Genomic DNA, 57,671 nt, shown 5'->3' with positions numbered 1-57,671 from the left:
GGTGCCAAATCGTGACTCACTTCGTGGGCCGTGGCGAGGAACACCACATCGACGCCGTCAGTAAATTCGCTGATATCCGACATCGCCTGTAACGGCATGTCGACAATACCTTTTAATTGCGGATGCAATTCAGATATCAATTTTCCTGCGTCATTACTTTGCGCTGAAACCGTCAAAGCGGTTATGTTCATATGAGGATGGCGATTCAAATAGTTCACAAGCTCTGCGCCTGCATAACCGCTGGCACCAACAATCAGCGTATTCAACATCTCGGCTGTACACCTTCTTAGGTTGTGTCTGCTAAAGGTGTCAGCTGGTAAGCCATCACCCAACGTGCAATTACGTGGTTAAATCCACCGGAACCTGGGGTTCCCTTACGGCAGTTAATATTGTATTTTTATTCAATATAAATGCATGATTATGTATACCAACCCGAGCTAAGGCCTGTCAACAGTGAAGATGAAATTACCTCCTTTTATCGAGATTTACCGCGCGTTGATCGCGACTCCTTCCATCAGCGCCACCGACAGCGCGTTGGATCAGAGCAATGAGTCTTTAATCAATTTATTGGCTGGATGGTTCCGCGACCTGGGCTTCAATGTTGAAGTACAATCGGTTCCTGGTACGCGCAATAAATTCAATATGCTGGCGAGTACCGGAAACGGTGCCGGTGGCTTACTGTTGGCAGGGCATACCGATACGGTGCCGTTTGATGATGGCCGCTGGACACGCGACCCATTCACGCTGACCGAGCACGAAAACAAGCTGTACGGTCTCGGCACAGCCGACATGAAAGGCTTCTTTGCCTTTATTCTTGATTCATTGCGCGATGTGGATGTGACGCAGCTTAAAAAGCCACTCTATATTCTGGCGACAGCTGATGAAGAAACGACGATGACGGGCGCTCGCTATTTCTCTGAGACCACCCATATTCGCCCGGACTGCGCCATCATTGGCGAACCGACATCATTGCAGCCCGTCCGTGCGCATAAAGGCCATATCTCTAATGCGATTCGCATTCTTGGCCAGTCCGGTCACTCCAGCGATCCTGCTCGCGGTGTGAATGCCATCGAGCTGATGCACGATGCTATAGGCCATATCATGTCGCTGAAGAACACCCTGAAAGAGCGTTATCACCATGATGCCTTCACCGTGCCGTATCCAACGCTAAACCTCGGTCATATCAGCGGTGGCGATGCCGCCAACCGTATTTGTGCCTGTTGTGAATTGCATATGGATATTCGCCCGCTGCCGGGTCTTACGTTAAACGACCTTAACGGTTTGCTTAATGAAGCACTTGAGCCGGTTAGCCAAAAATGGCCTGGCCGCCTGACGATTTCTGAGCTCCACCCACCAATTCCGGGCTATGAATGCGCCAAAGACCACCAGTTAGTACAAGTCGTTGAGAAACTGCTGGGTGCGCAAACCGAAGTCGTGAATTACTGCACCGAAGCGCCATTTATTCAGACGCTTTGCCCAACGCTGGTTCTTGGCCCGGGTTCTATCAACCAGGCGCACCAGCCAGACGAATACATCGAAACGCGGTTTATTGAGCCTACGCGCAAACTTATTACCCAGGTTATTCATCATTTTTGTTGGCATTAAAAAATAGCGATTCAGGGGGTTTTGCCCCCTTTTTACGCTGCTTTTTAGCGGATCCTCATAAGAAACGCTTATCCACGAAGTTAGTAATTAAATTTCATGAATTAGCGCAATTTATTCGTTTGCTGAAACGATTTCGTAGCAATTGACGAATGAAGACTTACGTGGCTTTATAAAGACGGTGTTGAACCTTCACGGGTGAAATTAAATTACATATCAGATTGGATAGGGTGTCTGGGGTCATATGAACGAACAGTATTCCGCTTTGCGAAGTAATGTCAGTATGCTCGGCAAGTTGCTCGGGGATACCATCAAGGATGCATTAGGTGAAAACATTCTTGACCGCGTAGAAACAATCCGCAAATTGTCAAAGTCTTCACGGGCTGGCAATGAGGCTAACCGCCAGGAGCTGCTAACCACGTTACAGAACCTGTCGAACGATGAACTACTCCCTGTAGCCCGTGCATTCAGCCAATTCTTGAATCTGGCCAACACCGCCGAGCAATATCACAGCATTTCAGCCAATGGCGAAGCCGCCAGCAATCCCGAAGTTATCGCTAAGACACTCCAAAAATTAAAAAACCAGCCGGACCTTAGTGAAGCCGCCATTCGTGATGCTGTTGAGTCTTTGTCACTGGAATTAGTTCTGACCGCACACCCAACCGAAATCACCCGTCGCACCCTGATTCACAAACTGGTTGAAGTAAACAGCTGCCTCAAGCAACTCGACCACAGCGACATCGCCGATTATGAGCGCAACCAGATTATGCGCCGTTTGCGCCAACTGGTCGCTCAGGCATGGCACACCGATGAAATCCGTAAGCACCGCCCTTCCCCTGTAGATGAAGCAAAATGGGGCTTTGCGGTAGTAGAAAACAGCCTGTGGGAAGGGGTTCCAAACTACCTGCGTGAGCTCAACGAGCAACTCGAAGACAACCTGAATTACAAATTGCCGGTCGATTTTGTTCCGGTACGTTTCACTTCATGGATGGGCGGCGACCGCGACGGCAACCCGAACGTGACTGCGGATATTACCCGTCACGTTCTGCTGCTAAGCCGCTGGAAAGCAACCGACCTGTTCCTGCGCGATATTCAGGTGCTGATTTCCGAACTCTCGATGGTGGAATGCACGCCAGAGCTGAGTGAACTGGCCGGCCCAGACGCTGCACAAGAACCGTATCGCTGCATTATGAAAGGCATTCGTCAGCAATTACTGGCGACACAAGCCTGGCTGGAAGCTCGTCTGAAAGGCCAGCGCCTGCCAAAACCTGAAGGTTTGTTAACCCAAAACGAACAGCTTTGGGACCCGCTCTACGCGTGTTACCAATCGCTGCAAGCGTGCGGAATGGGCATTATCGCCAACGGCCAGTTGCTTGATACCCTGCGCCGCGTGAAGAGTTTTGGCGTGCCGCTAGTGCGTATTGATGTTCGCCAGGAAAGTACTCGTCATACCGAAGCGCTCGGCGAAATGACGCGCTACCTGGGCATTGGCGATTACGAAAGCTGGTCGGAAGCAGACAAACAAGCGTTCCTTATCCGTGAACTGAATTCAAAACGCCCACTTCTGCCACGCCAGTGGGAGCCGAGCGATGACACCCGCGAAGTGCTGGAAACCTGCAAAGTGGTTGCCGAAGCCCCGCGTGGTTCTATCGCCGCTTACGTTATTTCCATGGCGAAAACCCCATCTGACGTGCTGGCCGTTCATCTGCTACTCAAAGAAGCTGGCTGCACCTTCGCTCTGCCGGTTGCGCCACTGTTTGAAACACTCGACGACCTGAACAACGCCGATGACGTCATGACTCAGTTGCTGAATATCGACTGGTACCGCGGCTTTATTCAGGGCAAACAGATGGTCATGATTGGCTATTCTGACTCGGCAAAAGATGCAGGCGTGATGGCGGCATCCTGGGCGCAATACCAGGCTCAGGACGCACTGATCAAAACCTGCGAGAAAGCCGGAATCACCCTGACGCTGTTCCACGGACGCGGTGGTTCTATCGGCCGTGGCGGCGCGCCTGCGCACGCAGCTCTGCTTTCTCAACCGCCGGGTAGCCTGAAAGGTGGTCTGCGTGTGACCGAGCAAGGCGAGATGATTCGCTTTAAATACGGTCTGCCGGAAATCACCATCAGCAGCCTGTCGCTCTACACCAGCGCGATTCTGGAAGCCAACCTGTTGCCACCGCCAGAGCCGAAAAAAGAGTGGAAACATATCATGGAGGATCTGTCAGTGACCTCGTGTGATATGTATCGTGGATATATCCGCGAAAATGAAGACTTCGTGCCGTACTTCCGTTCGGCAACACCAGAGTTGGAACTGGGTAAACTGCCGCTGGGCTCACGCCCTGCGAAGCGTAAACCTAACGGTGGAGTTGAATCTCTGCGTGCCATTCCGTGGATCTTCGCCTGGACACAAAACCGCCTGATGCTGCCAGCCTGGCTGGGTGCCGGTGCTGCGCTACAAAAAGTGGTCGAAGATGGCAAACAAGACGTGCTGGAAACCATGTGCCGCGACTGGCCATTCTTCTCTACGCGCCTTGGCATGCTGGAAATGGTGTTTGCAAAAGCTGACTTGTGGCTTGCGGAATACTACGATCAGCGCCTGGTGAAACCAGAGCTGTGGGGCCTCGGCACACAACTGCGTGACCAACTGGAAGCTGATATCAAAGTGGTTCTGGATATCGCCAACGATTCACACCTGATGGCTGACCTGCCATGGATTGCCGAGTCCATCCAGCTGCGTAACATCTACACCGACCCATTGAACGTGTTGCAGGCTGAATTGCTGCATCGTTCACGTCAGTTGGAAGATAAAGGTGAAGAGCCAAATGCGCAGGTAGAACAAGCATTGATGGTGACTATCGCAGGTGTTGCAGCAGGTATGCGTAACACTGGTTAAGCCCGTCAATAAGCTTCATAAAAAACCCCGCGTCAGCGGGGTTTTTTATGTCAGATACCGACTTACTTCAGGTCAAAACGATCCAGATTCATTACTTTCACCCAGGCTGCAACGAAGTCTTTCACAAACTTCTCTTTTGCATCACCACAGGCATAGACCTCAGCCAGTGCACGCAGAACGGCGTTTGAACCGAAGACCAGATCTGCGCGAGTCGCAGTCTGTTTCACTTCGCCAGTTTGACGGCAGCGGCCTTCAAATAGTTCTGAAGAGTCATCAGTCGCCTTCCATTCCGTGCCCATATCCAGCAGATTGACAAAGAAATCGTTACTGAGTACACCCAGGCGCTCGGTAAATACGCCTTGTTTACCACCATCAAAATTCGCACCCAGCACACGTAAACCACCCACCAACACCGTGAGTTCCGGAGCGGTCAGCGTCAGTTGCTGCGCTTTATCAATCAGCAAAGATTCTGTAGCTGAAGTCCCCATACGGGCACGGTAATTACGGAAGCCATCTGCCGCAGGTTCCAGCAGGTTGAACATCTCGATATCAGTTTGATCCTGGCTGGCATCCACACGCCCTGGAATAAACGGCACACGAACGCTAAGACCAGCCGCTTCTGCCGCCTGTTCAACACCCACGACACCCGCCAGCACAATAATATCGGCCAGTGATGCTTTACCAGATGCTTTCTGAATCGCTTCCAATGCAGGCAATGCACGGGCTGCTGTAGCATTCACATCCCAATTACGCTGAGGTGCCAAAGCCAGTCTCGCGCCATTGGCCCCACCACGTTTATCGCCACCGCGGAAGGTCGACGCCGACGCCCAGGCCACAGAGATCAGTTCGCTAACCGAAAGGCCGGAATGGGCAATTTCCGCTTTCAGGTGGTCGATATCAGCCGGAGTTGGGCTGAATGTCGCTTTTGGCAGCGGGTCTTGCCAAATCAGTTCTTCTTTTGGTACTTCCGGGCCGATGTAACGTGCAATTGGCCCCATATCGCGGTGGGTCAACTTGAACCAGGCGCGAGCAAAGGCTTCATTGAAAGCCTGCGGATCATTGAGGAAACGGCGTGAAATTTTCTCGAATTCCGGATCAAAGCGCAGCGTCAGGTCGGTGACCAACATTGTCGGTTTACGTTTTTTCGATGGATCAAACGGATCAGGAATGATTTCAGGAGCATCAACTGCTTCAAACTGAATTGCACCAGCAGGGCTGCGTGTCTGGACCCATTCGAATTTGAACAAGTTCTCGAAGAAGTAATTACTCCACTGTGTTGGCGTTTGTGACCAGACGACTTCCAGACCAGAAGTAATCGCATCGGCACCGACACCCGTACCGTGGCTGCTCGTCCAGCCTAAGCCCTGCGCTTCAATAGGTGCAGCTTCCGGATCAACGCCTACATGGGTCGCTTCTGCCGCGCCGTGGGTTTTACCCAACGTATGACCACCAGCGATAAGCGCCACGGTCTCTTCGTCGTTCATTCCCATATTGCCGAAAGTGGCACGAATAGCAGCGGCAGCCGAGAGCGGTTCTCCGCTGGCATTTGGCCCTTCAGGGTTAACATAAATCAGCCCCATCTCGGTGGCAGCTAGTGGGCGTTTGGCGAGCGCTTCAGGGTCGCGGTGTGCCAGCCAGGCTTTTTCATCGCCCCAGTTCACATCGAGATCCGGTTCCCAAACGTCTTCACGCCCGGCACCAAAACCAAAGGTACGGAAGCCTGAGTTTTCCAGCGCTACGTTACCCGCCAGCACATACAAATCAGCCCAGGATATTTTCTGGCCGTATTTCTGTTTGATTGGCCACAACAGGCGGCGAGCTTTATCAAGGCTCACGTTATCCGGCCAGGAGTTAAGTGGAGCAAAACGTTGTTGGCCACGACCTGCACCGCCACGCCCGTCTAAGGAACGATAAGTACCCGCACCATGCCAGGCCATACGAATAAACAGCCCGGCGTAGCTGCCCCAGTCGGCAGGCCACCATGGTTGGGAATCTGTTAGTAGCGCTTTTAGATCGCCTTTCAGCGCGGAATAATCGAGTTTGCTGAATTCTTTACGGTAATCAAAATCTTCACCGAGGGGGTTTGAGCGGTTTGAGTGCTGATTGAGAAGATCGACACGGAGTTGTTTCGGCCACCAGTCTCGCGTACTTGTTCCGGCTCCCGCACTCACATCCGGGCTACTCTGATGAAACGGGCATTTTCCTGCTGACAACGTATTATGATCGTTTTCGTTTGTGCTCATCGTCCTGCTCCCTTCATTATTTTAATACCAGGATATACAGCTCTGCAGATAAGTTATAGATGAAAAAAACTACAGATTTGATAGTTATTTCCTGTCGGCTAATGAGCAACATAGCAAAAGTCTTTCGAAGAAACGTCGACAGCAACATAAACTTTCAAAACTTAACATTACAAATGAAATGGGTATTGAGAGGGGGAGTGAGTCCAGAGGGCAAAGTCATGGCCCTTGCGGGCCATTATCTAAATTAAACTGCCGGGCGAACACCCAGGGTGTGGCAAATCGCGTAGCTCATTTCGGCACGGTTAAGCGTGTAGAAATGGAAGTCTTTCACGCCTTCACGGCTGAGGATTTTCACCATATCCATCGCAATATTGGCACCCACCATTTTGCGAGTTTCTGCATCGTTATCCAGCCCTTCAAACATTTGCGCCATCCAGTGCGGAACGCGCACGTTGGTCATGGTGGCAAACTTATGCGCCTGCTTGTAGTTACTCACTGGCAAAATGCCTGGAACGATTTCGACGTCGATACCCGCAGCGGCGCAGCGGTCACGGAAGCGCAGGTAACTTTCTACATCGAAGAAGAACTGGGTGATTGCGCGGTTTGCACCCGCATCAATCTTGCGCTTCAGGTTAATCAAATCAGCCTGCGCACTTTTCGCTTCCGGGTGAACTTCCGGGTAAGCCGCGACAGAAATATCAAAGTCACCGACTTCTTTAAGCAAAGTGACCAGGTCAGAGGCATACATATCCGGCTTGCCACCACCTGGAGGTAAGTCACCGCGCAGAGCGACGATATGACGGATACCGCTATTCCAGTAATCCTGCGCAATAGTACGTAACTCGTCGGGAGTGGCATCAATACAAGTCAGATGCGGTGCAGCTTCCAGACCTGTACGGTCTTTAATACCTTTGATGATGCTATGCGTACGGTCACGTTCGCCAGAGTTTGCACCGTAAGTCACGGAGACAAATTTCGGTTTCAGGCTGCTGAGGCGGTCAATTGAGCTCCACAGGGTTTGTTCCATTTCACTGGTGCGCGGCGGGAAAAACTCAAAGGAAACGTTAATTTGCCCGGCAACTTCGGCCAGACTCTGATTTAGTGCTTCCCGCTGGTTGGCGTGAAAAAAGCTCATACCCTTACCTCATCAATCGCATTTTATTATGTGGTGTTGTGTTTTACTACATCCAGACGTTTAGACGTCCAGATAGCAAGATGAAGGAAAAGCATGACGCCGTCAACTGATAATTCAACACAAGGAATGAGGAATTCTCAATCAAGTTGAAAGTTCTTCATGATGGGATTTGAGAAGGGAAAAACGTTGAGTTCTGGTCGCCCTCATCCGACTTCCTCCCCGTAAGAAGAGGAAACCAGAATGAGGGCGAACCCGATTTACAACAACTGCGCTAAGCGATTGAGATCCGACTGAATAGCACCGGCTGTGACATCACGCCCGGCACCTGGCCCACGAATAACCAGCGGGTTATCGCGATACCAGCGGCTTTCGATGGCAAACACGTTATCGCACGGCAACAGTGAAGCCAGAGGATGCTCAGGGCGCACCGCTTCAACACCGACACGCGCTTTACCGTTAGCATCGAAACGCGCCACATAACGCAGCAGCAGACCCATTTCCTGAGCTGCTTCAAAACGCTGAAGCATTTGCTCATTGATCTCATCGCCATTTTCAAAGAAATGGTCGATGGAACCCGTTTCACTTCCGCTTGTGACCAGCGACTCAACACGCACCTGATCCGGTTCGATGTCATAACCCGCTTCACGAGCCAGGATCACCAGCTTGCGCATCACGTCTTTCCCGGAGAGGTCGACGCGCGGATCGGGTTCAGTCAATCCTTGCTGCCATGCCTGATCCACCAGTTCGGTAAACGGTACAGTGCCGTCAAACTGCAGGAACAACCAGGAAAGTGTGCCGGAGAAAATGCCGCTAATCGCCAGAATGGAATCACCGCTTTCGCGCAAATCACGAACGGTGTGGTTCACCGGCAAGCCTGCGCCTACCGTGGCGTTGTACAGCCAGTGACGACCCGTTTTAGTAAACGCGTTGCGAATTTCACGGTATTTCTGACTGTTACTGGCACCAGCCACTTTATTGGCGCTGATAACATGGAAACCGTGGCTGGCAAAATCAAGGTATTGATCGGCCAGTTGTTCGCTCGCCGTCACATCCAGAACCACCAGGTCATCATACGGATGCGAACGCATCCACTGGAATAAGGCTTCTTCGTCTTGCTCTACGGCTTCGTCATTGAAGAACGCGAGCGCACGGCTGGCATCCAGACCTTCATAATTGAGCAAACTACGGCTGCTATCGACTACGCCGGACAGAATAAATTCAAAGCCCGTACGGGCGGAAAGCGTTTCTTGCTCGCGGGCAAAAAGCTCCAGCCAACGCGAACCAATGTTCCCTTTGCCGAACAGCACCAGGCCAATGCGTTTTTCAGCGCGGAACAGTGACTTATGCAGACCCTGAATCAAGTTTTCAGTTGGGCCAACACGCAACACCGCAACCAGGCTGATGCCATCTTCTGACTGCCAGATAAACTCAACCGGCTGATCTTTCAGTTGCTGCCAGAAACGGTGGCTATGCAGTGGATTACGGCAAACGCCTGCACCCACCATCGCCACCAAAGCCAGACCTTCGCGCAGACGCAATTCGCCCGGCAGGCCAGAATCCTGAAGTGTTTGCAGCACGCTGCCCGCAACTTCTGAGGTGTAACAAAGCTGGAGCAGATTGCGATCGGGGTGAACGCCAATCGATAACGGGCGAATCTGAGCACGCTTTAACAGCGTATCCAGCTCTTTGTGCGCCAGTTTAAAATCTTTCTGCGGGGAGACTTCAAGTTCAATCAGGCAGATATCGTCGTGACTGGTGACGATTCGTGCGCCCGTACCAGAAGCCAGCACGCGCTCGATGCGCGTCGAACCCTGCTCCGGGGAATAGCTACAACGCAATTGCAGATCGATATCGCTACCGGAAACTGGCTGCAAAGTACGCGCATGGAGAACTGGCGCGGCCAGACGAGCCAGTTCGCTTGCTTCGTCCAGACGCAGCAACGGCAGCAAACAAGCATCTTTCACTTTACGTGGGTCAGCACTGTAAACCCCGGCAACGTCACTCCAGATGGTCACGCGGGAAACCCCAGCCAGTGCACCAATCTGAGTAGCGGAATAGTCAGAACCGTTACGGCCCAGCAGAACCGTTTCCCCTGCATCGTTACGGCAGATAAAGCCAGTAACCACGAGGCGTTTGTTCGGGTGCTGCGCCATAAGCTCTTGCAGCAGCGGCCAGGATAGACCTTCGTTCACCTGCGGCTGAGCGGCACGTTCCGCACGCATAAACTCACGCGCATCCAGCCATGCAGCTGGATGGCCTAACTGATTCAGCACCGCAGACATCAGGCGTGCAGACCAAATTTCACCATGGCCCACGACTTCGGCGTAGACAGCATCAGTCATTTTGCCATCAAGCAAACCCGCCAGACGCTCAAGATCATGAATAAACTGATTGATTAAAGCATCAGCAACATCAGGCTCAACGAGGCCCGCAATCAACTCGCTCTGATAACGACGCAGAGTTTGTTGAACCTGGTGAGCAGAAAGACGATCGCTTTGGCTCAATTTCAACCAGTTAATCAACTGGTTCGTTGTGCTACCGGCGGCGGAAACCACCATCATGTCGCCAGGTTTAGAATACTCGGCCATGATCCCCGCAACGCGCAGGTAACACTTCACATCTGCCAGACTACTGCCACCAAATTTATGCAGTTGGCGAACCGGCGCCGCTGCTGGTGCTGAAACACTCATGCTTACCCCTCTCTTGCCACCTGGAATGCATTTTCCAGGTCAGCAATTAAATCTTCGCTATCTTCAATGCCAGTCGAAATGCGCAATAAGGTGTCAGAAATACCCGCCGCAGCTCGCGCTTCAGGCGCCATGCCCGCATGGGTCATCGTCGCCGCATGTGAAATCAAACTTTCGACCCCACCCAGCGATTCCGCTAACGTGAAGAGAGTCAGGCTACTCAGGAAGCGACGCAGCGTTTGCTCGTCGCCATTAAATTCAAAACTCAGCATCGCGCCAAAACCTTTTTGCTGACGAGCCGCAATTTCATGGCCCTGGTTTTCAGGCAGCGAAGGATGATACAGCTTTTTCACCAGCGGCTGCGTTTTCAGGAAATCGACAATCGCCTGAGCGTTTCGTTGCGCCACTTCCATACGAGGTGAAAGCGTACGCAGGCCACGCAGCAACAAGTAGCTGTCGAAAGCACTGCCGGTTACGCCAATGTTATTTGCCCACCAGGCAAGTTCGGTGACGGTTTCCGGGTCTTTCGCAATCACGACACCCGCAACGACATCGGAGTGTCCATTCAGATATTTAGTACATGAGTGCAGAACCAAGTCCGCGCCCAATGCCAACGGGTTTTGCAACGCCGGGCTCAGGAAGGTGTTATCCACCACACTGATTGCCCCTGCTTCACGCGCAGCGGCGCAGATTTTCGCAATATCTACCACTCGTAACAAGGGATTACTTGGGCTTTCGACCAGCACCAGCTTAGGTTTTTCGTTAAGCGCCGCGCTCAATGCTGCTTCATCACCTTGATCGACAAACAAAACGCGATATGCGCCGCGTTTTGCCAGGCTATCAAATAAACGATAGCTGCCGCCGTAACAGTCGTGAGGAGCCACCAGCAGATCGCCAGGCTTCAGGTAAACGGTGGTCACCAGATGGATTGCTGACATGCCGGTATTCGTCAGCACAGCACCCGCTCCGCCTTCCAGTTCTGCCAGTGCGCGTTGTACGACATCACGCGTAGGATTGCCACGACGCGAATAGTCATGCGCGCGCGGTTCGTTAAACCCGGTGAAATTATAAGTACTGGAGAGATGGATTGGCGGTACAACGCAGCCGTATTGCTCGTCATCGTTCAAACCGCTACGTACTGCGATAGTTGCCTGTTTGCGCGTCATGGCTCTCGAATCCTTGCTGGTCGAATAAAGGTCAGGCACCAGAGTAAACACTGCTGAGTTAGACGTCAATACATCTGGACATCTAAACTTCTTTGCGTATAGATTGAGCAAACGCGCAATAGCCGTTAAAATTATACGCTTTAGGGTGATAGCACCGCAGACCGCGGATCAATAAACGCTTACACTACGACCAGATAATCGCTTCGGCCGCGTATCAGACGTCTGAAGCATATATACATTGATAAGAGGATTAAGTATCTCATGGCTGAATGGAGCGGCGAATATATCAGCCCTTACGCTGAGCACGGGAAGAAGAGTGAGCAAGTAAAGAAAATTACGGTATCCATTCCTCTGAAGGTGTTAAAAATCCTCACCGATGAGCGTACCCGTCGCCAGGTGAATAACTTGCGTCACGCAACAAACAGTGAACTCCTGTGCGAGGCTTTCCTGCATGCGTTTACTGGCCAACCGTTGCCAAACGATGCAGATCTGCGCAAAGAGCGTAGTGATGAGATTCCTGAAGCGGCGAAGGTGATTATGCGCGAACTGGGGATTGATCCAGAGACGTGGGAATACTAGCTCTAACCGTTATCCTTCAAGTTGCTGCGGCGTTGGCTGCACTCAATCGCCCCAGTCACTTACTAGTGTAAGCTCCTGGGGACTCTTTCATTTGCCGCCTTGCAGAAACTCGAATGCTAGCGGTTATAAGAAAGTGACAGATACAAAAAAGGCGCCGTTAGGCGCCTTTTTCTTACCGTGCAGCGAAAAATTACTTCTTCGCGCCTGGAACGCTGAAACGCTTGTTAAAGCGGTCAACGCGGCCACCGGTAGCAACATCACGCTGCTTGCCAGTGTAGAACGGGTGGCATTCGCCACATACGTCCAGGTTCAGATCATGACCCACGGTAGAGCGAATCTTGATAGAATTACCGCAAGAACAGTTTGCAGTAATTTCTGCGTAGTTCGGGTGAATATTCTTTTTCATGGAAAACCTCTGTATAAGGCCGCGCCGCTCTTCCAGCCCTAACGCCAGACACCGCGCGAAGTTGATAAATTAGGTTTTTTGACACCAAAAACTGCGCATCAAAGGCGGCGAATCATACAGAACCCCGCGAATGGATGCAAACTGATCCGCATTTTCTGGAGTACAAAGTGTACACTATTTGTTTATTCGAATCATTCTTGCTACTGCAAGGCGGCAACTAAACAAATCGCCAGGAGCTTACTCAAGTAAGTGACTGGTGTGAGTGAAGGCAGCCAACACAGCGGTAGTGAGAAGGATGAAGAATAAACCGTCATTTTTATCAGTTCGGAAAATTTAATGCCTGTCGCCCACGTCGCTTTACCGGTTCCTCTCGCCCGTACTTTTGACTACTTCATTCCCGAAGGAATGCAGGTGGTATCAGGCTGTCGCGTCATGGTGCCGTTTGGTAAGCGCCAGGCTGTCGGCATTGTGGTGTCGGTAAGTGAGCTCAGCGAATTGCCGCTCAATGATCTTAAATCGGTGGCTGAGGTTCTGGATGGCGCTTCGTTGTTTCCGGATTCGCTGTGGCGCGTTCTGCTGTGGGCGGCTGAGTATTATCATCACCCGCTTGGCGATGTGCTTTTCCACGCTTTGCCAATCTTGCTGCGCCAGGGTAAACCCGCGCACCACGCACCGTTGTGGTATTGGTTTGCCACCGAAGAAGGCAAAGCCGTCGATCTGAACAGCCTGAAACGCGCCCCCAAGCAACAGCAAGCGCTGGCAGCAGTGCGGCAAAATATCATCTGGCGCCATCAGGTGAGCGAACTGGATATCAGCGAGGCCGGGTTGCAAGCGCTGCGGGCCAAAGGGCTATGTGACCTGAAAAGTGCCGCCCCTTCAACGACGGACTGGCGCGATAGCTTTTCTGTTGAAGGCGAGCGCTTACGACTAAATACCGAGCAGGCGACCGCTATCGGCGCAATCCACAGTTCGACTGACCATTTTGCAGTCTGGCTGCTGGCGGGTATTACCGGTTCCGGCAAGACGGAAGTGTATCTTAGCGTACTGGAGAACGTGCTGGCGCAGGGTAAGCAAGCGCTGGTTCTGGTGCCCGAAATTGGCCTGACGCCGCAAACCATCGCCCGTTTCCGTGAACGTTTTAACGCTCCGGTCGAAGTTCTGCACTCCGGCCTTAACGACAGCGAACGCCTGGCGGTATGGCTGAAAGCACGCAGTGGCGAGGCCGCAATTGTGATTGGCACCCGCTCTTCGCTATTTACACCATTTTGCCGTCTTGGCGTGATTGTTATAGATGAAGAGCACGACAGCTCTTATAAGCAGCAAGAAGGCTGGCGTTATCACGCTCGTGATTTGGCCGTGTACCGCGCACATGCGGAAGATATCCCCATCATTCTTGGCTCCGCCACGCCTGCACTGGAAACATTGCACAACGTCCAACTGGGGAAATATCGCCAGTTACGCCTGACAAAACGCGCCGGTAATGCGCGCCCTGCCACACAACAAGTGGTGGATTTAAAAGGCCAGCCGCTGAAATCCGGGCTAGCTCCTGCACTTATCAAAAAAATCGGCCAGCACCTTAAAGCTGACAACCAGGTGATCCTGTTTCTTAACCGCCGTGGTTTTGCTCCCGCCCTGCTGTGCCATGAATGCGGCTGGATAGCAGAGTGCCCGCGTTGCGATCACTACTACACCTACCATCAGGGGCAGCGCCATTTGCGCTGTCACCACTGCGACAGCCAAAGAGCGATTCCTCAGCAATGCCCGAGTTGCGGTTCAACTAACCTGGTCCCCGTCGGCATGGGAACGGAACAACTCGAACACAGCCTGGCACCGGAATTCCCTGATGTACCGATTTCCCGTATCGACCGAGATACCACCAGTCGTAAAGGCGCGCTCGAGCAGCAACTGGCAGAAGTCCATCGCGGTGGCGCACGTATTCTGATTGGTACGCAAATGCTGGCGAAAGGGCATCACTTCCCGGACGTCACGCTCGTGGCTTTGCTGGATGTTGATGGCGCACTGTTTTCTGCTGATTTCCGCGCAGCGGAACGTTTTGCACAGCTCTATATTCAGGTCTCTGGCCGCGCTGGGCGTGCCGGGAAACAAGGTGAAGTGATGTTACAGACACACCACCCAGAGCACCCTTTACTGCAAACATTGCTCACCAAAGGTTACGACGATTTCGCAAGCCAGGCTCTGAAAGAACGCCAGACAGTGTTCTTACCGCCGTTTACCAGCCACATCATGTTCCGCGCTGAAGACCAGAATAATCACCAGGCTCCGCTGTTTTTGCAGCAATTAAGGAACCTGTTGGAATCCAGTCCGTTAAGGGATGATCAATTGTGGATTATGGGTCCGGTGCCTTGTTTGCAACCCAAACGAGGCGGGCGTTTCCGCTGGCAAATTCTTCTGCAACACCCTTCGCGTGCACGCCTGCAGCGGTTGGTTAGCCACTCGTTGAAACTGGTTAACACGTTACCGGAATCACGTAAGGTGAAATGGATGCTGGATGTGGATCCTATCGACGGCTAGCACAAAGCCACGCGGTAATGCGAAGCGGATCGAAAAATTCAACAACCATCACACTTTTAATGAAATAACTGTAACCAACCGACATCAATTTCTGCTAAGAATGTGAGCATGGTCAGACACCAGGGACGTTGTCAGCACCTGTAAAGTGCACGCGAGGAGAAGAAGTTGAAGCCGAAGAAGCAGATTGCCAATGCAACAATGAAAGATGTTGCCGTTCAGGCGAAAGTCTCAACTGCAACAGTGTCCAGAGCATTAATGAATCCGGACAAAGTATCGCAAAGCACTCGTAGTCGTGTTGAACAAGCGGCAATAGCCGTAGGCTATCTCCCCCATTCATTGGGGCGAAATTTAAAGCGTAATGAATCACGCACCATTCTGGTTATTGTCCCGGATATCTGCGATCCCTTCTTTAGCGAAATCATTCGCGGTATTGAAGTGACGGCTGCGGACCAGGGCTATCTGGTGCTGATTGGTGATTGCGCCCATCAAAATCAGCAGGAAAAAACCTTTATCAATCTGATCATTACCAAACAGATTGATGGCATGTTACTGCTCGGCTCGCGCCTTCCTTTTGATGCAAGCATCGAAGAACAACGCAATTTGCCACCCATGGTGATGGCGAACGAATTTGCCCCTGAGCTGGAATTACCCACGGTTCATATTGATAACCTGACTGCCGCGTTTAACGCCGTTTATTACTTGCAGCAATTAGGTCACCAAAAAATTGCCTGTATTGCCGGCCCTGAAGAAATGCCACTTTGCCACTACCGCTTGCAAGGTTACGTGCAGGCGTTGCGCCGCACTGGAGCAGTGGTCGATCCGCATTACATCGCGCGTGGTAACTTTACCTATGAGGCGGGTGCCGCGGCATTATCGCAACTGCTGGCGCTGCCAAATCCTCCGACAGCTGTCTTTTGCCATAGCGACGTAATGGCACTGGGCGCATTGTCTCAGGCTAAGCGCAGTGGTTTACGTGTACCGGAAGATTTGTCGATCATGGGCTTTGATGACATAGCGCTATCACAGTTCTGTGACCCACCGCTCACCACCGTAGCGCAGCCTCGATTCGATATTGGGCGAGAGGCTATGCTGTTGCTATTGGACCAACTTCACGGTCATGCCGTGAGCAGTGGTTCGCGTTTGCTGGACTGTGAGCTCATTGAACGAGGCTCCACCAGCGCACCTGGCAGTAGAAAATGACCCGCTTTAGGACACTGGATTCTGGTCAAAGGGATATCCATTAAGTAACATGGCGGGCTGATAAACGAATAAAATATAGCGAATCAATAGTGGCACAACGAGATTATGTACGCCGCGGGCAATCGGCAGGTACGCGGCGTAAGAAAAATAGCACCCGCAGCAAGCAACGCAGCCTACCCTCTGTCTCGCCAACAATGGTCGCCATTGCGGCCGCCGTTCTGGTGACCTTTATTGGTGCCCTGTACTTCATTACTCATCATAAGAAAGATGAAAGCGAAACGCTGCCTGGGCACAAAGTCGCAGGCAACGGCCTGCCACCTAAACCAGAAGAACGCTGGCGCTATATCAAAGAACTGGAAAACCGCCAGACGGGTGTGCGTGCGCCAACCGAGCCTTCTGCCGGTGGCGAAGTGCAGAATAAAGATCAGCTCACCAGCGAACAGCGCCAGTTGTTAGAGCAAATGCAGGCAGATATGCGCCAGCAACCGACTCAGCTTAATGAAGTGCCGTGGAATGAGCTGACACCTGAACAGCGTCAGCACACGCTACAGCGCCAGAAAGTTATTCAGCAGCAACAGCAGTTCACTGCTCAACAAGTTGCGCCGCAACCACGTGCCGTTCAACAGCAGTCGCAACCTGTAACGCAGCAGCCACGCACCGTGCAGCAGCAACCAAGAACCACCGCGGCCACACAGCAACCGTACCAGGATTTGTTGCAAACACCGCCGCATACTCAACAGCGTGCAGCGGCGCAAACCGCTCAACCAGCAGCGCCGATTACCCGTGAAGAAGTGGTCAAACAGGCTCCGGCACCTCAGGACAAGCCAAAAGATGAGAAACGCTGGATGGTACAGTGTGGCTCCTTCAAGGGTGCCGAACAGGCAGAAACGGTCCGTGCGCAGCTTGCTTTCGAAGGTTTTGATTCACGCATTACCACCAACAATGGCTGGAACCGCGTCGTCATTGGCCCAATCAAGGGCAAAGAGAAAGCTGACGGTACCATTAGTCAGTTGAAGATGGCTGGCCACTCTAACTGTATTCGTCTTGGCGCTGGGGGTTGAAACCCCCAAAATCCCCCCCATCTATAATTGCATTCGACCCCGATATAATATCGGGGTACTTATTCAGTTTATGCAATAAGGGGTCTGCTCGTGACAACAATAGTAAGTGTGCGCCGTAACGGCCATGTCGTAATCGGTGGTGATGGTCAGGCCACGCTCGGCAATACTGTAATGAAAGGCAACGTCAAAAAAGTACGTCGTTTGTATAACGACAAAGTGATTGCCGGTTTTGCTGGCGGTACTGCGGATGCCTTCACCCTATTCGAACTGTTTGAGCGCAAGCTAGAAATGCACCAGGGCCACCTGGTGAAAGCTGCGGTTGAACTGGCAAAAGACTGGCGTACCGATCGCATGCTGCGCAAGCTCGAAGCGTTGCTTGCCGTCGCCGATGAAAATTCATCTCTTATCATCACCGGTAATGGTGATGTGATTCAGCCAGAAGATGATCTGATTGCAATTGGTTCAGGTGGCCCGTATGCGCAGGCAGCGGCACGTGCACTTCTGGATAACACCGAACTGGGTGCTCGTGACATCGTAGAGAAATCGCTGGGGATTGCCGGTGATATCTGCATCTACACCAACCATTTCCATACTATTGAAGAATTAGCGTCTAAGGCGTAAGGAATCCCCATGTCTGAAATGACTCCACGCGAAATTGTCAGCGAACTGAATAAACACATCATTGGCCAGGACAATGCCAAGCGTTCCGTGGCGATTGCGCTGCGTAACCGCTGGCGCCGTATGCAGCTTAATGAAGAGCTGCGCCATGAAGTTACGCCAAAAAACATTCTGATGATCGGCCCAACCGGTGTCGGTAAAACCGAAATCGCCCGTCGACTGGCAAAACTTGCCAACGCACCGTTCATCAAAGTCGAAGCCACCAAATTCACCGAAGTGGGTTATGTTGGTAAAGAAGTTGATTCTATCATCCGCGATCTGACCGATTCCGCGATGAAAATGGTTCGCCTGCAGTCCATCGAGAAAAACCGCTACCGTGCCGAAGAGATGGCCGAAGAACGCATTCTTGATGTGCTGATCCCACCAGCTAAGAACAACTGGGGCCAAAACGAAACGGCACCTGAGCCATCTACCGCGCGTCAGTCTTTCCGTAAGAAATTGCGTGAAGGCCAGTTAGACGATAAAGAAATTGAAATCGATCTGGCTGCAGCACCGATGGGAGTTGAAATCATGGCTCCTCCGGGCATGGAAGAAATGACCAGCCAGTTGCAGTCTATGTTCCAGAACCTGGGCGGTCAGAAGCAAAAACCACGCAAGCTGAAAATCAAAGAGGCGATGAAACTTCTGATTGAAGAAGAAGCCGCGAAACTGGTGAACCCGGAAGAACTGAAGCAAGACGCCATTGATGCCGTCGAGCAACACGGTATCGTGTTCATCGATGAGATCGACAAGATCTGTAAGCGTGGTGGCAACAGCTCCGGCCCGGACGTTTCTCGTGAAGGCGTTCAGCGTGACTTACTGCCACTGGTTGAAGGCTGCACCGTTTCGACTAAACACGGTATGGTCAAAACTGACCACATCCTGTTTATCGCATCTGGCGCATTCCAGGTGGCAAGTCCATCAGACCTGATTCCTGAATTGCAGGGTCGTCTGCCAATTCGTGTGGAACTTCAGGCACTGACTGTTGAAGATTTCGAGCGCATTCTGACTGAGCCAAACGCGTCTATCACCGTGCAGTACAAAGCGCTGCTAGGCACCGAAGGCGTGAATATCGACTTCACCGAAGATGGTATTCGCCGCATTGCTCAGGCCGCATGGCAAGTGAACGAGTCCACCGAAAACATCGGTGCGCGTCGTTTGCACACTGTTCTGGAACGCTTGGTTGAAGACATCTCTTACGATGCCAGCGAAATGAACGGCCAATCCATTCTGATTGACGGTGAATACGTCAGTAAGCATCTGGATGAGTTGGTAGCAGATGAAGACTTGAGCCGTTTTATCCTATAATCGCGCTCAACGTATTTTCTTCATTTGAAATGGAGGGCTTATGCCCTCCATTTTTTTATATCTAACAGAGAGAACTATGAGCGAATCGCACTCTGTAAGCACGACTCAAGCCTGGCTTGAAAGCTTGCGCCCACGCACATTACCACTGGCATTTGCCTCTATCGTCTGTGGATCCGCGTTGGCTTTCTGGCAAGGCGTGTTCAACCCCGCAATTGCATTGCTGGCACTGCTGACTGCCGGGTTACTGCAAATCCTCTCAAACCTGGCGAATGACTACGGTGATGCGGTAAAAGGCAGCGACAAAGAAGACAGAATCGGGCCATTGCGCGGAATGCAAAAAGGCGTGATTACCCAGGCGCAGATGAAAAGGGCGCTGGTTATCACGGTGGTATTAATCTGTGTTTCTGGCCTGGCGCTGGTCGCGGTTGCTTGCCGTACGCTGGCAGATTTTCTCGGTTTCCTGGTGCTCGGTTTGCTGGCTATCATCGCGGCTATTACCTACACCGTCGGAACTCGCCCTTATGGTTACATGGGGCTTGGAGACATTTCAGTACTGGTCTTTTTTGGTTGGTTAAGTGTGGCTGGTACCTGGTATCTGCAGGCTCATGCTCTCGCACCATTAGTGTTTTTACCCGCCACGGCTTGCGGATTACTGGCAACAGCTGTGCTTAACATCAATAACTTACGCGATATCGACAGTGACCGTGAGAACGGTAAAAACACGTTGGCTGTGCGCCTGGGCCCGGTACTTGCCCGTCGCTATCATGCTTGCCTGTTGATTGGGGCGCTGGCGTGCCTGGCGGTATTTAACCTGGTGTGGCTGCAAAGCCTGTGGGGATGGCTGTTTGTGCTTGCAGCACCACTACTGATTAAGCAGGCGCGTTTCGTACTGCGTGAGATGGAGCCGGTTGCCATGCGCCCAATGCTTGAACGCACAGTAAAAGCCGCATTGCTTGCTAACGTATTGTTTGCGGTAGGAGTTGTGCTCAGTACGGTGTCGTTTTAGCTGACAAATATCAATTAACAATTGATGATTTTGCCAACAGTTGAGATTAAGCGATATACTGACAACTCATGCAGCAACAGAACCTTAATCCTATGAAATATGATACTTCCGAGCTTTGCGACATCTATCAGGAAGATGTCAACGTCGTTGAACCGCTGTTTTCCAACTTCGGTGGGCGGTCGTCCTTTGGCGGGCAAATCATCACGGTGAAATGTTTCGAGGACAACGGATTGTTGTATGATCTGCTCGAACAAAATGGCCGTGGCCGTGTTTTGGTGATCGATGGCGGTGGCTCTGTTCGCCGAGCTTTGATTGATGCGGAACTTGCCCGTCTGGCGACTCAAAATGAGTGGGAAGGCCTCGTGGTATACGGTGCAGTACGCCAGGTAGATGACCTGGAAGAACTGGATATTGGTATTCAGGCAATTGCCGCCATTCCTGTTGGCTCTGCTGGCGTTGGCGTTGGCGAAAGTGACGTGCGCGTTAACTTTGGCGGCGTGACATTCTTCTCCGGCGACCATCTGTATGCGGATAACACCGGTATTATTCTTTCCGAAGATCCCCTTGATATTGAGTAACAAAATCGAATAACAAAACGGGCGCCCTGGGGCGCCCGTTTTTATTGAAGCTGTGGTCTTACACTTCTTCCATTTTACCCAGCAGGGCGTGCAGACGATCCTGCCACACGTGCTGTTGCTCTTTCAGAGAATTGTTTTCGCGTACTAATTCTTCATGATTGCTCTGAGATTGCTGAACTTGCTGAGACAGATTGGTGTTCGTCTCTTTCAGTTCTTCGATTTCCATCTGCAGCAGGGTAATGGTATCAATCGCCTGCTGTACTTTTGCTTCCAGTTTCTCAAACACTTCAAATGACATTTCGAACCTCTCCTGAATTGCAAGGCGTTGATGGATGTCTATACCCGTTAGCATTCGAGTTGCAGGTAGGCGGCCAGGGAGCTTATCCCGATGAGCTTACTTCAGTAAGTGATTCGGGTAAGTGAGCGCAGCCAACGCCCCTGCAGCTTGAAGGATGATGGGTATAAATCCCCCGTTCCGGATATTCCCCGAAGACACCTTATGAATATATGCGCACCACGCAGCGTGTCTCGATTGTAAGTAGCGTGAGTAGCCGTGTCCAGTGAGTTCAAGCGCTCTTTGCGTAACATGACGTTTTTCGGCTTATACCGAATGACGAGGCGTAATAAAATCACTATTTGTTAACGTCGTGAAGCGTTCCATGAGCGTTTACGTTGTCTTTTCTGGGTGATAATGCGCACACCTTGGCGCGAAATCGCTCATTTTTATGACGAGCAACACAAAATCAGCGTTCGATATTTCTCGTTTATGTTCGTTAACGATAAATTAACACTATACCTACATGGTACCTGCGCGGCAGGGAATGCCCGAACAAACAATAATCATTAATTTTGCCTTCAGGACCCTATTATGAGTCAGACAGCTCCATCAACCTTAAAAGGCCAATGCATCGCCGAGTTCATGGGCACCGCATTGTTGATTTTCTTTGGTGTAGGATGTGTTGCCGCGTTAAAAGTGGCGGGCGCAAGCTTCGGGCAGTGGGAAATAAGCATCATTTGGGGTCTGGGGGTGGCGATGGCTATCTACCTGACCGCAGGCGTTTCCGGGGCGCACCTTAACCCTGCCGTCACCATCGCGCTTTGCCTGTTCGCCTGCTTCGATAAGCGTAAAGTCGTGCCATTTATTGTGTCACAGGTTGCAGGTGCGTTCTGTGCCGCAGCTTTGGTGTATGGCCTGTATTACAATTTATTCCTCGATTACGAGCAGACGCACCACATGGTGCGCGGCAGTGTAGAAAGCCTGGATTTAGCGGGTATTTTCTCAACCTACCCTAATCCACACATCAATTTGGTGCAGGCGTTTGCCGTAGAGATGGTGATCACCGCCATTTTGATGGGCGTTATCCTGGCACTGACTGATGATGGTAACGGCATCCCGCGTGGCCCGTTAGCACCGCTGCTGATTGGCTTGCTGATTGCGGTTATCGGCGCATCAATGGGGCCGTTGACCGGATTTGCGATGAACCCAGCGCGTGACTTTGGCCCGAAACTTTTCGCCTGGTTAGCAGGCTGGGGCGATGTCGCCTTTACCGGTGGCCGTGATATTCCTTACTTCCTGGTGCCTGTATTTGGCCCGATTGTAGGCGCGGCGTTAGGTGCCTTCGGCTACCGTAAACTGATTGGTCGCCATTTACCTTGCGATGTTTGTGTTGAAGATGAAGAAAAATCCAGCGCATCCACGCAACAAAATGCTTCTTTGTAAGACTGACTTCAGGACAAAATTATGACTCACGAAAAAAAATACATTGTCGCACTCGATCAAGGAACCACCAGCTCTCGCGCCGTCGTCCTGGATCATGATGCCAACGTAATTAGCGTGTCGCAGCGCGAGTTTCAGCAAATTTACCCAAAAGCTGGATGGGTAGAGCACGACCCAATGGAGATTTGGGCAACTCAAAGTTCAACGCTTGTCGAAGTTCTGGCTAAAGCGGATATCAACTCCGACCAAATCGCCGCTATCGGTATCACCAACCAGCGTGAAACCGCGATTGTCTGGGAAAAAGAGACCGGCAAACCTATTTATAACGCCATCGTCTGGCAATGCCGCCGTACCGCAGAGATTTGTGAAAAACTCAAACGCGACGGGCTGGAAGAGTACATCAAGTCCAATACTGGCCTGGTCGTTGACCCGTATTTCTCTGGCACTAAAGTGAAGTGGATCCTTGACCACGTAGAAGGCTCCCGTGAGCGTGCTCGCCGTGGCGAACTGCTGTTCGGTACCGTCGATACCTGGCTTATCTGGAAAATGACCCAGGGGCGTGTCCACGTTACCGATTACACCAACGCCTCACGAACCATGCTGTTTAACATCCACAGCCTGGACTGGGACGACCGCATGCTGGAAGCGCTGGATATTCCACGCGCCATGCTGCCAGAAGTACGTAAATCTTCCGAAGTGTACGGCCAGACCAACATTGGTGGTAAAGGCGGTACGCGTATTCCCATCGCCGGGATCGCTGGTGACCAGCAGGCAGCGCTGTTTGGCCAGCTGTGCGTCAAAGAAGGAATGGCGAAAAACACCTATGGCACTGGCTGCTTTATGCTGATGAACACCGGTACCCAGGCGGTTAAATCGACTCATGGTTTATTGACCACGATTGCCTGCGGCCCACGCGGCGAAGTGAATTATGCGTTGGAAGGTGCGGTATTCATGGGTGGCGCATCAATCCAGTGGCTGCGTGATGAGATGAAGCTAATCAGCGACGCAACAGATTCCGAGTACTTTGCAACGAAAGTAAAAGACACCAATGGCGTATATGTCGTTCCTGCCTTTACTGGCCTGGGTGCTCCTTACTGGGACCCGTATGCCCGCGGCGCAATCTTCGGCCTGACGCGTGGGGTCAACGCCAACCATATTATCCGTGCAACGCTTGAGTCCATCGCTTACCAGACGCGTGATGTGCTGGAAGCGATGCAGGCTGATGCTGATATTCGCCTGCACGCTCTGCGCGTCGATGGCGGTGCGGTGGCGAACAACTTCCTGATGCAATTCCAGGCCGACATTTTAGGTACTCGCGTTGAGCGTCCGGAAGTCCGTGAAGTCACTGCGTTAGGTGCTGCTTATCTTGCAGGCCTGGCGGTTGGTTTTTGGCAGAACCTGGATGAAGTCAGCGAGAAAGCGGTTATCGAAAAAGAGTTCCGCCCGGGTATCGAAACTACCGAACGTAACGTCCGTTATGCTGGCTGGAAGAAGGCGGTGAAACGTGCGCTGGCATGGGAAGATCACGACGAAAGTTAATTGCTGAAATTGCCCCTCACCCTAACCCTCTCCCACCGGGAGAGGGGATCACCCTACCCCGCCTGTGCTAAACTCCGTCCCAATTAGGCTTGCTAAATGAGTGTGCAATGAGACGAGAACTTGCGATTGAATTTTCCCGCGTAACTGAAGCCGCAGCACTGGCAGGTTATAAATGGTTGGGTCGTGGCGACAAAAACACGGCGGATGGCGCAGCCGTTCACGCCATGCGTATCATGCTTAATCAGGTCAACATTGATGGCCAGATTGTGATTGGCGAAGGGGAAATCGACGAAGCGCCGATGCTCTACATTGGCGAAAAAGTCGGGACCGGCCAGGGCGATGCGGTCGATATCGCGGTTGACCCGATTGAAGGCACACGCATGACCGCAATGGGTCAGGCCAACGCGCTGGCCGTGCTGGCGGTGGGCGATAAAGGCAGCTTCCTCAATGCGCCTGACATGTACATGGAAAAACTGATTGTTGGCCCTGGTGCTAAAGGCATTATCGACCTCAATCTGCCACTGGCTGAAAACCTCTATAACATTGCTGTTGCACTCAACAAACCGCTGAGTGAACTCACTGTGACCATTCTTGCCAAACCGCGCCACGACGCCACCATTGCTGAACTGCAAAAACTTGGCGTGCGTGTTTTCGCCATCCCTGATGGTGATGTTGCGGCATCCATTCTGACCTGTATGCCGGATAGCGAAGTCGATGTGATGTACGGTATCGGCGGCGCGCCTGAAGGGGTGATTTCCGCAGCCGTCATTCGTGCTTTAGATGGCGATATGCAAGGCCGCCTGTTGGCACGTCACCACGTTAAAGGCGATAGCAACGAAAACCGTCTTATCGGTGAGAAAGAGCTGGAACGCTGCAAAGCGATGGGCATTGAAGCGGGCGTGGTATTAAAACTCGACGATATGGCGCGTAACGACAACGTTATTTTCTCCGCCACCGGTATTACCAAAGGTGATTTGCTGGATGGGATTACCCGCAAAGGGAATATGGCGACCACCGAAACGCTGCTGATCCGTGGCAAATCGCGCACCATTCGCCGCATCAAATCGATTCACTATCTCGACCGCAAAGACCCGGACGTTCAAACACATATTCTGTAAGACTGCCGTTTGTCTGATAGAGCTTTCCAGCTCATACGGGCTGGAAATCACTCAAGATTGTGGTGAAGATAGGGAAAAAGAAACACAAGGGGAAGGTCATGGCGGAATGGGTCACAGGTAAAGTCACTCAAGTTCAATACTGGACGGACGCTCTATTTAGTCTCACTGTTCATGCGCCAGTCGCTCCTTTTGCTGCCGGGCAATTTACCAAGCTTGGAATGGAGATTGACGGTGAGCGCGTGCAGCGTGCTTATTCCTACGTCAATGCGCCGAGCGATCCCAATCTTGAGTTTTATCTGGTCACCGTACCAGAAGGCAAACTCAGCCCACGACTGCATGCTCTGCAACCCGGCGATGAAATTATGCTGGTGAGTGAAGCGGCTGGTTTCTTTGTGCTGGATGAAATACCGGATTGCCAGACGTTATGGATGCTGGCGACAGGCACAGCATTAGGGCCCTATCTTTCGATTTTGCAGGAAGGTAAAGGCCTCGAGCGTTTCGAGAATATCGTTTTGCTTCATGCTGTGCGTTATGCGCAAGATTTGAGTTATTTGCCATTAATGCAAAAACTCCAGCAGCAATACGAAGGGAAACTACGCATTCAGACAGTGGTGAGCCGGGAATCACTTCCGGGTTCACTCACCGGCCGAGTGCCTGCACTTATCGAAAGCGGTGAGCTGGAAGCGGCTGTCGGTCTGCCGATGAATACCGAGACGAGCCATGTAATGTTGTGCGGTAACCCGCAGATGGTGCGTGATACGCAGCAGTTACTGAAAGACACCCGGCAGATGACCAAACATTTGCGCCGCCGACCGGGTCATATGACTGCTGAACACTACTGGTAACGTTAGCGGTACTTCACTTCAATGGTATCTTTGCCAAATCTGTTTTCACCCTGGGTGCCAACAAATGCGCCCAGGTCCATGATAATCATCACCAGAATCAGTGTCGGAATAAAACGCCCGAGCCCCCATTGTGCCAAAGTGCCGAATGTTTCCCAGTTGCCGGCCAACAGCAGCCATGCAGGAATAAACAGCAGCGCCCACCAACCTTTTTTATTACGATCGTGCAGACGTTTCACAATTACGGCGGCCGTCGGTATCAATGAGCCCGATAAAAAGAAACCGGCGGTGGAATAAGGCATAATTTCAGCACCCGCGAGGGTGAAGAGAATGATCAGCGCGATTAACCAAACGCCAATCCAAATCCAGAAGTCACGGCGTCCAATACGTCCGTTAAAAGAGAACAGCCATTGCTGTATGGTCATGGTAAGGTCCATTTTATTGTTTAGCGCCGTAGTGTACCCTGGCTAAGCCGGGTTTTGACAAGCCAACGGAATGCCGATTTAATCGGAATGCAGAATTCACAGGAGAATGTGTCGATGAGACATCTGTTTGCAGCTCTGGCTTTACTGACGCTACCCGCTGCGGTGGTGTGGGCCGATCCGCCTTCAGACTCCACCTCAACGCTACAGGCCGCGCCATATTTACTGGCGGGAGCGCCAACGTTCGATATGAACATTACGCAGTTTCGGGAGAAGTTTAACGCCGCAAACCCGACGTTGCCGATCAACGAATTTCGCGCCATCGAGTCCAGTACCGATGAAGCTAATCTGATGCGTGCAGCCAGTAAAATCAACGAAAACCTTTATACATCCAGCGCATTAGAGCGCGGCACGCTGAAGATAAAGTCTATCCAGATAACGTGGTTGCCCATTCAAGGGCCAGAACAAAAAGCGGCACGCGCAAAAGCTTCTGAATATATGGCAGCACTGATTCGCACCTTTACTTCGTCGCTTTCAAAAGCGCAAAGCATGGCAAAACTCACCAAATTGCTAAGCGATGGGAAGAACAAACGTTATTACGCACAAACAGATGGCGCGATTCGCTATGTTGTCGCTGATAACGGCGAAAAAGGGCTTACCTTCGCAGTTGAACCGATTAAGCTGACGCTATCTGAAACACTCAACAACGGCGAATAAATGACAAAAAGCAAAGCCTTTCGCCTGCTGAGTCTCTATACCCAAAATAATTCGAGTTGCAACGCGGCGGCAAGAGCATAAATCCCTATGAGCTTACAAAAGTAAGTGATTAGGGTGAGTGATCGCAGCCAACAAAGATGCAACTTGAAGTATGTCGGGTATATACTGTTTCACAGACCATGCTGCCCTAAGTGGCAGCAATTCTTTTATTAGTTTGACCTTGTGGAGAATTAAGATGCGACATCCTTTGGTGATGGGTAACTGGAAACTGAACGGCAGCAAGCACATGGTACACGAGCTGATTGCTGGCTTACGCAAAGAACTGGCTGGCGTTGCTGGCTGTGGCGTTGCTATCGCTCCTCCAACAATGTACCTGGACCTGGCTAAACACGCAGCTTCCGGTAGCCACATCATTCTTGGTGCCCAGAACGTAGACCTGAACCTGTCTGGCGCATTCACTGGCGAAGTTTCTGCCGAGATGCTGAAAGATGTTGGTGCTAAATACATCATCATCGGTCACTCCGAGCGTCGTACTTACCACGCCGAGTCTGACGAGCTGATCGCTAAGAAATTCGCCATTCTGAAAGAAGTTGGCCTGATCCCAGTTCTTTGCATCGGTGAAACTGAAGCAGAAAACGAAGCGGGCAAAACTGAAGAAGTTTGCGCACGTCAGATTGATGCAGTTCTGAAAACTCAGGGCGCAAGCGCATTCGAAGGCGTTGTAATAGCTTACGAACCAGTATGGGCAATCGGTACTGGCAAATCAGCAACTCCTGCTCAAGCTCAGGCAGTTCACAAATTCATTCGTGACCATATCGCTAAAGCTGATGCGAACGTTGCTGAACAAGTGATCATCCAGTATGGCGGTTCCGTAAACGATAAAAATGCAGCAGAGCTGTTTGCTCAGCCAGACATCGACGGCGCGCTGGTTGGCGGTGCATCTCTGAAAGCTGATGCATTTGCAGTTATCGTTAAAGCTGCAGCTGAAGCGAAAAAAGCGTAAGTTTCTCGCTTGAAGATATTAAGGCTCTGCTCCGGCAGGGCCTTTTTTATTTCAGTAATCCGCAATCGTGATCTTGTAGCTGTTCGGCAGAGGCCAGATTCAGACGCAGTAAATTCCGCTCCGTCGCCAACGCTATCCACTCCCCACCTGGCAATTTCGCCATCGCCAGACTGTAACGCCCCATCTGATCGCGCGCCTGCGGAACCTGAGAGGCCAGCAGCATAAATGGGCCACGTTGCGAAAACTCTGTTTCACTGACCTTTCTTGCAATGTACTTATTCCCAGCCAATGGCTCCGGGAACGCCTGCCATTGGCTGTTCAGACTATCGACATACTGGTTTATCTGGCCACGCACATCAGCCCTGAGACAAGAAATATGGATGTGTAATTGATTCTGGGTACGCCCAGTCGTGGAATTAATGGTGAGAGAAATGGCGTTATCAGGAACTTGAGTTCCCCGACGCTGGCTCATCACATTGCGTTCTTGCCAGGCAAGCCAGAAGAAGTTAGCGGTTTTTGGCTGCAATAAATCAGGGCTTTCCATGCCTTTCATTTTTGCTGTCGGCAACAGCAGATATTGCAGCGGGCCGTTAATATCTTTCAGCAATACGAGCCCCGATTGCAGATCTACTTTGGTACAAGGCTCTGGGTTGTGGTTGTCGCGCTGATGGGGAACACATTGCTGGCTGACGATACGCCAAAGCGCATCCGGGTGATGCAGATATTGCCGGAGACTAAACCCACATACTGCGACAACAGCTAACAAAAGGATAAAGAGAATTATCGTACGACGGCGCAGCAGCATACAAAACCTCAGACACAGTGAGAGGGCTGCTCAGCGTAACGCAAACTACGGTGGTCTCAAAAGCAAAACGGCCCCTTTCGGGGCCGTTGTAAAACTTAACGCTGACTAATCTGGTCGAAAGTTCCGCCATTGGCGAAGTGCTCTTTCTGGGCTTTCGCCCAACCGCCAAACTCTTCATCGATGGTGAACAATTTAAGTTTAGGGAAGACGTTTTCATACTTCTTCGCCACTTCAGCATTGCGTGGGCGATAGTAGTTTTTGGCTACAATTTCCTGACCTTGCGGGGAATAAAGGTATTTCAGGTACTCTTCAGCCACTTTCTGAGTGCCTTTCTTCTCTGTCACTTTATCTACGACTGAAACAGTAGGCTCAGCAAGAATCGACTCGCTCGGCGTGACGATTTCAAACTTGTCTTTACCTAACTCGTTGGTCGCCAGGAACGCTTCGTTTTCCCAGGCAATCAGCACGTCGCCGATACCACGCTCAACAAAAGTACTGGTTGAACCGCGAGCACCTGAATCCAACACTTCAACGTTCTTATACAGCGCTTTCACGAAATCCTGCGCTTTGGCCTGATCGTTGTTGTTGTGATGCAGAGCGTAGCCCCAGGCTGCCAGATAGTTCCAGCGTGCACCGCCTGAACTTTTAGGGTTCGGCGTGATAACAGAAACGCCCGGTTTAATCAGGTCATTCCAGTCATGAATTTGTTTCGGGTTGCCTTTGCGCACCAGGAAAACGATGGTCGAAGTGTAAGGTGCGGAGTTGTCTGGCAGGCGTTTAATCCAGTTTTTGTCGATACGACCGCGTTCAGCGATGGCGTCCACGTCGTAGGCCAGAGCCAAAGTCACCACGTCAGCTTCGATACCGTTGATAACGGATGTCGCTTGTTTGCCTGAGCCGCCGTGAGACTGGCGAACCACCACGTTATCACCGGTTTGTTGTTTCCAGTGAGCACTGAACGCCTTGTTATACTCGTCATAAAGTTCGCGAGTGGGATCGTAAGAGACATTAAGTAACTGAATGTCTTTCGCTAATACACTTGTAGACGCCAACAGTAATGTAAGTCCAACTCCCCACTTATTCATTTTTCGCTCTCTTTAATCAGATTTGATAAAAGCAGCGTGCCAGAAATTTAACCATTCATTAAAGAATAAAAAAAGATTGGCTATAACAATCGAGCATATACCCAAAATAATTCGAGTTGCATCGCGGTGGCAAGAGAACGAGTCCCGATGAGCTTAGTAAACTAAGTGATTAGGGTGAGTGAACGTAGACAACAAAGATGCGGCTTGAAGTATGACGGGTATATAACAGACAACAAAAAGCCGGGTTGCCCCGGCTTCAATTTTCACTGCTCGTGAATTAGTACAGTTTCTTAGCGCAATCCAGCCAATCACCTTTGAACGGACGCTTCATGTTTTCGATAGCGTCGATGATGTCATGGTGAACCAGCTTCTCATTCTGAATGCCTACGCAACGACCGCCGTGGCCTTGCTGCAGGAGCTCGATAGAGTAAGCGCCCATGCGGGAAGCCAGAATGCGATCGTAAGCAACCGGTGAACCACCGCGCTGAATGTGGCCCAAAACGGTAGCGCGTGTTTCGCGTTTAGTTTCCGTCTCGATATATTGAGCCAGTTCGTCGATGTCGCAGATGTGCTCAGTAATAGCGACGATTGCGTGCTTTTTACCTTTAGCGATACCCGCTTTGATTTCTTCAACCAGGTCTTCGCGATTAAACTCAACTTCTGGCAGAACAACAAACTCGCAACCACCGGCAATAGACGCCGCTAAGGTCAGGTCGCCACAGTAACGACCCATCACTTCCACGATAGAAATACGCTGGTGGGAGGAAGAGGTGTCACGCAGGCGGTCGATTGCTTCCACGACTGTTTCCAGAGCGGTGAAGAAACCGATAGTGTAATCGGTGCCTTTGATATCGTTATCAATGGTGCCCGGCAGGCCGATGCATGGGAAGCCCATTTCGGTCAGACGCATCGCACCCATATAGGAACCGTCGCCGCCGATAACAACCAGCGCATCAATACCGCGTTTTTTCAAATTCTCGATAGCGACTTCACGGATTTTCTCATCACGGAACTCCGGGAAACGAGCGGAACCCAGGAATGTGCCGCCACGGTTAATCATATCGGACACGCTGTAGCGGTCCAGATTCACCATGCGGTCTTCATAAAGTCCCAGATAACCATCATAAACACCTACGACTTCCAGGCCTTCCGACAATGCTGCACGCACAACACCACGAATCGCAGCGTTCATACCCGGCGCATCACCGCCACTCGTCAACACACCAATTTTTTTGATCATGACTACCTCTGAACTTTTGAATGCAAATTAATCCTGTTGCCGGAAACGGCCTGCGGCATGCCGAGGCGTCGACTTTGCTACAAATAGTATAACAACCGCTTCTTGCTGAATTGATTCAGGTCAGGCCATAAGTCGTACTTTATCCAAAAAACATCGACTACGTCTGACTTTTATAACGAATATTTAAAGCTCAAAATGGCCTTGCTGCTGCGTCGGAACAACCGAGCAGGGGTCCTGGTGAATAATCACATCTGACCCAGGGAAACGACGTAAAATCGCTTGTTCCACTTGTTCGGCAATCACATGCGCCTGAACCAGCGGGAGATTGTCTTCCATTTCGATATGAACTTGAATAAAGCGGGTCGGCCCTGACTGCCGCGTACGTAAATCATGCGCCCCTTTCACACCGGGCCATGCATTGATGATATCAATAATTGCCTGACGTTCGTCATCGGGTAATGCACGGTCTAGCAGAGACTGCACTGCCTCATGCCCCATACGAATCGCGTTATATAAAATATAGACGCCGATCCCTAACGCAAATATTGAATCTGCACGGTGCCAGCCATACCAGGACAGTGCCAGAGCAACCAGAATTGCTCCGTTCATCATAACATCAGACTGATAATGAAGCATATCTGCCCGGACTGCCTGGCTTTGTGTCTTCCGAACAACCCAGCGCTGGAAAGTCACAAGTATCAGTGTGCTAAATAATGCAATAACTGTAACCACCACACCGACTAACGGCTGCTTCATCTGCGACGGCTCGGCTAAATGCTGGAATCCGGTCAAGAACAGGAACAGCGCTGAGCCAGAAATAAACATACTTTGAGCGAGTGCGGCCAGTGATTCCGCTTTGCCATGGCCAAAAGTATGTTCTTCATCCGCAGGTTGCAGTGAGTAACGCACGACAAGAAGGTTAGTCAGCGATGCAGCAATGTCCACCAGCGAATCCACCAATGCCGCCAGAATACTGACCGAACCGGTATACCACCAGGCGAAAATCTTGATCAAAAGTAACAGCGATGCCATTACCGTCGCAGCAATTGCCGCACGGCTGACCAGCTTCCCATATTGTTGATTCATAGGGGCTCCAGCGAATGATTGCTGGCTAGTATAGCGGATTCATCCGAACCTTCAGGCAAAAAAAACCCGCCGGTTAAGGCGGGGAAGACAGGGATGGTGTCTATGGCAAGGAAAACAGGGTTTGTTACTGGTTACTACGCTTACTGCTACTACTCAGTGCCTGCATCGAAGACATCTGTTGCAGGTCCGCCAGTTCACGGAACTGATCCATGCGCTGTTGGTGTTTGTCATTTAAAACGGCCTGTTGCTCAGGACTTAACAAGCGGTACATTTGGTTGCGTACTTTCGCCATTTCAACCTGGCGAGCCACTTGTTCTTGTGCCATTTTTTCAGCCTGGGCACGCACTGCCGTTTCATCAAAATTATTAGCGATGACCAGATTATGCATGGTCTCCATTTCGCTTACATTCACGGGTGGGCTATCATGCCGTGCCCGTTGCATTAGATCGCGCATTTGTTGGCGCTGTTGTTCGGTAAGGTTTATTCCCTCGAACATGTGGCTCTGAAGGTTATTACGCTTCACTAAACCTTCACCGCCCTGGTACCAGTTATCGCTGGCCGGTAAGTCTCTGGCCTGGCAAGCCAGGGTTACCAGAGTCAATGTAGAGGCCATGACGGCAGCGGTAACATTGCGCATCACTTGCTCCTGATATCATCTGTGCTGCGATTCAACGAGATTCAGTCTACGATTCCCGCTGCAAACTAGCGTCAGGGGGTGTAAAACAACGTAAAGTCATAGATTAGCTCGCCTTGATGACGTAATTTCTGCCTCGGAGGTAATTTAACAATGAATAAAATTCTGCTAGTTGATGATGACCGAGAGCTTACTTCCCTGTTAAAGGAACTGCTCGACATGGAAGGTTTTAACGTAATTGTTGCCCACGACGGTGAACAAGCGTTGGAGCTCCTTGATGACACCATTGACCTTTTATTGCTCGACGTAATGATGCCGAAGAAAAATGGCATTGATACGTTGAAAGAGTTGCGTCAATCACACCAGACCCCAGTCATTATGCTAACAGCGCGAGGAAGTGAGCTCGATCGCGTGCTGGGCCTTGAACTGGGTGCAGATGACTATCTGCCTAAACCATTCAACGATCGTGAACTGGTGGCCCGTATACGCGCTATTTTGCGTCGTTCACACTGGAGCGAGCAGCAACAAAACAGTGACAGTGGCTCACCGACTGTCGAAGTTGACGGTTTAAGCCTGAATCCTGGACGTCAGGAAGCAAGCTTTGATGGACAGGCACTGGATTTGACCGGGACTGAATTCACCCTGCTCTATTTGCTGGCACAGCATCTGGGTCAGGTGGTTTCACGCGAACATTTAAGCCAGGAAGTTCTGGGTAAACGCCTGACACCTTTCGACCGCGCAATCGACATGCATATTTCCAATTTGCGTCGTAAATTGCCGGACCGTAAAGATGGGCATCCGTGGTTTAAAACATTACGTGGCCGCGGCTACCTGATGGTGTCTGCTTCATGATAAGTAGCCTTACCGCGCGTATTTTTGCCATCTTCTGGTTGACGTTGGCGTTAGTGCTGATGCTAGTGCTGATGCTGCCTAAACTGGATTCGCGTCAAATGACCGAATTGATGGAGAATGAGCAACGTCAAGGCATCATGATTGAACAGCATGTCGAAGCGGAACTTGAAAACGATCCACCCAACGACCTGATGTGGTGGCGTCGTTTGTTCCGGGCCATTGATAAATGGGCACCACCGGGACAGCGTTTATTACTTGTGACCAGCGAAGGGCGAGTGATTGGCGCCCAGCGCAATGAAATGCAGATCATTCGTAACTTTATCGGCCAGTCCGATAACTCGGATCATCCGCAAAAGAAAAAATATGGTCGTGTCGAATTGGTAGGGCCATTCTCCGTGCGAGATGGCGAAGATAACTACCAGCTCTACCTGATTCGCCCTGCAAGTAACTCCCAATCTGATTTTATTAACCTGCTGTTTGATAGACCTTTACTGTTACTCATCGTCACCATGCTGGTCAGTTCACCGCTGCTGTTATGGCTGGCGTGGAGCCTGGCAAAACCAGCGCGTAAGTTGAAAAATGCTGCGGATGAAGTAGCCCAGGGGAATTTGCGTCAGCACCCTGAACTCGAATCCGGGCCGCAAGAATTTCTCGCAGCCGGCGCCAGCTTTAACCAGATGATTACCGCGCTGGAAAGAATGATGACAAGCCAGCAACGGCTGTTGTCCGATATCTCTCACGAATTGCGTACCCCATTGACGCGCCTGCAATTAGGCACAGCATTGCTGCGACGTAAAACCGGTGAAAGCAAAGAACTGGAACGTATCGAAACCGAAGCTCAGCGTCTGGACGGTATGATCAACGACCTGTTGGTTATGTCCCGCAATCAGCAAAAAAATGCGCTGGCGAGTGAGACAATGAAAGCCAATCAGATCTGGTCTGAAGTGCTGGATAACGCGGCTTTCGAAGCGGAGCAAATGGGTAAATCACTCGAAGTGACCTACCCGCCTGGCCCGTGGCTGATGTACGGCAACCCGAACTCACTGGAAAGTGCGCTGGAAAATATTGTCCGTAACGCATTACGTTATTCGCACACGAAAATTGCCGTTAATTTCTCCGTGGATAATCAAGGCATTACTGTCACGGTAGATGATGATGGCCCAGGCGTGAGCCCGGAAGATCGTGAACAAATATTCCGTCCGTTCTACCGCACAGATGAAGCGCGCGATCGCGAATCTGGTGGTACCGGTCTGGGGTTAGCGATTGTCGAAACTGCCGTTCAGCAACATCGTGGCTGGGTGAAAGCCGATGACAGCCCGTTGGGTGGATTGCGATTAGTGCTTTGGCTGCCGCTTTATCATCGTTAATTTTTCGCCATAAAGAACAGGTCCTTCGGGGCCTGTTTTCCTTCCTGGCATAAATTGATATTCTGCGCGCCAGGTCTTATGGGGGCAGTATGCTAAATATCGTTTTGTTTGAACCAGAAATCCCACCCAATACCGGGAATATTATTCGTCTATGCGCCAATACCGGCTTCCGGTTGCATATCATCGAGCCGACAGGCTTTGGCTGGGACGATAAGCGACTGCGCCGTGCTGGTCTGGATTATCATGAGTTTGCCGCCGTGAATCGCCATCACAACTATGACGCATTTTTAGCGGCGGAAAACCCACAGCGAATTTTTGCATTAACCACAAAGGGTACGCCTGCGCACAGCGCAGTAAGCTATCAGGATGGGGATTATTTGGTGTTTGGCCCGGAAACGCGCGGCCTGCCAGCAACGATTCTTGATGCTTTGCCTGCTGAGCAAAAAATCCGTATTCCTATGATGCCGGACAGCCGCAGCATGAATTTATCGAATGCAGTATCGGTGGTGGTGTATGAAGCGTGGCGCCAGCTTGGTTACCCCGGCGCCGTGCTGAGAAGCTAGATTCCGTCGCCGTACTCGAAACCATTGTTAGCACCGTTAAAGTGCTGATCCATATCAATGGCAGGCATATCGCTTTCAGGCTTGCCAACAATTCGCGCAGGAACGCCAGCCGCCGTGGTATGAGGCGGCACTGGCTGTAACACTACAGAGCCTGCGCCAATTTTTGCCCCACGCCCAATTTCAATGTTGCCGAGGATTTTCGCCCCGGCACCAATCATCACGCCTTCACGAATTTTCGGGTGGCGGTCGCCGCTGGTTTTGCCCGTACCGCCCAAGGTAACAGACTGCAAAATCGACACATCGTTTTCAACGATAGCGGTTTCACCGATCACAATGCCAGTTGCGTGATCGAGCATGATCCCGCAGCCAATTTTCGCCGCCGGGTGAATATCTACCTGAAATGAAACCGAAACCTGATTTTGCAGGAATATCGCCAGAGCCCTGCGTCCTTCTTTCCACAGCCAATGGCCGATACGGTAGGACTGCAACGCATGAAAACCTTTCAGGTATAACAGCGGAGTGGAATATTTATCGACTGCCGGGTCACGGGTGCGCACGGCCTGAATATCGCAGGCAGCGGAAGCAATCATTTGTGGTTCTGCCGCGTATGCCTCTTCGACAACTTCACGAATCGCAATGGCAGGCATAATCGGGGAGGCTAGCTTATTAGCGAGCATGTAGCTCAGCGCGCTGCCGAGGTTTTCGTGCTTGAGGAGAGTTGCGTGGTAAAAACTGGCCAACATTGGTTCACAATCGGCAAGCGCTCGTGCTTCGGCTTTAATGTTGTTCCATACCAGATCCAGTTCTTCAGACGACATTGCTCTCTCCAGACAGAAAAACAGCGCCCGGCACAAAGTACCGGAACGCTTCAGTTATTGCGGTTGTGTTGTTCCATCAATTGTATCTATACCCAAAATAATTCGAGTGGCATCGCGGCGGCAAGAGAACGAGTCCCGATGAGCTTACATAAGTAAGTGATTCGGGTGAGTTCACGCAGCCAACAAAGATGCGGCTTGAAGTATGATGGGTATTAACTACCGCTCCGCTCATCCTTGCGAGTACGACCAAGCAAAGTCAATGCTGCCTCGCGCGCGTTTTTTCCGCAATACAATACCTGATAAATTTCCTCGGTTATTGGCATTTCAACGCCAAAACGCGCCGCCAACTCCCGAACTTCTTTGGTATTACGGTAACCTTCAACCACTTGGCCAATTTTCTGCTGTGCCGAATCCACATCCGCACCCTGCCCCAGCGCCATGCCGAAGCGACGGTTACGAGATTGGTTATCGGTACACGTCAATACCAGGTCACCCAGGCCAGCCATTCCCATAAACGTTTCAGGGTCAGCGCCTAAAGCAGTGCCAAGACGTGTCATTTCCGCAAGACCGCGAGTGATTAGCGCCGTACGAGCATTCGCACCGAAGCCAATACCGTCAGACATACCCGCACCAATCGCAATCACGTTCTTCACCGCACCGCCCAACTGCACACCGATGAAATCCGGGTTGCTGTAAACACGGAAGCTTTTTCCGCAGTGCAGCAACTGCTGGAGATCCTGAGCGAAGGTTTCGTCGGTTGCTGCCAGCGCAATTGCCGTTGGTAAACCAGCTGCCAGCTCTTTGGCAAAGGTAGGGCCGGAAATCACCGCCAGAGGAATATCATCCCCTAACGCTTCACGCGCCACGTCTTGCAACAGACGACCTGTTTCCGCTTCCAGACCTTTAGTCGCCCAGACGATACGAGCATCAGCACGCATCAGCGGTTTAATTTGACGCAGCACTTCGCCAAATACATGGCTCGGTACGACTACCAGAATATTACGACTGGCCGCCAAAGCTTTCGCTAAGTCGCTTTCAAGGTGAAGAGTGTCAGGGAAAGGTACGTCAGGAAGAAACGCGGCATTACAGCGATCGGCCTGCAATACAGCAAGGTGTTTAGGGTCATGGCCCCACAGAACAACGTGGTGACCATTACGCGCCAGTGTGATGGCAAGAGCGGTGCCGTACGAGCCGGCACCGATCACAGTCATTGAAGCATTAAGGCTGTTCATCAGGCATCCTGATGGTTTTCAGCACCTTCGCCTTCGCCAGATTGCTGCTGCAGGTAGCTCATGAACAGCGCATCGAAGTTAACCGGTGCAAGGTTCAGCTGCGGGAAGGTGCCACGAGAAACCAGGCTAGTGATTGCTTCACGTGCATAAGGGAACAGAATGTTCGGGCAGTACGCACCCAGGCAATGTGCCATCTGCGGACCTTCGATCCCACCGATGGAGAAGATACCAGCCTGCTGAACTTCACACAGGAACGCAGTGTCTTCGCCCAGTGTTGCGGTCACGGTTACACGCAACACAACTTCATAAACATCGTCTGCCAGTTGGCTTGAAGCTGTATCGAGATCCAGCTTCACTTCAGGCTGCCAGTCTTTCTGGAATACGTGTGGTGCATTTGGTGCTTCGAAAGAGATGTCCTTGGTGTAGACACGCTGAATCTGGAAAGCCATTTCTGTGTTGTTTTGTTCTGACATTGTTAAACCCTTAAAAAATTAATACGTCCTTTAAACGGCAGTAAGCGACAAAGGAACTGCACTAGCGCAGCAGGGGATCGAGTCCACCACGAGCGTCGAGTGCATACAAGTCATCGCAACCACCAATGTGCTGCGCATCAATAAAAATCTGCGGCACTGTGGTTCGCCCACTGCGTTTAATCATCTCTTCACGCTTAACAGCATCGCCATCAATCGCTAATTCCTGAAACTTGACCCCTTTGCTTTGCAGCAGGTCTTTTGCACGGTGGCAAAATGGACAGGTTGCTTTAGTGTAGATTTCAATATTCGCCATGGTTTTACCCCAGTGTGCGTAGCATTATTTACCGCGAACTAATGGCAGGTTTTCCCCGCTCCAGCCAGCAATACCTTCTTTCAGCAAAGTCACCTTTTCAAAACCAGCTTTCGTCAATAACGCTGCTGATTCCTGAGAGGAAATACCATTACCACAAACAACGATCACAGGCTGTGCTTTATGTTTTTCCAGCTCACCGAAGTTGCCACTTTTAATATCAGCGGTCAGTACATTCAATGAGTTAGCGATATGACCTTTACGGTAATCATCACGTGAACGCACGTCGACGACAACGGCGTCTTCTTTGTTGATAAGGCGTGTTGCTTCACCACGGGTGATGACCTTAACTTTAGAGGTCAAACCTTTAAAGGTCATGAAAAGTACGGCGGCCAGTAAGCCAACCCACGCCAGACTAAGTATGGGATGGCGACTCACGAATTGCATAATTTCTTGCATGGGGGGGTGTAACTCCCGACTAAGTAATATGAAAAAACCAGGTGAGGAGTATACATTTGCGTTGTGCCAAATACAGCCAGTCTGCGCCAGGTAATGTAGATTCTGCGGACTGTTACGAAAAAAATTACCGCAACGACGTAAAACCGATCACAATCCAGCCTCTTTCTTTGATCTTCTGCGGCTATTTACCCCGCAGCCTGTAGTAAAATTACGCAAATTTTGTCTTTGACTTAGAGGTTGTCGCAATGTCAGTTACTAAAAAACCTATGGTTCTGGTGATTCTTGATGGTTATGGTCACCGCGAAGAGCAGCAGGATAACGCTATTCTGAATGCTAAAACCCCGGTTATGGATAGCCTGTGGGCTCAGCGTCCACATACTTTGATCAACGCATCTGGCCTGGAAGTCGGTCTGCCAGAAGGCCAAATGGGTAACTCCGAAGTTGGCCACGTAAACCTCGGCGCAGGCCGTATTGTTTACCAGGACTTGACTCGTCTGGACGTTGAAATTAAAGAACGTACTTTCTTCGCAAACCCTACGCTGACTGCGGCAGTAGACAAAGCGGTTGCTGCTGGTAAAGCAGTACACATCATGGGTCTGGCTTCAGCCGGTGGCGTTCACAGCCACGAAGAACACATTCTGGCAATGATTGAGCTGGCTGCTGAACGTGGCGCAGAAGCAATCTACCTGCACGCATTCCTGGATGGCCGCGATACACCACCGCGCAGCGCTGAATCCTCTCTGAAGAAGTTTGCTGACAAATTTGCCGCACTGGGCAAAGGCCGCGTTGCGTCTCTGATTGGCCGTTACTACGCTATGGACCGCGACAACCGTTGGGATCGCGTTGAACTGGCTTACGACCTGCTGACTCTGGCTCAAGGCGAATACCAGGCAGAATCCGCTATTGCGGGTCTGGAAGCCGCATACGCTCGCGATGAGAACGATGAATTCGTTAAACCAACTGTTATTCGTGCTGAAGGCGAAGCAGACGCAGCAATGAACGATGGCGATGCGCTGATCTTCATGAACTTCCGTGCTGACCGTGCTCGTCAAATCACCCGTACTTTCGTTAACGCTGACTTCGACGGTTTTGCTCGTAAGAAAGTGGTTAACTTCGGTGATTTCGTGATGCTGACTGAATATGCAGCGGATATCAAAGCCGCTTGTGCTTACCCACCAGCTTCACTGAGCAACACCTTCGGTGAGTGGATGGCGAAGCATGACAAAACCCAGCTGCGTATTTCCGAAACTGAAAAATATGCTCACGTTACCTTCTTCTATAACGGTGGCGTTGAAGAACCGTTTGCTGGCGAAGACCGCATTCTGATTAACTCCCCGAAAGTTGCTACATACGATCTGCAACCAGAAATGAGTTCTGTAGAGCTGACCGAAAAACTGCTGGCAGCGATCAACAGCGGCAAATACGACACCATCATTTGTAACTATCCAAATGGTGATATGGTCGGGCATACCGGTGTTTACGAAGCAGCTATCGCAGCTATCGAAGCGCTGGACCAGTGTATTGCTCAGGTTGTTTCCGCCGTTGAAAACGTGGGTGGGCAGTTGCTGATCACCGCTGACCACGGTAACGCAGAACAGATGGCTGACCCGGCGACTGGCCAGGCGCACACCGCGCATACCAGCCTGCCTGTTCCATTGATTTATGTGGGCAATCGTAGTGTGAAAGCGGTAGAAGGCGGCAAGCTTTCTGATATCGCACCGACGATGTTGAACCTGATGGGTATGGAAATCCCGCAAGAGATGACTGGCAAGCCGCTGTTCATCGTGGAATAATCCCTCCCCATGAGGGGAAAGGCGATTTTTTCAATAACATGGGCCGTGAAAACGAAGCTGTTTTCAGTCAGGCCTGTGATGTACGCCAGCGTGTTAAGCGCTGGCGTATTGTTATGCCCCATGATCAGCCATGCCGACGATCGCGCCGAGTTAAAATCTATCCAGCAGGATATTGCGACTAAAGAGCGTGCGGTCCGCCAGCAACAGCAGCAACGTTCAACATTACTCGCCCAACTCCAGGCACAAGAAAAAGCCATTGCCGAAGCCAGCCGCAAGCTGCGCGACACGCAAAATACGCTTGCCGAACTCAACAGCCAAATCGACACCATGAATGCTTCACTCGCGAAACTGCAAAAGCAGCAGGCTTCGCAGGAACGCAACCTGGCCGCTCAGCTCGATGCATCTTTCCGTCAGGGCCAACATACCGGTATTCAGCTGATTTTAAGCGGTGAAGAGAGTCAGCGTGGGCAACGTTTACAGGCTTACTTTGGTTACCTGAACGCTGCACGCCAGGAAACGATTGAAGGGCTGAAGCAAACCAAAGCGGAAGTGGCGACGCAAAAAGAGAGTCTGGAATCCAAGCAAACCGAACAGCAAACGTTGCTTTACGAGCAACAAGCTCAGCAAACTAAGCTTGAAAGCGCGCGTAACGAGCGCAAGAAAACACTGTCGACGCTCGAATCCTCTTTGCAGCAAGACCAGCAAAAGCTGAGTGAAATGCGCCAGAACCAGTCGCGTCTCCAGGGGCAGATTGCCCGTGCGGAAGCCGCTGCGAAAGCAAGAGCAGAAAAAGAAGCGCGTGAAGCTGAGCAAGTTAAAACTCGCCAAAAGGAAGCAACCAGCAAAGGCAGCACCTACAAACCAACAGAAAGCGAACGCTCACTGATTTCGCGTACAGGTGGTCTCGGCGCTCCACGCGGGCAAGCATTCTGGCCGGTACGCGGTTCAATTCTGCATCGCTATGGCGAACAGCTCCAGGGTGAGCTACGTTGGAAAGGGATTGTTATCGCCGCAGGTGAAGGCACTGAAGTTAAAGCCATCGCTGATGGGCGCGTGATCCTTGCCGACTGGTTGCAGGGTTACGGCCTCGTTGTTGTAGTTGAACACGGCAAAGGCGATATGAGTTTGTACGGTTACAACCAAAGTGCGTTGGTTAACGTTGGAACACAAGTTCGCGCCGGCCAGGCTATCGCTCTGGTGGGTAACAGTGGTGGTCAGGGCCGCCCGTCACTTTATTTCGAAATTCGTCGCCAGGGCCAGGCAGTCAATCCACAACCGTGGTTGGGAAGATAAGTTTTGCTTCAATTCCGTCGTGTGTTTTTCTCTTTCGTCAGCACACTCATGCTGGCAACCCCTGTTTACGCTGGAAAGCTGGCAATCGTTATAGATGACTTCGGTTATCGCCCCGCGCAAGAAAATCAGGTTATCGCTCTGCCCTCTAATATTTCCGTGGCTGTTTTGCCCAACGCTCCTCACGCCCGCGAAATGGCAACCAAAGCGCACAATGCCGGGCATGAAGTGCTGATCCATTTACCCATGGCTCCGCTCAGCAAGCAGCCTCTGGAAAAAGACACACTGCGCCCGGATATGAGCAGCGGTGAAATCGAACGAATTATCCGTGAAGCCGTCAATGATGTTCCCTATGCCGTGGGGTTGAATAACCACATGGGTAGCGCGATGACATCCAGCCTGTTTGGCATGCAGAAAGTGATGCAGGCGCTGGGGCAATATAATCTCTATTTCCTCGATAGCATGACGATAGGCAATAGCCAGTCGATGCGAGCTGCCGCCGGAACGAACGTTAAAGTTATCAAGCGCAAAGTATTCCTGGACGATACTCAGAATGAAGCCGATATTCGTTTCCAGTTTAACCGTGCTGTAGAACTTGCGCGCCGAAATGGTTCCGCCATTGCCATCGGCCACCCGCACCCAACAACTGTACGAGTGTTGCAACAGATGGTGTATAGCTTGCCTGCGGATATTACGCTGGTGCGCCCGAGCAGCCTGCTGAATGAACCTCAGGTTGATACTTCGAGGCCGAATAACACACGCCCTGTAGCGCCAGCTATACCGGCTGAACAGCCGCGCAATCCATTTAAAGGCGTGAGTCTGTGCAAACCTAAGCAGCCTTTGCCGCCGGTTTACGCGACAACGTTCTTTGCAGTGCTAAGCGAAAGCATCAGTCAGAGCCAGTTGTTGCAGTACATGCAGCATCAGTGGCAGGGCTGGGGTAAATTAACAACGCCGACTCAGTCCTGACGTTGTTGACGCGCAGAGGAAGCATTTTCTTTGCGCGCACAATTTTTCAATTCCCTGTTCCAATACCAGGCTTTAAAATATTTCAGAAAACTATAAAACGTGGCATATAACCCCGTAACAAGTCCTACTCGCCCTTTCCTCCAGGCCCCACTCAATAAGTACCATTTAAAAAATGCACCGATGGCGCTTATCACACCTCTTGCCAGTGAAGGTTTGATTCTTTTATTTAAAACCAGGCGAGTCGTGTAAACATTTAATTTGTTGAATACTTCGTGGAGGTTATAAAAAGTATCGTGCCGTACAAAGCCGGGAATAACAGTCGAGCAGTGATACCCTTCAGCCTGATCATCGACAGGCCGATCGTTAAAGTGCGCCTGTTGACGGTTAAAAAGCCGCACAGGGTAGTCCGGAGAAGAAATGGGATAAATGGTTCGCACTTGTTCACCCAGCACAAACCAGTAGCGTGAGAAACGCCACGCCTGCTCTTGCGCCGGTTCCGAATCACTCTTTAGTTTGAGGATGAACACCGTTGTTTGTTCATCAAGAATTTCATCGCTATCCATGCACAGCACCCAATCATTCTGTGCAAGGCTAATAGCATAGTTCATTTGCTGTCCGTGCGCTTTAAATGGATGATATATTGGCTCGATACCATAACCACGAGAAATATTAATAGACTCATCAGTACTGCCTGAGTCCACAATAATAATTTCATCTGCGATTTTTATTAATGGGTTTAGCACCTCATGGAGCAGGCGCGCGGAGTTATAAGTCAGTAAACAAACTGATATTTTAAACATAGCGGTTACGCCATCAAAAATTCAATTATATCACTCTCAATAATTGTGGCTCTGGATTCGAAATCCGAATTCGAATTTGCAAATTATTAATTGCCGACAAATGAATTACCGAAAGCGTTAGTTATCACCCAGTTCAACCTTTATAATGCCGCGTGGAATAATATTACGGGAGTTCGGTCATCAATGGCGCAACAGCGGCGTAAAATTCTCTTACTGGATAACGGTAAAGAGTGGGGAGGCGGCACCAACAGTATGTTGGAGTTACTCAAACGTATTGACCGTCAACGGTTTGATATCACGTGCTGCTTTTACTACAACTACACGCGCGGTGAAGGTGAAACCATTGAGAAGGTGCTGAACAGCATTCAGATTCCTGTCATTTTTATCCCGCAACGCAAGCAGCCTGGCTGGGCAAAAATCTGCAAGGAAGTAGCACGCGCATTTTTGTTTTTCAGCAAGTCAGGGCGCAAAAAGGTCACCGCTTATATTGATTCCCAATGGCGAATCAAACCCAATGCCATGGCGCTACGCGAACAGCTGCAAAAAGATGGCTACGACATCCTGTATATGAATAACCAGCCGGGATCTAACCTGGAAGGGTATCTGGCAGCCGAGCCGCTCAATGTTGCGGTAGTACAGCACTGCCGTATCGAACCGGTAATGAGTCAGGCGATTACAAAAATAGTCAATCACACAGGCGACGCTATAATCGCCGTCTCTCATGGTGTAGAAAGCGTGCTGCTTAACCACGGCGTGAAAAAGTCTCTCTGCACGACTGTTCCTAACGCCATTGATATTCACCAGCCCTTACCTTCTGGCGAGGCGGTACTCCGCTCGTTGGGCATCAGCGACGATACGTTTTTGTTTGGTAGTATCGGCTCGCTTATCCCAAGAAAGTCCTGCCACCATACGCTGGAAGCTTTGCACCGTTTTCATCAGCAACATCCCGAAGCAAAATGGAAATTTGTTCTGGTAGGCGAAGGGGCCGATCGCGAAAAACTACAGCGCCAGGCCGCTGATTACGGATTTGCCGATCGGGTTATCTTTACCGGCTTTCGTAACAACCCTCTGGATTATCTGGCCGCATTTGATGTCTTTATTCTGGCATCGAAAAGCGAAGGGTTACCGCGTGTGGTGCTCGAATCCATGCTGCTTAAAACCGTGGTGATCGGTTCGAATGTGACGGGGACGGCAGAGTTAATCGACTCCGGACGTACCGGTCTGCTTTATCCTTATGGCGATACCGTCATGCTCGCTTCGCATCTTCAGCAAGTATGGCGAGATAGCGCATTACGTGATGCCCTCACACAAGCCGCCTGCCAACGCGTGATTGATAACTATGCGATCGAACACTATGTTGCCGGTGTCGAAGCCGTACTTGGCGCAGTAAAACCAACCCGGAATGAATATGTTTAAATTTCTGAACCCAAAATATCGCCATATTACGGCGCGACATAATATCCCTTTGGCTCAGGCGGCAAGCGGGGCTAAAACCGTTCCTGTCACTTCCGTTGTGATCCCATGCGTTGGCGAAGATTATATTGAGGAAGGTACGCTTTCGGCTGTTTTTGCCGAACGCTTCGCGCCTCAGCTAGAAGAGATCGTCATTGTCTCCGACCAACCGGCCAGTGCTTTTACCGGTTTGCCTGGCAAAGCCCGAGTTGTCACGCTGAATGTCCCCGAAAGAGATGACAGCTATCGCTTCAAGCAGATTTATCGTAGCCGCTTGATCAAAATTCAGGCACCACTTTACGCCCGAACTGAAGGTGCGCTGATTATTGATTCGGATTTAAACCTGTTGCAGATGCCTGAGCTGGAAGTCGAAGAAAACACGCTCTACTCCAGCTTCCGCCAGGGAAAAATGATCGCCAAACTGGCTAATGCACCGGAAGGGAAAGCACCGGCCTATTATCAGGGAACCATTCGCCCGACTCTTGAAGATCACGTCAACAGCGCCTTCCTTGCGGCAACACACAGCACCTGGCACAGGTTATGCCCTCTTTGGCTGGCTTTGTTCCGGGATACCTGGGAGTTGATGGACGACTCTCAGCCGCCAACAGATCAATTGCCGCTGGCAGCACTGCTCGATTTGCTGGATTTCAAAACGGTCAATTTAGGTGATTGGGTGAACTGGCCAGTCTCAAAGCGCATTGGTGGCACCCCTTCGGTTATCCCAAAAGAAGTCATTGGTGCGCATGGCGGTTTCCCGCTGTCTGAATGGCAGAAATATCTGGTCTCGCCGGATAGCGAATTGCTGTTTAAAGGACAGGACTACACTCGCAAAGTGCGTTATCTGACGGACGCTGAAAAGCAAACGGCAAGCGAATAAAGATGTGAAAAAGGCCGGTTTCCCGGCCTTTTTTAATTGCTCAGCGCGGTTAATCCCAGCTAAGAATCACTTTGCCAGACTGCCCGGAACGCATGGCATCAAAACCTTTCTGGAAATCATCGATACCAAAACGGTGAGTGATTATTGGTGACAGATCCAGGCCAGACTGAATCAGCGCCGCCATTTTGTACCAGGTTTCGAACATTTCGCGCCCGTAAATACCTTTGATGAACAAGCCCTTGAAGATGACTTTTGTCCAGTCGATAGACATATCTGACGGAGGAATACCCAGCATCGCAATACGGCCACCGTGGTTCATGGTATCGAGCATGGTACGGAATGCCGGTGGAGCACCAGACATTTCAAGGCCCACATCAAAGCCTTCGGTCATGCCCAACTCTTTCATTACGTCGGTCAGGCTCTCTTTGCTGACGTTTACCGCGCGGGTCACGCCCATTTCACGCGCCAGTTCAAGGCGGTATTCGTTCACATCGGTGATCACGACATTACGCGCACCAACATGTTTAGCAACAGCCGCCGCCATAATACCGATTGGGCCAGCACCTGAAACCAGCACATCTTCACCCACCAGATCGAAAGACAAAGCAGTGTGAACTGCATTGCCAAACGGGTCGAAGATAGATGCCAGATCGTCAGAAATATTGTCAGGAATTTTGAAAGCATTGAAGGCAGGCAGCACCAGGTACTCTGCGAAACAGCCAGGGCGGTTTACGCCAACACCTGTGGTATTACGGCACAAGTGAGTGCGGCCAGCGCGACAGTTACGGCAGTGACCACAAGTGATATGGCCTTCACCGGATACGCGATCGCCAATTTTAAAGCCTTTAACTTCCTGGCCAATACCGACAACTTCGCCCACATATTCATGGCCGACAACCATCGGAACCGGAATCGTTTTCTGCGACCATTCATCCCAGTTATAAATATGTACGTCAGTGCCGCAAATCGCCGTTTTACGGATTTTGATCAGCAGATCGTTATGACCCATTTCAGGCGTGGGTGCATCCGTCATCCAGATGCCTTCTTCTGCTTTCAGTTTCGCTAATGCTTTCATGGCCGCTCCCTCAGGCGATAACGCCCAACTGTTTACCGATACGCGTAAATGCGTCTATCGCACGTTCAATCTGTTCAGTGGTGTGAGCCGCAGACATCTGAGTACGGATGCGCGCCTGACCTTTTGGTACTACCGGGTAGAAGAACCCAGTGACATAAATGCCTTCTTTTTGCAGTTCGCGGGCAAAGTTTTGCGCGACCACCGCTTCGCCTAACATCACCGGGATGATGGCGTGGTCAGCACCCGCCAGGGTAAACCCGGCAGCGGTCATTTTTTCGCGGAACAGGCTCGCATTGGCCCACAGGCGAGCGCGAATTTCAGCACCCGTTTCCAGCATTTCCAGAACTTTAATGGATGCAGAAACAATAGCCGGAGCCAAAGAGTTAGAGAAAAGGTATGGACGAGAACGCTGGCGCAGCCACTCGATAACTTCTTTACGACCCGCGGTATAACCGCCGGACGCGCCACCGAGTGCTTTGCCCAAAGTGCCGGTAATGATGTCTACACGATCCATCACATCGCAATACTCATGAGTGCCACGGCCGTTTTCACCAACAAAACCAACTGCGTGCGAATCATCAACCATTACCAGCGCATCGTATTTATCTGCCAGATCGCAAACACCGTTCAGGTTCGCAATCACACCATCCATAGAGAACACGCCGTCGGTTGCTACCATGATGTGACGAGCACCTGCTGCACGCGCCTCTTTCAGGCGAGCTTCGAGTTCTTGCATATCGTTGTTTGCATAACGATAGCGCTTAGCTTTGCACAAACGCACACCATCAATAATAGAAGCATGGTTCAGTGCATCGGAAATAATGGCATCTTCCGGGCCGAGCAGGGTTTCAAACAGGCCGCCGTTGGCATCGAAACAGGAAGAGTAAAGAATCGCATCTTCCATTCCCAGGAAGCCCGCAAGCTTGCCTTCAAGCTCTTTATGGCTGTCTTGCGTTCCACAAATGAAACGCACAGATGCCATCCCAAAACCGTGTGTATCCATGCCCTGCTTTGCGGCATCGATCAGTTGCGGATGGTTAGCGAGCCCCAGATAGTTATTGGCGCAGAAGTTAATAACATGACTGCCATCAGCAACAGTGATATCTGCTTGTTGGGCAGAAGTGATAATACGTTCTTCTTTAAACAACCCTTCCGCCCGTGCGGTTTCAAGTTGGGATGTTAACTGTTGGTAAAAATCTCCGCGCATTGCGATTCTCCAGGCATGGCTAATTTCGGCACATATTACCCAAACCTATACCAGGACACGAGATTACGCTTCAATGAAATTGAAATTTGCAGCATAAATCACGAGGCTGAGAAACTTCCTCTGATTAGGCGGGTCCATGAATGTAATGGTATGATAAGAGCCATTAGCGCGTGAGGTATCGTGCCTTACGGCCCTCTTTTTTTAAGGTTTTCGCTTATGATTATTGTCACCGGCGGTGCTGGCTTTATTGGCAGCAACATCATTAAGTCACTGAATGATATCGGCTATACTGATATCCTTGTCGTCGACAACCTGAAGGATGGCACCAAGTTCGCCAACCTCGTCGATTTAAATATTGCCGACTACATGGATAAAGAAGACTTCTTAATCCAGATTTTGGCTGGTGAAGAATTCGGCGATATCGAAGCAATTTTCCATGAAGGCGCTTGTTCTTCCACCACTGAGTGGGACGGCAAGTACATGATGGATAACAACTATCAGTACTCGAAAGAAGTTCTGCATTACTGCCTTGAGCGCGAAATTCCGTTCCTGTATGCCTCATCTGCTGCAACTTATGGCGGTCGCAACAGCGACTTTATCGAATCCCGTGAATTCGAGCAGCCACTGAATGTGTACGGTTACTCCAAATTCCTGTTCGACGAGTACGTGCGTCAAATCCTGCCTGAAGCTAACTCCCAGATTACTGGCTTCCGTTACTTCAACGTGTACGGGCCACGCGAAGGCCACAAAGGCAGCATGGCAAGCGTTGCGTTCCATCTGAACACTCAGTTGAATAACGGCGAGAATCCAAAACTGTTTGAAGGCAGCGATAGCTTTAAACGCGACTTCATTTATGTAGGTGATGTTGCAGCGGTTAACCTGTGGTTCTGGCAGAATGGTGTATCCGGTATCTATAACTGCGGTACAGGTCGTGCAGAATCCTTCCAGGCAATTGCTGACGCTGCGCTGGCATTCCATAAAAAAGGCAGCATTGAGTACATTCCGTTCCCGGAAAAACTCAAAGGTCGCTATCAAGCATTTACTCAGGCCGATTTAACCAATCTGCGTGCCGCAGGTTACGACAAGCCATTCAAAACAGTTGCCGAAGGCGTGACAGAATATATGGCATGGCTGAACCGTGACGCATAAGCAGGTAGCCTGACACATGAAAATACTGGTGATTGGCCCGTCATGGGTGGGCGACATGATGATGTCGCAAAGTCTCTATCGCACGCTTAAGGCGCGCTATCCCCAGGCAATCATAGATGTGATGGCGCCGGCATGGTGCCGTCCATTGCTATCACGTATGCCAGAAGTTAACGAAGCGTTGGCGATGCCACTCGGTCATGGCGCGCTGGAAATTGGTGAGCGGCGCCGTCTTGGACACGCCTTGCGTGCTAAACGTTACGATCAGGCATATGTACTGCCAAATTCATTCAAATCAGCACTAGTCCCTTTCTTTGCGAATATCCCACAGCGCACAGGCTGGCGTGGGGAAATGCGCTACGGGCTACTCAATGATGCCCGCGTACTGGATAAGCAAGCCTGGCCGCTCATGGTCGAACGTTACGTTGCGTTAGCTTATGAGAAAGGGGTTATGCAGTCGGCTAAAGACCTGCCCCAGCCTTTGCTTTGGCCCCAGTTGCAAGTCAATGAAAGCGAAAAGCTCCAGACGACAGCGGCATTTAGTCTCAATGCCGAACGTCCAATTATAGGTTTCTGTCCAGGCGCTGAGTTCGGCCCGGCGAAACGCTGGCCGCATTATCACTACGCAACACTTGCCGGCAAACTCATTGATGACGGTTATCAAATTGCATTGTTTGGCTCGGCAAAAGATAAAGAAGCGGGAAATGATATTGTCGCCGCGTTAACCACACAGCAGCAGGCGCATTGCCGTAATCTTGCGGGTGATACCGCACTTGAGCAAGCCGTTATACTCATCGCCGCTTGTCAGGCTGTAGTGAGTAATGATTCAGGTTTGATGCACGTTGCGGCCGCGCTGAATCGCCCACTTGTTGCGTTATACGGCCCAAGCAGCCCAGACTTTACCCCACCGCTATCGCATAAGGCGCGCGTTATTCGCCTGATTAGCGGCTATCACAAAGTGCGTAAAGGCGATGGCGCAGAAGGCTATCATCAAAGTTTGATTGATATTACGCCTGAGCGTGTAATAGATGAGCTTACCGCGCTGCTGCAAGCGGAAAAGGAAGCGTAATGCGGGTACTTATCGTTAAAACATCATCGATGGGTGATGTCCTGCATACCTTGCCTGCGCTGACTGATGCAATGAATGCTATTCCTGGCATCCGTTTCGATTGGGTGGTGGAAGAAGGCTTTGCGCAAATCCCTGGCTGGCATCCCGCAGTCGATAAAATTCTTCCGGTAGCGATTCGCCGCTGGCGTAAAAACTGGTTTTCATCAGCAGTGAAAGCTGAGCGTGTTGCATTCTACCAGGCGCTCCGTGCCGAAGATTACGATCTCATCATCGATGCCCAGGGGCTAATAAAGAGCGCGGCTCTGGTGACTCGTAAAGCTCGTGGGACAATACATGGCATGGACTGGAGTAGTGCGCGTGAGCCACTGGCTAGTCTGTTCTACAATCGTCGCCACTCAATCGCTAAGCAGCAACATGCCGTTGAGCGCACACGTGAGTTATTCGCCAAAAGTATGGGTTACCAGAAGCCAGTGCAACAGGGTGATTATGCGATTGCTCAACACTTTCTGACCGCTGCCCCGACTGATATGGGGGAATATATGATCTTCCTTCATGCCACCACGCGCGATGAAAAACACTGGCCGGAATCGCACTGGCGAGATCTTATTCAATTAATGCATAAAGCCGGGTTACGTATTAAACTCCCGTGGGGTGCAAATCACGAGCACGAACGGGCAACCCGTTTGGCTGAAGGATTTGATAATGTTGAGGTGTTGCCACGTTTGACCCTTGAACAAGTGGCTAAACAGCTAGCGGGAGCCAGGGCTGTCGTATCAGTTGATACAGGACTGAGCCATTTGACTGCCGCACTTGATAGGCCAAACGTAACATTATATGGCCCCACCGATCCTGGTTTGATTGGTGGTTACGGTAAGAATCAGCACGAAATCAGAGGCGAAGGAAAAAGCATGGCTAACATAACCCCTGTTGAAGTATTTGCTGCACTCCAGAAAATTAGCCACTTAGCGAACGAATAAAAATTAATGAGCTATCTATTCCTCTTCATTCTCTTTCTTCCATTCAAGTTGCTCGGCAAACTGTTTTATAAAAAAACAGGCCGCAACCTGGTGATTCAAACTGCAAAAATCGGTGATTTCGTCAACGTAACCCCCTTGCTCGCCCATCTGAAGCACAGTGATGTCCTTATCTGTAAAACTGTTCTTCCTTTGGCCAGGAATGATGAAACCATTGATACCATTTACCTTGTCGAAGAACACAAGAAGAGCTTGTGGCGTAAGTTTCACCTGGCATTCAAGTTACTGAATCGTTATGAGAATATTTACTTGCTACAGCCTAATAGCACCAACCTTTTCTTTGCCGCATGCTTTAATGCTGCAAATAAACAGTTCTTGTCTACTTATGCACGCCGCTGGTATCAGGCATTATTTTACCTGACGGCAAATGGTATTGTTGAGCATGGTAAATATACGTTAAGTGTCGACAACTACATTAAGCTCGCAGACCGCAACCTAAGCTGGCGTGATAGCCCTAAACACGCAACTAAGCCGCTAAAAATTCCGGCGGCATGGCCTGAAGTCTTGGATAAACCCGGTGTTATTAAAATCGGGTTAAGCATCTCGGCTGGTAATAAGGCGAAAACTATCCCACCGGTTATCTGGGCGCGTCTTTTTGAATCATTACAGAAATCACCCTGCCAGTACTACATTTTTGGCTCTAAAAACGAACAAGTCTGGCTCGATGACCTGCTTAAAGTCACCGGTGATAAAGAAAATCTCATTAATCTCATTGGGCAGATCGCCCTTGAAGATTTGCCACATGCAATCAGTAAGATGGATTTTTATATCGCTTCGGACTCCGGTAATGTTTACATCGCCGATGCGGTAGGGGTTCCGGTTATTCTTATTTATGGCCCATGTTGTGCGCAAGAGCAGCGCCCATTAGGTAACGTCTTGCTTATTGGTGAAGAGGCTAACATTAACTCTTTTGTATTCGAAACAAGATATTACTTTGATAAGCCGAGAGAAGAACTGTTTGCATTGAGTGATGAGGATCTTAATTTGATAAGTAATTTCATCCAGGACGGTCTAAAAAACAATGAAATTGCCTGAAGATGATTTAATTCTGTAATATTTTTCAGTGAGCAGGTATATGGTTGACAATCCGTTTCTGAGCATAATAATTGCCGCACACAACTGTGAAAAAACCATCGATGAAACATTTAACAGTCTTATAAATGCGTTGAACTCATCGATAGAAGAATCTGAGATTATTATTATTAATGATGGCTCAGATGACTCATCAGCTGAAATAATTGCCGGATTATCCTCTCGGTACTCACAGGTTTATGTTTCTACAGTAAATTATAAAAATATCGGAAAAGTGCGTCAGCATGGTATTTCCTTATCACGTGGAAAGTACATCACAATGCTGGATAGTGACGATATTCTAAAGGCAGAAAGTTTAACACCTATTTTTAATTTTTTGCATGATATCAAACCTGACATGCTTCTGACCCGTTTACATGAAATACGTGATCTTAATAAAATAAATCATCAGTGGTCGGGGTTGAAACCTGAAAAAATATCTCAGGATCAAGCTATAACACGTTTTCTTATCCATAAAGATCTTCAAGCCCATCTGATTGGTCAGTTTATCAAACGGGATATTTATATAGAAAATGAAATTCCTCCTATGACATGTTATGAGGATTTTTATATTTTCCCTAAAATGTTAACACAAGCAAAAAACATTTACTTTCAGTTTGACAGCCCTTATTACTATATAAAAAGACAGGGGAGTTTATCTGCCTCACTGGACCAGGATAAGATAGAGAATCTACTTACCTGCACGATTAAAATGGAAGATAATTTACCAGTGAAATTCCATGACCTTATATTGTGCCACTGGCTAGATATCTATCTAAAACACTATGATTCCCTGATAGAAAATGATCATCAAGCTATTGTTAAAAAGCATGTGATTATGACGCATTCCTTAGGTTTTTTCCTAAATCGCCATGTTCGATTCAGTTATAAGAGAAAAGCTTTGAGTACATTATGGAAAAATTAAAATCTCGCATTTATATTTCAGTTTTTATTTTTGCAGCGCTGTCTATCGCATTTGCATTACTCAGTAACGGAAGACAAAAAGATTTTTACTATATTGCTGTCTATTTGAGTATTATTGGAATAATCATTGAGCGCAAAAACCTTAACTTTAGTAAATTCAATATTGCCTACCCGATAATTCTGGTCGGTGTTGTAAAATTAATATGGTTCTTATGGCTTGGTAAGGATGCACACGGCTACAATACTTATAGCGATCAATTTGGGGCTGGAAAAAAATTATTACTTGGTGGTGTGTTGGTTTTTTACATCACGCAGTTTAGTCACTATATTCGCGCGATAAATTATAAAAATGTTATGCTTGCTATAATTGGCATCGCTTTTGTTTCAGCATCCTGTTATGCATTTTGGCAGTCATGGAGTGGCATTGGCCGTGCTGAAATGGCGATTAATAGAGCAACCATTTCGGCATATATTTACTCAACGCTGAGTATGATTTTTGTTTATTTATTATACATTCAGAAAAGGCCTTCTTGTTATCTTATCGCGGTATTCAGCATTATTATTTCATTCGTAGTCATTATATTAACAGGCACTCGTGCAGCTATTATTCTTCATTTACTGATAATCGCAATGATGACTGTTTACCACTTCAAGAAAATTCATCTTAAATCAACACTAATTGTATTAATAATCGCACTGCTTGCCAGTTTTTCTCTCTACAAAAACTACATTCATCCTAAAATACAGCAAACATATGACGAAGTAACACTCTACCAGGAAGGCCAGGACAATACTTCTCTAGGCGCGCGCTTCTCGATGTGGACGGTTGGTTTAAAAAACTTTGTTAATGCCCCGTTTGGGCAGTCAATGCAGTCACGTTTTAATTACTCAGAGCAATACGTCACGAAGAACCCTCAATACAAATCGACAATGGAATTTATCAACGTACATCTTCATGATGAAACGATTGAAACATTATCGCTGCAAGGGATATTTGGTGGGTTAGCATTGCTCTGGTTCTACATGAGTATATCCTGGGTAGCAATGCGCGATCGAAATACGCCGTTGTTATTTACAATGAACTGCTTAGTTGCATACGGATTAAGCGATGTTTTACTTTTAAGCTCAGAGGCCGTTTTATTTTACATCGCTCTGATTGGGATCTGTGGTGTTAGGCTTCCCGAAAAACGCATATAGATAGAACGAGAAAGCCGGATTTCTATCCGGCTTTTTTTGCATCATAATACTCAGCCAACGTCATCCCCTTGGTCCGTCCTGCGAGCCAGGAAAATAACTCCTCAAGATCCTGATATAACCGCTCAATATCCGCTTCATCTTTAAATGTTGGGCTACCGCCTGGCATAAATTCAGACGAATGCAGCATAAACTCTACGTAGTCATTGCCTTCTGCTAAGGTTTTTTCCGCAACAGAGATCATTTGTGCAGCATTCCCACCCGAGGGACGCAGCCAATTAACTGAAGGACTACGATATTTGCCACGAATCCTGTCATAGCTTTGTTTAAAGCTATTCATCAGCGCGCTGTGCTTATATTGAATACTCATCGGTACTTCAAGAAGTTCGGAATGCCCGGGCTGGCTAATATTATCGAGATCCATAAAGTATGCCCTGGTCGGGAAATGTTGATAATCCGTACCGCCATTTCCTGTTGGCGCACCTTTCGCATTTCGCCAGTTAACCCGTGGAGTCACTGAACAATCCACTTTGTAACCCAACTCGACCAACAGTTTGGCGTAGCGGCTATCAAAAGCCCAACGCCCTGCTCGGTGGCTTACCATTTTTGTACCGAACGTTTCTTCCAGCAAAGTCGTCATATAGACCACTTTCTCACGTAGGATCTCATCCGGATATTCAATAAGATAGGGTTGCCAGCGCCAGTCATCACCCGTTAAATCATGATCAGGCGGGCTATTCCAGGCGTGTAAGTGCATACCAACTTCACCCTGACCGCGCGCAATCACATCTTTAGCAAATTCGATGTAATCCGGGTCAATAGCCATTTCATAATTTGTCAGCCAAACGGGTTTAAAACCATATTTCTCGCATAGAGACTGAAAACGTGGCAAGAAACGCGCATTCTCAGTTTTAATCTCCCGGTGGTTCTGCCACAGGTTATCGCCTTCGGTATCAATGGTGATGATGAATGCAGGAAGGGTCATTTCCGCCTCTGAGCTATCGATGTTTTCATCATGTTACGCAGCCTGTCAGATAAGGGCAAACCGCTTAGGTTCAATTTTCTGACTCCTGTGCACAAATGTAGCAACCACACTCAAGGTCTATTAGAATCACACTTTGGTTAATCACCTAAAGATGATAATGAATAACGCTTTGAATTCTCTCGCAAGCGAGCCACCTGCTCGCATTTTACTGATTAAGTTGCGCCATCATGGTGACATGTTGCTCACCACGCCGGTGATCAATGCATTACATCAGGCATGGCCACAGGCAGATATTGACGTCCTGTTATATGAAGAAACGCGAGATATGCTGGCGGCTCATCCGTTCATTCATCGTATTTATGGTATTGACCGTAAATGGCGCAAGCTCGGTACTCGCCAGCATTTATGCAAGGAATGGCAGTTACTTAAGACGCTACGCGAGCAAAAATATTCACTGGTTATCAATCTTGCCGATCAATGGCGTAGCGCCATTGTGACTCGCTTTACCGGCGCTCCTGCGCGTATCGGTTTTGATTTCAATAAACGCCGCGGCTGGTTCTGGCAAACTTGCCATACACAGCTCGCTTCGGTAGCCAATCATCAATCCCTGCACACTGTTGAACAAAACCTTTCTATTCTTGCCCCGTTGAAAATCGCTCCGGTCAGAGATGTTACGATGAGCTACCAGCCTGAAGACTGGCAGGCCGTGCAATCGAGGCTACATAGCAAAGGTGTTGAAGGTGCATTTATTGTTGTGCAACCCACGTCCCGCTGGTTCTTCAAATGCTGGGATGAAAGGAAAATGGCCGAAACGATAACGGCGTTGCAAAATGACGGGCACACTCTGGTATTAACCTCAGGACCGGATAAAAACGAAAAAGCGATGATTGAGAAAATCCTTGCCTTATGCTCGCCAGAACGCATTCACTCCCTCGCAGGTGAGCTAACCCTGCGACAATTAGCTGCGCTAATCGATCATGCTCGTTTGTTTCTTGGCGTAGATTCTGTACCTATGCATATGGCTGCCGCGTTACGAACGCCCTGCATTGCATTATTTGGCCCGTCAAAATTGACGTTCTGGAGCCCTTGGGATGTCGTCGGTGACGTTATCTGGGCTGGTAACTTTGGTGAGCTTCCCGACCCAGACAAAATTAATACCAATACCAAAGAACGTTATCTCGATGCCATTCCGGTAGAGGTCGTTGTTGCCGCCGTAAGGAAACAGTTGTTATGAAGCACTGCCGTCTGGCTATTGTCCGCCAAAAATATCGACCGGATGGAGGCGCTGAGCGTTTCGTTTCACGTGCACTGGAAGCGTTAAGTGCACATGACATGGAGCTTAACGTCATCACCCGACAATGGCAGGGCGAGCGCCAGGAAAACTGGCATATCCATATCTGTGATCCACTAAAGTTAGGCCGTATCAGCCGCGAGAAGGGGTTTGCTG

At 50.1% G+C, this 57,671-nt stretch carries 54 protein-coding genes (2 of these 54 cut by a window edge); 32 read left to right on the top strand and 22 right to left on the bottom strand.

Annotation, left to right across the window (positions count from 1 at the left end):
- Positions 1 to 269, bottom strand: the 5' portion of a protein-coding gene (argC, locus tag M975_RS19635) for an N-acetyl-gamma-glutamyl-phosphate reductase (RefSeq protein ID WP_064561549.1). Its footprint begins 736 nt before the window's first position; only the first 269 of its 1,005 coding nucleotides appear in the window; the start codon lies at positions 267 to 269; its stop codon lies beyond the left edge, outside the window.
- Positions 270 to 453: 184 nt separating this feature from the next.
- Between argC and argE the strand changes: the two genes are divergently transcribed.
- Positions 454 to 1,605: an acetylornithine deacetylase gene (argE, locus tag M975_RS19630; protein WP_064515104.1), complete on the top strand. Its 1,152-nt coding sequence runs from the start codon at positions 454 to 456 to the stop codon at positions 1,603 to 1,605.
- Between the two features lie 241 nt (positions 1,606 to 1,846).
- Positions 1,847 to 4,498 (top strand): phosphoenolpyruvate carboxylase, encoded by a 2,652-nt coding sequence (gene ppc / locus M975_RS19625; RefSeq protein WP_064515102.1) that lies wholly within the window; start codon positions 1,847 to 1,849, stop codon positions 4,496 to 4,498.
- Between the two features lie 62 nt (positions 4,499 to 4,560).
- Here ppc and katG read toward each other — a convergent pair whose 3' ends face one another.
- The 4 genes from katG to metB form a co-directional block, all read right to left on the bottom strand.
- Positions 4,561 to 6,741, bottom strand: a complete 2,181-nt coding sequence (gene katG / locus M975_RS19620) for a catalase/peroxidase HPI (protein WP_064561547.1) — start codon at positions 6,739 to 6,741, stop codon at positions 4,561 to 4,563.
- A gap of 244 nt (positions 6,742 to 6,985) precedes the next feature.
- On the bottom strand, positions 6,986 to 7,876 hold the full coding sequence (metF, locus tag M975_RS19610; RefSeq protein ID WP_064561544.1) for a methylenetetrahydrofolate reductase: 891 nt from the start codon (positions 7,874 to 7,876) through the stop codon (positions 6,986 to 6,988).
- Positions 7,877 to 8,133: 257 nt separating this feature from the next.
- The gene (locus tag M975_RS19605) at positions 8,134 to 10,566 is read right to left on the bottom strand and encodes a bifunctional aspartate kinase/homoserine dehydrogenase II (protein WP_064561542.1); all 2,433 of its coding nucleotides are present in this window, start codon (positions 10,564 to 10,566) and stop codon (positions 8,134 to 8,136) included.
- 2 nt (positions 10,567 to 10,568) lie between these two features.
- A complete protein-coding gene (gene metB / locus M975_RS19600; RefSeq protein WP_064561540.1) occupies positions 10,569 to 11,729 on the bottom strand; it encodes a cystathionine gamma-synthase in 1,161 nt (386 codons plus the stop codon).
- 261 nt (positions 11,730 to 11,990) lie between these two features.
- On the opposite strand from metB, the gene metJ reads away from it, so the two are divergent.
- The gene (gene metJ / locus M975_RS19595) at positions 11,991 to 12,308 is read left to right on the top strand and encodes a met regulon transcriptional regulator MetJ (protein ID WP_034461414.1); all 318 of its coding nucleotides are present in this window, start codon (positions 11,991 to 11,993) and stop codon (positions 12,306 to 12,308) included.
- A 190-nt stretch (positions 12,309 to 12,498) separates the two neighbouring features.
- Here the strand turns inward: metJ and rpmE are convergent, their stop codons facing one another.
- Positions 12,499 to 12,714 carry a 50S ribosomal protein L31 gene (gene rpmE, locus M975_RS19590; RefSeq protein WP_034500060.1) on the bottom strand — a complete coding sequence of 72 codons (216 nt, stop codon included), beginning with the start codon at positions 12,712 to 12,714 and terminating at the stop codon, positions 12,499 to 12,501.
- Positions 12,715 to 13,050: 336 nt separating this feature from the next.
- Between rpmE and priA the strand changes: the two genes are divergently transcribed.
- The 7 genes from priA (at position 13,051) to rraA (ending at position 21,056) form a co-directional block, all read left to right on the top strand.
- On the top strand, positions 13,051 to 15,246 hold the full coding sequence (gene priA / locus M975_RS19585) for a primosomal protein N' (protein ID WP_064561538.1): 2,196 nt from the start codon (positions 13,051 to 13,053) through the stop codon (positions 15,244 to 15,246).
- A gap of 165 nt (positions 15,247 to 15,411) precedes the next feature.
- Positions 15,412 to 16,446 (top strand): DNA-binding transcriptional regulator CytR, encoded by a 1,035-nt coding sequence (gene cytR, locus M975_RS19580; protein ID WP_064561536.1) that lies wholly within the window; start codon positions 15,412 to 15,414, stop codon positions 16,444 to 16,446.
- Positions 16,447 to 16,535: 89 nt separating this feature from the next.
- A complete protein-coding gene (gene ftsN, locus M975_RS19575; protein WP_074388406.1) occupies positions 16,536 to 17,507 on the top strand; it encodes a cell division protein FtsN in 972 nt (323 codons plus the stop codon).
- A gap of 90 nt (positions 17,508 to 17,597) precedes the next feature.
- Entirely contained in the window at positions 17,598 to 18,128 is a 531-nt protein-coding gene (hslV, locus tag M975_RS19570) for an ATP-dependent protease subunit HslV (protein ID WP_064515081.1), read from the top strand.
- 9 nt (positions 18,129 to 18,137) lie between these two features.
- Positions 18,138 to 19,472, top strand: a complete 1,335-nt coding sequence (gene hslU / locus M975_RS19565) for an ATP-dependent protease ATPase subunit HslU (RefSeq protein ID WP_064515079.1) — start codon at positions 18,138 to 18,140, stop codon at positions 19,470 to 19,472.
- A gap of 76 nt (positions 19,473 to 19,548) precedes the next feature.
- A complete protein-coding gene (gene menA / locus M975_RS19560) occupies positions 19,549 to 20,478 on the top strand; it encodes a 1,4-dihydroxy-2-naphthoate polyprenyltransferase (protein WP_064561532.1) in 930 nt (309 codons plus the stop codon).
- Between the two features lie 92 nt (positions 20,479 to 20,570).
- Positions 20,571 to 21,056 (top strand): ribonuclease E activity regulator RraA, encoded by a 486-nt coding sequence (rraA, locus tag M975_RS19555; RefSeq protein ID WP_064561573.1) that lies wholly within the window; start codon positions 20,571 to 20,573, stop codon positions 21,054 to 21,056.
- A gap of 58 nt (positions 21,057 to 21,114) precedes the next feature.
- Here the strand turns inward: rraA and zapB are convergent, their stop codons facing one another.
- The gene (zapB, locus tag M975_RS19550; protein ID WP_064561531.1) at positions 21,115 to 21,354 is read right to left on the bottom strand and encodes a septal ring assembly protein ZapB; all 240 of its coding nucleotides are present in this window, start codon (positions 21,352 to 21,354) and stop codon (positions 21,115 to 21,117) included.
- A gap of 570 nt (positions 21,355 to 21,924) precedes the next feature.
- On the opposite strand from zapB, the gene M975_RS19545 reads away from it, so the two are divergent.
- The 4 genes from M975_RS19545 (at position 21,925) to fpr (ending at position 26,275) form a co-directional block, all read left to right on the top strand.
- The gene (locus tag M975_RS19545) at positions 21,925 to 22,776 is read left to right on the top strand and encodes an MIP/aquaporin family protein (protein WP_064561530.1); all 852 of its coding nucleotides are present in this window, start codon (positions 21,925 to 21,927) and stop codon (positions 22,774 to 22,776) included.
- 21 nt (positions 22,777 to 22,797) lie between these two features.
- On the top strand, positions 22,798 to 24,312 hold the full coding sequence (gene glpK / locus M975_RS19540) for a glycerol kinase GlpK (protein WP_064561529.1): 1,515 nt from the start codon (positions 22,798 to 22,800) through the stop codon (positions 24,310 to 24,312).
- Positions 24,313 to 24,419: 107 nt separating this feature from the next.
- On the top strand, positions 24,420 to 25,430 hold the full coding sequence (gene glpX, locus M975_RS19535; protein WP_064561528.1) for a class II fructose-bisphosphatase: 1,011 nt from the start codon (positions 24,420 to 24,422) through the stop codon (positions 25,428 to 25,430).
- Between the two features lie 98 nt (positions 25,431 to 25,528).
- Positions 25,529 to 26,275: a ferredoxin--NADP(+) reductase gene (gene fpr / locus M975_RS19530; RefSeq protein ID WP_064561527.1), complete on the top strand. Its 747-nt coding sequence runs from the start codon at positions 25,529 to 25,531 to the stop codon at positions 26,273 to 26,275.
- Between the two features lie 2 nt (positions 26,276 to 26,277).
- Here fpr and M975_RS19525 read toward each other — a convergent pair whose 3' ends face one another.
- A complete protein-coding gene (locus tag M975_RS19525; RefSeq protein WP_064561526.1) occupies positions 26,278 to 26,697 on the bottom strand; it encodes a DUF805 domain-containing protein in 420 nt (139 codons plus the stop codon).
- A gap of 114 nt (positions 26,698 to 26,811) precedes the next feature.
- Here M975_RS19525 and M975_RS19520 point away from each other — a divergent pair, with 114 nt between their 5' ends.
- Together M975_RS19520 and tpiA are read left to right on the top strand one after the other, a co-directional pair.
- Positions 26,812 to 27,411 carry a YiiQ family protein gene (locus tag M975_RS19520; protein WP_064561525.1) on the top strand — a complete coding sequence of 200 codons (600 nt, stop codon included), beginning with the start codon at positions 26,812 to 26,814 and terminating at the stop codon, positions 27,409 to 27,411.
- A gap of 235 nt (positions 27,412 to 27,646) precedes the next feature.
- Positions 27,647 to 28,414: a triose-phosphate isomerase gene (tpiA, locus tag M975_RS19515; protein WP_064561524.1), complete on the top strand. Its 768-nt coding sequence runs from the start codon at positions 27,647 to 27,649 to the stop codon at positions 28,412 to 28,414.
- Positions 28,415 to 28,460: 46 nt separating this feature from the next.
- Here the strand turns inward: tpiA and M975_RS19510 are convergent, their stop codons facing one another.
- The 5 genes from M975_RS19510 to cpxP form a co-directional block, all read right to left on the bottom strand.
- Complete coding sequence (locus tag M975_RS19510; protein ID WP_064561523.1) at positions 28,461 to 29,219, bottom strand: CDP-diacylglycerol diphosphatase; 759 nt, start codon at positions 29,217 to 29,219, stop codon at positions 28,461 to 28,463.
- A gap of 95 nt (positions 29,220 to 29,314) precedes the next feature.
- Positions 29,315 to 30,304: a sulfate ABC transporter substrate-binding protein gene (locus M975_RS19505; RefSeq protein WP_064515056.1), complete on the bottom strand. Its 990-nt coding sequence runs from the start codon at positions 30,302 to 30,304 to the stop codon at positions 29,315 to 29,317.
- 277 nt (positions 30,305 to 30,581) lie between these two features.
- Positions 30,582 to 31,544, bottom strand: coding sequence for a 6-phosphofructokinase (pfkA, locus tag M975_RS19500; protein WP_064561522.1), 963 nt, complete (start codon positions 31,542 to 31,544; stop codon positions 30,582 to 30,584).
- Between the two features lie 183 nt (positions 31,545 to 31,727).
- A complete protein-coding gene (gene fieF, locus M975_RS19495) occupies positions 31,728 to 32,630 on the bottom strand; it encodes a CDF family cation-efflux transporter FieF (RefSeq protein WP_064561521.1) in 903 nt (300 codons plus the stop codon).
- Positions 32,631 to 32,754: 124 nt separating this feature from the next.
- The gene (cpxP, locus tag M975_RS19490; RefSeq protein WP_064561520.1) at positions 32,755 to 33,267 is read right to left on the bottom strand and encodes a cell-envelope stress modulator CpxP; all 513 of its coding nucleotides are present in this window, start codon (positions 33,265 to 33,267) and stop codon (positions 32,755 to 32,757) included.
- Between the two features lie 150 nt (positions 33,268 to 33,417).
- Between cpxP and cpxR the strand changes: the two genes are divergently transcribed.
- From cpxR to trmL, 3 genes are all read left to right on the top strand, one after another.
- Positions 33,418 to 34,116: an envelope stress response regulator transcription factor CpxR gene (cpxR, locus tag M975_RS19485; RefSeq protein ID WP_034461436.1), complete on the top strand. Its 699-nt coding sequence runs from the start codon at positions 33,418 to 33,420 to the stop codon at positions 34,114 to 34,116.
- Positions 34,113 to 35,483, top strand: a complete 1,371-nt coding sequence (gene cpxA / locus M975_RS19480; protein WP_064515048.1) for an envelope stress sensor histidine kinase CpxA — start codon at positions 34,113 to 34,115, stop codon at positions 35,481 to 35,483. The genes cpxR and cpxA overlap by 4 nt, the downstream gene beginning before the upstream one ends.
- An 89-nt stretch (positions 35,484 to 35,572) precedes the next feature.
- Positions 35,573 to 36,046, top strand: a complete 474-nt coding sequence (gene trmL, locus M975_RS19475) for a tRNA (uridine(34)/cytosine(34)/5-carboxymethylaminomethyluridine(34)-2'-O)-methyltransferase TrmL (RefSeq protein WP_064515046.1) — start codon at positions 35,573 to 35,575, stop codon at positions 36,044 to 36,046.
- On the opposite strand, the gene cysE is transcribed toward trmL, so the two are convergent.
- The 5 genes from cysE to M975_RS19450 all read right to left on the bottom strand — a co-directional run bounded on the left by cysE (position 36,043) and on the right by M975_RS19450 (position 39,338).
- Positions 36,043 to 36,864, bottom strand: a complete 822-nt coding sequence (gene cysE, locus M975_RS19470) for a serine O-acetyltransferase (RefSeq protein ID WP_034500031.1) — start codon at positions 36,862 to 36,864, stop codon at positions 36,043 to 36,045. The genes trmL and cysE overlap by 4 nt on opposite strands.
- A gap of 212 nt (positions 36,865 to 37,076) precedes the next feature.
- Positions 37,077 to 38,096: an NAD(P)H-dependent glycerol-3-phosphate dehydrogenase gene (gene gpsA, locus M975_RS19465; RefSeq protein ID WP_064515044.1), complete on the bottom strand. Its 1,020-nt coding sequence runs from the start codon at positions 38,094 to 38,096 to the stop codon at positions 37,077 to 37,079.
- The gene (secB, locus tag M975_RS19460; RefSeq protein WP_034461441.1) at positions 38,096 to 38,569 is read right to left on the bottom strand and encodes a protein-export chaperone SecB; all 474 of its coding nucleotides are present in this window, start codon (positions 38,567 to 38,569) and stop codon (positions 38,096 to 38,098) included. The genes gpsA and secB overlap by 1 nt, the downstream gene beginning before the upstream one ends.
- Positions 38,570 to 38,630: 61 nt before the next feature.
- On the bottom strand, positions 38,631 to 38,882 hold the full coding sequence (grxC, locus tag M975_RS19455; RefSeq protein WP_064515041.1) for a glutaredoxin 3: 252 nt from the start codon (positions 38,880 to 38,882) through the stop codon (positions 38,631 to 38,633).
- A 24-nt stretch (positions 38,883 to 38,906) separates the two neighbouring features.
- On the bottom strand, positions 38,907 to 39,338 hold the full coding sequence (locus M975_RS19450) for a rhodanese-like domain-containing protein (protein ID WP_064515039.1): 432 nt from the start codon (positions 39,336 to 39,338) through the stop codon (positions 38,907 to 38,909).
- Between the two features lie 245 nt (positions 39,339 to 39,583).
- Between M975_RS19450 and gpmM the strand changes: the two genes are divergently transcribed.
- Genes gpmM through M975_RS19435 form a run of 3 tightly spaced genes read left to right on the top strand, consistent with a single transcriptional unit; the run spans position 39,584 to position 43,390 of the window.
- Positions 39,584 to 41,131: a 2,3-bisphosphoglycerate-independent phosphoglycerate mutase gene (gene gpmM / locus M975_RS19445; RefSeq protein WP_064561519.1), complete on the top strand. Its 1,548-nt coding sequence runs from the start codon at positions 39,584 to 39,586 to the stop codon at positions 41,129 to 41,131.
- 9 nt (positions 41,132 to 41,140) lie between these two features.
- Entirely contained in the window at positions 41,141 to 42,424 is a 1,284-nt protein-coding gene (envC, locus tag M975_RS19440) for a murein hydrolase activator EnvC (RefSeq protein ID WP_064561518.1), read from the top strand.
- Between the two features lie 3 nt (positions 42,425 to 42,427).
- Positions 42,428 to 43,390 (top strand): divergent polysaccharide deacetylase family protein, encoded by a 963-nt coding sequence (locus M975_RS19435; protein WP_064561517.1) that lies wholly within the window; start codon positions 42,428 to 42,430, stop codon positions 43,388 to 43,390.
- On the opposite strand, the gene M975_RS19430 is transcribed toward M975_RS19435, so the two are convergent.
- The gene (locus tag M975_RS19430) at positions 43,381 to 44,190 is read right to left on the bottom strand and encodes a glycosyltransferase family 2 protein (protein ID WP_064561516.1); all 810 of its coding nucleotides are present in this window, start codon (positions 44,188 to 44,190) and stop codon (positions 43,381 to 43,383) included. The two genes, M975_RS19435 and M975_RS19430, sit on opposite strands and share 10 nt — an antisense overlap.
- Before the next feature lie 183 nt (positions 44,191 to 44,373).
- Between M975_RS19430 and M975_RS19425 the strand changes: the two genes are divergently transcribed.
- Both M975_RS19425 and M975_RS19420 read left to right on the top strand, forming a co-directional pair.
- Entirely contained in the window at positions 44,374 to 45,606 is a 1,233-nt protein-coding gene (locus M975_RS19425) for a glycosyltransferase (RefSeq protein ID WP_064561515.1), read from the top strand.
- Positions 45,599 to 46,519: a hypothetical protein gene (locus M975_RS19420; RefSeq protein ID WP_064561514.1), complete on the top strand. Its 921-nt coding sequence runs from the start codon at positions 45,599 to 45,601 to the stop codon at positions 46,517 to 46,519. The genes M975_RS19425 and M975_RS19420 overlap by 8 nt, the downstream gene beginning before the upstream one ends.
- 49 nt (positions 46,520 to 46,568) lie before the next feature.
- On the opposite strand, the gene tdh is transcribed toward M975_RS19420, so the two are convergent.
- The gene (gene tdh, locus M975_RS19415) at positions 46,569 to 47,594 is read right to left on the bottom strand and encodes an L-threonine 3-dehydrogenase (RefSeq protein WP_064515031.1); all 1,026 of its coding nucleotides are present in this window, start codon (positions 47,592 to 47,594) and stop codon (positions 46,569 to 46,571) included.
- A 10-nt stretch (positions 47,595 to 47,604) separates the two neighbouring features.
- Complete coding sequence (kbl, locus tag M975_RS19410) at positions 47,605 to 48,801, bottom strand: glycine C-acetyltransferase (RefSeq protein WP_064561513.1); 1,197 nt, start codon at positions 48,799 to 48,801, stop codon at positions 47,605 to 47,607.
- 216 nt (positions 48,802 to 49,017) lie between these two features.
- Between kbl and rfaD the strand changes: the two genes are divergently transcribed.
- From rfaD to M975_RS19380, 6 genes are read left to right on the top strand one after another with little or no spacing between them, the layout of a single operon-like run.
- The gene (rfaD, locus tag M975_RS19405; protein ID WP_064561512.1) at positions 49,018 to 49,950 is read left to right on the top strand and encodes an ADP-glyceromanno-heptose 6-epimerase; all 933 of its coding nucleotides are present in this window, start codon (positions 49,018 to 49,020) and stop codon (positions 49,948 to 49,950) included.
- Positions 49,951 to 49,966: 16 nt separating this feature from the next.
- Positions 49,967 to 51,016: an ADP-heptose--LPS heptosyltransferase RfaF gene (rfaF, locus tag M975_RS19400; protein ID WP_064561511.1), complete on the top strand. Its 1,050-nt coding sequence runs from the start codon at positions 49,967 to 49,969 to the stop codon at positions 51,014 to 51,016.
- Positions 51,016 to 51,993, top strand: a complete 978-nt coding sequence (gene rfaC, locus M975_RS19395; protein ID WP_064561510.1) for a lipopolysaccharide heptosyltransferase RfaC — start codon at positions 51,016 to 51,018, stop codon at positions 51,991 to 51,993. The genes rfaF and rfaC overlap by 1 nt, the downstream gene beginning before the upstream one ends.
- Before the next feature lie 6 nt (positions 51,994 to 51,999).
- Positions 52,000 to 53,085, top strand: coding sequence for a glycosyltransferase family 9 protein (locus M975_RS19390; protein WP_064561509.1), 1,086 nt, complete (start codon positions 52,000 to 52,002; stop codon positions 53,083 to 53,085).
- Positions 53,086 to 53,125: 40 nt separating this feature from the next.
- Positions 53,126 to 54,046 carry a glycosyltransferase family 2 protein gene (locus tag M975_RS19385; protein WP_064561508.1) on the top strand — a complete coding sequence of 307 codons (921 nt, stop codon included), beginning with the start codon at positions 53,126 to 53,128 and terminating at the stop codon, positions 54,044 to 54,046.
- Entirely contained in the window at positions 54,034 to 55,242 is a 1,209-nt protein-coding gene (locus tag M975_RS19380) for an O-antigen ligase family protein (protein ID WP_064561507.1), read from the top strand. The genes M975_RS19385 and M975_RS19380 overlap by 13 nt, the downstream gene beginning before the upstream one ends.
- A gap of 22 nt (positions 55,243 to 55,264) precedes the next feature.
- On the opposite strand, the gene M975_RS19375 is transcribed toward M975_RS19380, so the two are convergent.
- On the bottom strand, positions 55,265 to 56,224 hold the full coding sequence (locus M975_RS19375; RefSeq protein ID WP_064561506.1) for a polysaccharide deacetylase family protein: 960 nt from the start codon (positions 56,222 to 56,224) through the stop codon (positions 55,265 to 55,267).
- A gap of 157 nt (positions 56,225 to 56,381) precedes the next feature.
- Here M975_RS19375 and rfaQ point away from each other — a divergent pair, with 157 nt between their 5' ends.
- Positions 56,382 to 57,458: a putative lipopolysaccharide heptosyltransferase III gene (gene rfaQ, locus M975_RS19370; protein WP_425339025.1), complete on the top strand. Its 1,077-nt coding sequence runs from the start codon at positions 56,382 to 56,384 to the stop codon at positions 57,456 to 57,458.
- Positions 57,455 to 57,671, top strand: partial view of a glycosyltransferase family 4 protein gene (locus M975_RS19365; protein ID WP_064561504.1) — the 5' end (the start) only. 911 nt of this gene lie beyond the right edge of the window; the window shows 217 of its 1,128 coding nt (coding positions 1-217); its start codon is at positions 57,455 to 57,457; the stop codon falls past the right edge of the window. Before rfaQ ends, M975_RS19365 begins: the two co-directional genes overlap by 4 nt.

The sequence above is a fragment of the Buttiauxella brennerae ATCC 51605 genome (genome assembly GCF_001654925.1).
GTDB classification, from domain to species: domain Bacteria; phylum Pseudomonadota; class Gammaproteobacteria; order Enterobacterales; family Enterobacteriaceae; genus Buttiauxella; species Buttiauxella brennerae.
This window is presented reverse-complemented; position numbering and strand designations above follow the sequence as displayed.

What these genes read in the sequence shown, in the direction of transcription:
- M975_RS19385 (WP_064561508.1), top strand. Translation starts at nt 53,126, where the DNA reads ATGGTTGACAATCCGTTTCTGAGCATAATAATTGCCGCACACAACTGT.
- rraA (WP_064561573.1), top strand. Translation starts at nt 20,571, where the DNA reads ATGAAATATGATACTTCCGAGCTTTGCGACATCTATCAGGAAGATGTC.
- M975_RS19375 (WP_064561506.1), bottom strand. Translation starts at nt 56,224, where the DNA reads ATGACCCTTCCTGCATTCATCATCACCATTGATACCGAAGGCGATAAC.
- envC (WP_064561518.1), top strand. Translation starts at nt 41,141, where the DNA reads ATGAGGGGAAAGGCGATTTTTTCAATAACATGGGCCGTGAAAACGAAG.
- M975_RS19380 (WP_064561507.1), top strand. Translation starts at nt 54,034, where the DNA reads ATGGAAAAATTAAAATCTCGCATTTATATTTCAGTTTTTATTTTTGCA.
- glpX (WP_064561528.1), top strand. Translation starts at nt 24,420, where the DNA reads ATGAGACGAGAACTTGCGATTGAATTTTCCCGCGTAACTGAAGCCGCA.
- metF (WP_064561544.1), bottom strand. Translation starts at nt 7,876, where the DNA reads ATGAGCTTTTTTCACGCCAACCAGCGGGAAGCACTAAATCAGAGTCTG.
- gpsA (WP_064515044.1), bottom strand. Translation starts at nt 38,096, where the DNA reads ATGAACAGCCTTAATGCTTCAATGACTGTGATCGGTGCCGGCTCGTAC.
- kbl (WP_064561513.1), bottom strand. Translation starts at nt 48,801, where the DNA reads ATGCGCGGAGATTTTTACCAACAGTTAACATCCCAACTTGAAACCGCA.
- rfaC (WP_064561510.1), top strand. Translation starts at nt 51,016, where the DNA reads ATGCGGGTACTTATCGTTAAAACATCATCGATGGGTGATGTCCTGCAT.
- M975_RS19430 (WP_064561516.1), bottom strand. Translation starts at nt 44,190, where the DNA reads ATGTTTAAAATATCAGTTTGTTTACTGACTTATAACTCCGCGCGCCTG.
- cpxA (WP_064515048.1), top strand. Translation starts at nt 34,113, where the DNA reads ATGATAAGTAGCCTTACCGCGCGTATTTTTGCCATCTTCTGGTTGACG.
- grxC (WP_064515041.1), bottom strand. Translation starts at nt 38,882, where the DNA reads ATGGCGAATATTGAAATCTACACTAAAGCAACCTGTCCATTTTGCCAC.
- cpxP (WP_064561520.1), bottom strand. Translation starts at nt 33,267, where the DNA reads ATGCGCAATGTTACCGCTGCCGTCATGGCCTCTACATTGACTCTGGTA.
- metJ (WP_034461414.1), top strand. Translation starts at nt 11,991, where the DNA reads ATGGCTGAATGGAGCGGCGAATATATCAGCCCTTACGCTGAGCACGGG.
- secB (WP_034461441.1), bottom strand. Translation starts at nt 38,569, where the DNA reads ATGTCAGAACAAAACAACACAGAAATGGCTTTCCAGATTCAGCGTGTC.
- M975_RS19545 (WP_064561530.1), top strand. Translation starts at nt 21,925, where the DNA reads ATGAGTCAGACAGCTCCATCAACCTTAAAAGGCCAATGCATCGCCGAG.
- cpxR (WP_034461436.1), top strand. Translation starts at nt 33,418, where the DNA reads ATGAATAAAATTCTGCTAGTTGATGATGACCGAGAGCTTACTTCCCTG.
- rfaQ (WP_425339025.1), top strand. Translation starts at nt 56,382, where the DNA reads ATGAATAACGCTTTGAATTCTCTCGCAAGCGAGCCACCTGCTCGCATT.
- glpK (WP_064561529.1), top strand. Translation starts at nt 22,798, where the DNA reads ATGACTCACGAAAAAAAATACATTGTCGCACTCGATCAAGGAACCACC.
- ppc (WP_064515102.1), top strand. Translation starts at nt 1,847, where the DNA reads ATGAACGAACAGTATTCCGCTTTGCGAAGTAATGTCAGTATGCTCGGC.
- zapB (WP_064561531.1), bottom strand. Translation starts at nt 21,354, where the DNA reads ATGTCATTTGAAGTGTTTGAGAAACTGGAAGCAAAAGTACAGCAGGCG.
- rfaD (WP_064561512.1), top strand. Translation starts at nt 49,018, where the DNA reads ATGATTATTGTCACCGGCGGTGCTGGCTTTATTGGCAGCAACATCATT.
- tpiA (WP_064561524.1), top strand. Translation starts at nt 27,647, where the DNA reads ATGCGACATCCTTTGGTGATGGGTAACTGGAAACTGAACGGCAGCAAG.
- menA (WP_064561532.1), top strand. Translation starts at nt 19,549, where the DNA reads ATGAGCGAATCGCACTCTGTAAGCACGACTCAAGCCTGGCTTGAAAGC.
- M975_RS19505 (WP_064515056.1), bottom strand. Translation starts at nt 30,304, where the DNA reads ATGAATAAGTGGGGAGTTGGACTTACATTACTGTTGGCGTCTACAAGT.
- M975_RS19510 (WP_064561523.1), bottom strand. Translation starts at nt 29,219, where the DNA reads ATGCTGCTGCGCCGTCGTACGATAATTCTCTTTATCCTTTTGTTAGCT.
- fieF (WP_064561521.1), bottom strand. Translation starts at nt 32,630, where the DNA reads ATGAATCAACAATATGGGAAGCTGGTCAGCCGTGCGGCAATTGCTGCG.
- rpmE (WP_034500060.1), bottom strand. Translation starts at nt 12,714, where the DNA reads ATGAAAAAGAATATTCACCCGAACTACGCAGAAATTACTGCAAACTGT.
- hslU (WP_064515079.1), top strand. Translation starts at nt 18,138, where the DNA reads ATGTCTGAAATGACTCCACGCGAAATTGTCAGCGAACTGAATAAACAC.
- rfaF (WP_064561511.1), top strand. Translation starts at nt 49,967, where the DNA reads ATGAAAATACTGGTGATTGGCCCGTCATGGGTGGGCGACATGATGATG.
- M975_RS19605 (WP_064561542.1), bottom strand. Translation starts at nt 10,566, where the DNA reads ATGAGTGTTTCAGCACCAGCAGCGGCGCCGGTTCGCCAACTGCATAAA.
- M975_RS19520 (WP_064561525.1), top strand. Translation starts at nt 26,812, where the DNA reads ATGAGACATCTGTTTGCAGCTCTGGCTTTACTGACGCTACCCGCTGCG.
- katG (WP_064561547.1), bottom strand. Translation starts at nt 6,741, where the DNA reads ATGAGCACAAACGAAAACGATCATAATACGTTGTCAGCAGGAAAATGC.
- tdh (WP_064515031.1), bottom strand. Translation starts at nt 47,594, where the DNA reads ATGAAAGCATTAGCGAAACTGAAAGCAGAAGAAGGCATCTGGATGACG.
- metB (WP_064561540.1), bottom strand. Translation starts at nt 11,729, where the DNA reads ATGACGCGCAAACAGGCAACTATCGCAGTACGTAGCGGTTTGAACGAT.
- M975_RS19450 (WP_064515039.1), bottom strand. Translation starts at nt 39,338, where the DNA reads ATGCAAGAAATTATGCAATTCGTGAGTCGCCATCCCATACTTAGTCTG.
- trmL (WP_064515046.1), top strand. Translation starts at nt 35,573, where the DNA reads ATGCTAAATATCGTTTTGTTTGAACCAGAAATCCCACCCAATACCGGG.
- pfkA (WP_064561522.1), bottom strand. Translation starts at nt 31,544, where the DNA reads ATGATCAAAAAAATTGGTGTGTTGACGAGTGGCGGTGATGCGCCGGGT.
- M975_RS19425 (WP_064561515.1), top strand. Translation starts at nt 44,374, where the DNA reads ATGGCGCAACAGCGGCGTAAAATTCTCTTACTGGATAACGGTAAAGAG.
- M975_RS19525 (WP_064561526.1), bottom strand. Translation starts at nt 26,697, where the DNA reads ATGACCATACAGCAATGGCTGTTCTCTTTTAACGGACGTATTGGACGC.
- fpr (WP_064561527.1), top strand. Translation starts at nt 25,529, where the DNA reads ATGGCGGAATGGGTCACAGGTAAAGTCACTCAAGTTCAATACTGGACG.
- cysE (WP_034500031.1), bottom strand. Translation starts at nt 36,864, where the DNA reads ATGTCGTCTGAAGAACTGGATCTGGTATGGAACAACATTAAAGCCGAA.
- M975_RS19420 (WP_064561514.1), top strand. Translation starts at nt 45,599, where the DNA reads ATGTTTAAATTTCTGAACCCAAAATATCGCCATATTACGGCGCGACAT.
- M975_RS19390 (WP_064561509.1), top strand. Translation starts at nt 52,000, where the DNA reads ATGAGCTATCTATTCCTCTTCATTCTCTTTCTTCCATTCAAGTTGCTC.
- priA (WP_064561538.1), top strand. Translation starts at nt 13,051, where the DNA reads ATGCCTGTCGCCCACGTCGCTTTACCGGTTCCTCTCGCCCGTACTTTT.
- gpmM (WP_064561519.1), top strand. Translation starts at nt 39,584, where the DNA reads ATGTCAGTTACTAAAAAACCTATGGTTCTGGTGATTCTTGATGGTTAT.